Below are 57671 nucleotides of genomic sequence, written 5' to 3'. Positions count from 1 at the left end.
AGCCTTGCGGCACGGCTTTGTAGTCCGGCCAGATCGAGTATTGCTCTTCGTGGTTGACCACGACCTGAAAGAGGATGTCCTCGCGGTCGAATACTGACGTCATGCTGGTTCTCCATCGTTGTAAGGGTGGGCTGCACGAGAGGTGCAGCCGGGTATGTAGAAAGAACGTTCGGCGCGGCGAAAAAATTACAGCGCTGCGGTTGCGGCGGCCAAAGCACGGCCAAAGATTTCCGCGACACGGTCGATTTCGGCAGCAGTGATCACCAGCGGCGGCAGGAAACGCACCACCGCGCCATGCCGACCACCCAGTTCCAGAATCAGGCCACGCTTGAGGCATTCGCGCTGCACCAGCGGCGCCAGTCGCGCAAACGCCGGCGGATGACCGAGCGCATCCGGCGTGCCGTTCGGTTCGACCAGTTCGACCCCGAGCATCAGGCCACGACCACGAATATCGCCCAGTTGCGGGAAATCACGTTGCAGGATGCGCAGGTGCTCGCTCAAGCGTTCGCCCATGGCCGCGGCGTGTTCGCAGACCTTGTGTTCAACCAGATAACGCATCACCGCAGAACCTGCCGCCATGGCCATCTGATTGCCACGGAAGGTGCCGGCGTGCGCGCCCGGTTGCCAGGTGTCGAGCCAGTCGCGATAGACCACCACGGCCAACGGCAGGCTGCCGCCGATGGCTTTGGACAACACCACCACATCCGGCGTGATACCGGCGTGTTCGAAGGCAAACATCTTGCCGGTGCGGGCGAACCCGCTCTGGATCTCGTCGACGATCAGCGCCACACCGGCCTTCTCGGTGATTCGGCGCAAGCCGCGCAACCACTCGATGTCTGCCGGAATCACCCCGCCCTCGCCCTGCACCGCTTCGACGATCACCGCCGCGGGCAATTGCACGCCGGCCTCGGGGTCGTTGAGCAGGTTTTCCAGGTAACTCAGGTTAGCCCTCACGCCTGCTGCGCCACCGAGGCCGAACGGACAACGGTAGTCATACGGGAACGGCATGAACTGCACGCCATTGCTGAGCAAGGCGCCCAACGGCTTTTTCGGCCCCAGGCTGCCCATCAGGCTCAGCGCGCCCTGGCTCATGCCGTGGTAACCGCCGGAGAACGACAGCACGGTGCTGCGCCCGGTCGCCGTGCGTACCAGCTTCAATGCCGCTTCCACGGCATCGGTACCGGTCGGGCCGCAGAACTGGATTTTCGCTTCAGCCGCGAGGGCAGATGGCAGCAGGCCGAACAGGTCCTGGACGAACTGATCCTTGACCGGCGTGGTCAGGTCGAGGGTGTGCAGCGGCAATTCATCGGCCAGTACCTGCTGGATCGCTTCGATCACCACCGGGTGGTTATGCCCCAGCGCCAGCGTGCCGGCACCGGCCAGGCAGTCGATGAAAGTGCGGCCTTCGACGTCTTCGACATACAGGCCTTTGGCACGCTTGAGTGCCAATGGAATACGCCGCGGATAGCTGCGCGCGTTGGATTCCTGGAGGGCCTGACGGGCCAGCAATGGCGATTCATTGAACTGGTACAACGTTTCGGCCGGCGCCGAAGTAACCCGAGCCGACGACTCTTCGATAAGGCTGGTGGCGACTGACATCTCTCGACCCCTCAATTGGCTATGGATAGTGACCAAAACAGCACACCGGACAGGTGCGCATTCCGATCACGGGGCGCACTTGCAGGTTTTCCTGTTCTGGAAACGCTTAAGGGGCCCGAGGATTTAGCCCGTGATCGAGTTGTCAGACCGGCGATGCCAACGGCTTGTGCATGGGCAGGGTCTGCAAGCCTTGGTATTCGAAGGGCGGCGCAGACTCGCGATAACCCAGACGCCGATAAAAAGCGCGGCCGGTGCGCGTGCTTTTGAGGGTAACGAGAACAACACCGCGAATCCGCAACCAGCCCTCCAGATCCTGCATCAGCGACCGCCCGACGCCACGCCGAAAGGATTCCGGCTGCACGTAACACAACGAAATGTCGCCACTGGCCTGAGCCATGCCGACACCGACCGGTTTGTCGGCCAACAATGCGAGACATAGATAAAAGTGCGGGTCGGCGAGCCGGGCACTGATGAAGTCGGCGGACTGCTGGCCGATCCAGTCACTGACCAGTGGCGGGTGGTTACGATGATCGAGTGCACAACCGATGCGGATCGAACGTTCGATGATGCGGCTGATGATACCGGCGTCGGCCAGGACGGCCGGACGAATGCAGATGGGTGCTTCCATGGCGCAGTTCCCTCAATCCATTGAGTCAAAGCTGCGTTGACCTTACGCCCAGGCCAAGCGGATAGCGAACGTCGAGAGGTTACATTTGATGTGTCTGGCGCGATTTCCTGTAGGAGCTGGCGAAGGCTGCGATCTTTTGATCTTGATCCTGAAAAACAAAATCAAAAGATCGCAGCCTTCGGCAGCTCCTACACAGGCTGTGCTGGAATCAGACAGGTTGCAACGGCATGGTCAGCTCGACCCGCAGGCCATCCGGGCGGCTGTCGAAATGCAGGGCACAGTCGCAACGCTGGACGATCGCCTGAACAATCGCCAGACCGAGGCCGCAACCGGTGCTTTGCCCGTTGCGCCAGAAGCGTTGCGTCAGGTGCTGCAGATCATCCGGCGCGATCCCCGGGCCATGGTCACGCACGACAAAACGCACGCGGTTACCAATGGTTTCCAGGCTCAGCTCGACCGCACAGTCCTCGGGGGTATGACGCAGGGCGTTGTCGAGCAGATTGCGCAGCGCCGCAATCGACAGCACGGCCGGCATCTGCAGCGCTGCAGCGGAAAGCTCGCTTGGCAGTTGCAGTTTGATGCGCAGGCGCTCGCCACCCGTGGCGTCCTGAATCGCCAGGCGTGCCACTTGCTCGGCGCTGCATTGCGAGCCGTCATCGAATGACAGGCTGCCCTCGACCCGCGCCAGCAACAGCAATTGCTCGAGGGTGCGATGCAAGCGATCGGCGCCCTCCTCGGCCCGCGCCAGCGACTGATCGCGGGCATTGCCGTCGGTCATGCGCGCGACTTGCAGGTGGGTCTTGATCGCCGTCAGCGGGCTGCGCAATTCATGCGCCGCGTCACCGGTCAAGCGGCGCTCGCGCTCAATGGTCTTGCCGATACGCTGGAACAACTGATTCTGCGTTTCGAGCAGCGGCTTCAATTCGCTGGGAAAGGTCTGAATCTGCAACGGCTCGAGCGAATCGGCATTGCGCCGCATCAGTGCTTCACGCAGACGGTTGAGCGGCGCCAGACCTTGGCCAATGCCCAGCCACAACAGACACAGACAGCCGAGCAACGCCACACCCACCGGCACCGACGCCGCCAGCAGGATCGACATGTTCAGGGCTTCGCGCTCGATCTGCCGGTCGGCGGTGGTAATGCGCACATCGCCCCGGGCGAGGGTGAAGCTGCGCCACGGTGCACCGTCGATCATCTGGTCGTGGAAGCCCATTTTCTCGGCTTCCAGCGCTTGTTCGGGATTGTTGTGGCTGCGCGCGAGAATTTCCCCGCGCAAGGAACTGACCTGACAGGCCATGCCACCGGGGATATTCAGTTGTTCGGCACTGAAATGGGTGCCCTCGCCTTTGCTTGGCAGCGTCGGCAACTGCTCCAGCAGCCCGGCAACCATGCGCGCTGAGGCCACCAGACGCTGGTCGAGGGAAAACATCATCTGATTGCGCAAGTCACTGAGCATCCAGGCCGCCGCCAGCGCCCAGATCAGCGCAAATGCAGCGCCGAGGGTCAGGCTCAGGCGCAGTCGCAGACTCATCACTTGCCTTGATCTCCACCGTCGGCCGGGCCAAGGCGATAGCCCAGACCGCGCACGGTTTCGACGATGCCTTTGCCCAGTTTGCTGCGCAGGTGATGGATGTGCACGTTCAGCGCGTTGCTTTCCAGTTCATCGTTGAAGCCGTAGACGCTGTCTTTCAACTGTTCGGTGGACAGCACCCGGCCACGATTGTGCAGCAGCGCCTGCAACAGCGATTGCTCGCGGCGCGACAGGTCCACCGGTTGCCCGGCCAGCGTGGTTTCGCGACTGCTCGGATCGTAGGTCAGCGCGCCGTGCTCGATCAGGTTGACGCTGCGCCCGGCGACACGGCGCAACAAGGTTTGCAGGCGGGCGAACAGTTCCCGCAGATCGAACGGTTTGAGCAGGTAATCGTCAGCCCCGGCCTGCAAGCCGTCAACGCGGTCGGTGACCGAGTCGCGCGCGGTCAGGATCAGCACCGGAATCTCCAGGCCGCTCTGCCGCAACTGTTGCAGCAACTTGAGGCCATCTTCGTCGGGCAGACCGAGATCGAGCACCATCACGTCGAATTCGGCGACCTTCAGCATCGCCCGCGCCTTCGACGCGGTGTTGACGTGCTCGACCGTCAGCCCTTGAGCCGTCAGGCCGGCAACGATGCCACTGGCAATCAGCTCATCGTCTTCGCAAACCAGTACGTGCATGGTGAGTCCCGTAGAAAAAAGCCGATTAGGCAGTTGGCCGATTAAGCTGACATTATGCCCCGAACGTCACAGCGACAAGGGCGTGGCGGTTAATCATCGGTTAATCGCCACCGCCCATTGTGCACCTCACTTGCACAGGGACAAGGCTCCTCCATGCGTCATTTTTTTCTTTTGTTTGCTCTGCTGATTTCCAGCCTGGCCCAGGCGGGGAACAATCCGTTTGATACCAAACCCGAGTTTCTGCCGGTCGACAAGGCGTTCGTACTCACCTCCGAACGTCTGGAATCCGGTGAAACCCAGCTGTTCTGGCAAATCACCGACGGCTATTACCTGTATCAGAAACGCCTGAAATTCGACGGACTGAGCGCAGCACAGCAGCCGACACTCCCTGAAGGCGAATCCCACAGCGACGAGTTCTTCGGTGAACAACCAGTCTATCGCCAAGGGCTGGAAGTGAAAATTCCGGCAACCGCCACAGGCCAGATCAAAGTCAGCTACCAGGGTTGTGCCGATGCGGGCCTGTGCTATCCGCCGCAAACCCGGGTCATTGACCTGGGCGGCAAGGCCGCGGTGGCCGCAGGTGCAGAAGCACCGGATCAGGCCTTGGCCAGCAGCCTGCAACAACGGGCGCTGGGCTGGAGCCTGTTGGTATTTTTCGGCCTCGGACTGTTGCTCGCATTCACGCCTTGCACATTGCCGATGCTGCCGATTCTGGCTGGCATGGTGGTCGGCAGTGGTGCCACCCCGCGTCGCGGTTTCGCGCTGGCCGGCAGCTATGTGATCTGCATGGCGCTGGTGTATGCGGCGATGGGCGTGATCGCCGCGCTGCTTGGTGCGAATCTGCAGGCGTGGTTGCAGAACCCTTGGCTGCTCGGCACGTTCGCCGCGATCTTCGTGGTGCTGGCCTTGCCGATGTTCGGTTTCTTTGAACTGCAATTGCCGGTGGCCCTGCGCGACCGCCTCGAACACGCTTCGCGCAGTCGCAGCGGTGGCAGCCTGATCGGCGCCGGGGTGCTCGGTGCCTTGTCCGGTCTGCTGGTCGGCCCGTGCATGACCGCGCCACTGGCCGGTGCGTTGTTGTATATCGCGCAGAGCGGCAACGCGCTGCACGGTGGCTTGATCCTGTTCTCGCTGGGCATCGGCATTGGTGTGCCGTTGCTGTTGCTGGTCACCGTGGGCAATCGCTTCCTGCCCAAACCCGGTGCGTGGATGAACCTGCTCAAAGGCGTGTTCGGTTTCCTCTTCCTCGCCACCGCGCTGTTGATGTTGCGCCCGGTACTGGACGCTTCGTTGTGGCTGGGCCTGTGCGGCGCACTGCTGTTGATCGCCGCGTTCTGCGCCTGGAAACAGTCCGAAGGTTTTGGCCGCGTTGCCCAGTTGTTCGGCGCAACCTCGCTGTTACTCGGGTTGTGGGGCAGTTTGCTGGTGATTGGTGCGGCGGGCGGCAGCGATGATCCGTATCAGCCGTTGCAGGTCTACAGTGCCGGCCGCGCCAGTACGGCGGCGCCATCGGCGCATGACGCGTTCACCACCATCAAGGAACCGGCGGCGCTACAACGCGAACTCGATGCCGCCAAGGCTCAGGGTCAGTGGGTGCTGCTCGATTACTACGCCGACTGGTGCGTGTCGTGCAAAGTCATGGAGAAACAGGTATTCGGCAAGGACAAGGTCATGCAGGCGTTGAGCGACGTGCGCCTGCTGCGGCTCGATGTCACCGCTGACAACGCTGCCAGCCGTGAATTGCTCAGCCGCTACAAAGTGCCGGGGCCACCGAGTTTCGTCTGGATTGGCACCGACGGCGAAGAACGCCGCAGCCAGCGCATCACCGGCGAAGTCGATGCCGAGACGTTTCTGCAACGCTGGGCCACCACCCGGGACGCCAACTAATGCTGACTCTAACCCTCGGCACCTTTGCCATCGCGCTTAATCATCTGCTGCTGATCAGTGCCCTGGCGCTGGCGACCTTTATCGGCTGGCGGGTGGCCAAACGTGGCGGCGATAACCCCGAGTCGGCATTGTTCAGTCTGTTTCTGCTGGGCATGCTCGCGGCGCGGATTGCCTTTGTGCTGTTGTACTGGTCGCACTATCGCAATGACCCGTGGCAGATCATCGACTTGCGTGACGGCGGTTTCCTCGCCTGGCCGGGGGTGATCGTGCTGTTGCTCGCGGCACTGTATCGCGGCTGGCGTCGTCCGGGTCTGCGTCGCCCGCTGGGTTTTGGTGTGGCCAGCGGTGTGGCGTTCTGGCTGTTGGCGACGCTGTCGCTGAATATCTATGAACAAGGCACCCGACTGCCGGACATCTCCCTGCGCAATGCGGAGGGGGAAACCATCCAGCTCAGCGACTATCAGGGCGGCCCGCTGGTGATCAATCTGTGGGCGACCTGGTGTCCACCGTGTCGGCGCGAAATGCCAGTCCTTGAGAATGCCCAGCAGCAACGACCCGACCTGACCTTCCTGTTCGTCAATCAGGCCGAAAGCATGCAAAGCGTGGCGACGTTTCTCGAAACCCAGGGCCTGAGCCTCAACAACGTGCTGTTCGACCGCAGCGGTCGGCTGGGTCAGGCCGTCGGTTCCATGGCTTTGCCGACTACGCTGTTCTATAGCCCTGATGGTCGGCTGCTGAGCAGTCACCTTGGTGAGCTATCGAACGCCAGCCTGGCGCGCGCGCTGGAAAACTTCGACACCCCGACCCCGAACTCAAACCCGGCCACCGCACCGGCCACCTCTGCAAGGAAACTGCCATGCCCCGCCTCCGCCACCTGCTGACGCTGACTCTGGGCAGCGCCCTGCTGCACTTGCCGTCGGTGCAGGCCGCTGAAGAATTGCCTGCGGCGATCAAGCAGATCGAAGCCAAAGGCGCGAAAATCGTCGGCCAGTTCGATGCCCCCGATGGCTTGCGCGGTTACGCGGCGCAGTATCAGAACCGTGGCATGGCGCTGTACCTGACCCCGGATGGCAAACACGTCATTCTCGGCAATATGTACGACGCCGACGGCAAGGACCTGAGCAGCGAGCCACTGCAAAAAATGGTCTACGCGCCGATGGCCAAGGAAACCTGGGCCAAGTTCGAGGCGAGCAACTGGATTCAGGACGGCAACAAGGATGCACCGCGCACGGTGTACCTGTTCAGCGATCCGAACTGCCCGTACTGCAACATGTTCTGGGAACAGGCGCGGCCGTGGGTCAAGGCCGGCAAGGTGCAGTTGCGGCACATCATGGTCGGCATTATTCGCGAGGACAGCCCGGGCAAGTCGGCGGCGCTGCTGGCGGCGAAAGATCCGGTCAAGGCGCTGGAAGATCACGAAAAGGCTGGCAAGGGCAGCTCGCTCAAAGCCTTGAAAGAGATTCCGGTGGCCGTGCAGAGCAAACTGGCGGCCAACATGCAGTTGATGGAGGACCTGGAGTTGCAGGCCACGCCGGCGATTTTCTACATGGATGACAAGGGTGAGTTGCAACAGCAACAAGGCGCGCCTTCGCCGGACAAGTTGGTGAAGATTCTCGGGCCTAAATAAGCAAAATCAAAAGATCGCAGCCTGCGGCAGCTCCTACATGGAAAGCGTTTTCTGTAGGAGCTGCCGCAGGCTGCGATCTTTTCAACGGCGGTCAGCCAGGAAAGCGAACAACGCCTCGGTGACAAACTGCGGATTCTCCAGATTGGAGATATGCCCCGCTTCCGGCACCAACACCCACGGGCAACCGATCAACTCAGCCATTTCCTGCGCTTCCGACGGTGGTCGCGGCTTGTCCTGATCGCCGCACATTACCAGCGTGGTCGCGGCATTCAATTCGCCCAGCCGTGACAACAAGTCATCACGACCAAAGGTGATACGTCCCATCGGCACGATGCTTTCGCGCAGCCGATCCGACGAGTACGCCGCCAGTTTCGCGCGGAAATCCTGATACAGCGCCGACTGCGGATCGATCCCCGGACGGAAGAAAATCGGCACGACGATATCCAGTAATTGCTCGGAGATTTCGCCGGTTTCCTCAATCTGCTTGAACAGCGAGAAGTAGTACTGACGTGTAGGCTCAGGCTCGACACCGACGTAAGTATCCATCAGCACCAGACCGTTGATCCGCTGCGGTGCCGCCAATGCCAGACGTACGCCCCACATGCCGCCGACCGATAGGCCAACCAGCGTGACGCGGTCGATATCCAGATGATCGAGCAGGGCTTGCGCCTGACGGGCGATGTCGTCCAGAGATGTAGTGTCCTCAGGTAACCGTCCCGATTCGCCATGGCCCCACAGATCCAGCGCAATCACCCGATAATGCGGCGATAACGCGGTGATCTGCGGCGCCCACATGGCCTGGTCCCACAGATAACTGCCGGCCAGCAATACCGCCGGACCGGAGCCTTGATCAAGGTAATGCAGCGCTTGTCCGTCAACTGTGAAGAAGGGCATCGATTCACCTGCGCGGTAAAAAAGAGAACCGGCAGACTGAGCTGCCGGTTGCTGATCGTCAATCGGGCAAATGTCTAAAAATGTTCCTGTTGAATGTGTTGAATGCACTGACGCCATCGCTGGCAAGCCAGCTCCCACAGGTTCTAGAGTGAACACAAAATTTGTGATCATGTTCGATTACTGTGGGAGCTGGCTTGCCAGCGATGAGGCCGTACAGACACCGAAAAAACTACAGCCCCTCCAGCTCCGCCATCAGATCATTCAACCGATCAACCTTCTCCTCGGTGATATCACTCGCCGCCAGTCCATCGATGTACTCAGCCAATTCCTCCACCGTGCTGCACTCGAACATCGCTCGCAGCGGCACATCACGTTGCAGGGTTTTCTGCACGCGCGAGGCGATCTGCGTGGCCAGCAACGAATGCCCGCCCAGCTCGAAGAAGTTGTCGCGCACACCGACCTGCTCGACCTTCAACACCTCGGCCCAAATGTCCACCAGCGTCTGCTCGAGATCATTGCGCGGGGCCAGGTAATCCTGGCTCTGCAACTGGCCAATCTCCAGTGCCGGCAAGGCTTTGCGATCGAGTTTGCCGTTGGCATTCAGCGGCATTTGCTCGAGCCACAACCAGTGCAGCGGCACCATGTACTCTGGCAGTTCGGCGCGCAGGCGCTGCTTGATCCGCTCCAGGCGTTCGCTCGGATTGAGTGCTGAATCGGCCGCAACCAGATAACCGACCAAGTGTTTACCGTTGACGCCCTCCTGCACAGCGACCGCGCCATCGCGCACTTCCGGCTGTTCATGCAGGCGCGCTTCGATCTCGCCCAGCTCAATGCGATAACCGCGAATCTTCACTTGGTGATCGACCCGGCCGACGTACTCCAGCACGCCATCACTGCGACGTCGCGCCAGGTCTCCGGTGCGATACAGACGCTCGCCCGGCGCACCGAACGGGTTCGGCACAAACACCGGCGCGGTGCGCAACGGGTCGCTGACATAACCGCGACCGACGCCCGTGCCCGCCACGCACAACTCACCCACCGCGCCCAACGGCACCAAGTCCAGCGCGCCGTCGACCAAGTACAACAAGTTGTTGTCGGTCGGCGTGCCGATCGGCAAGTAACTGCCGCGCGTCGAGGCCATGTCGACACGGAAGAACGCCACGTCATCGGAACATTCCGCCGGGCCATAAGCGTTGACCAGCCCGATGTCCGGGTAACGCAGCAGCCATTGGTGCGCCAGCTCCGGCGGCATCGCCTCACCGGTCGGCAGCATCCAGCGCAAGCCATCGAGGCTCAGGCGATCCGAGGCGAGCATGCCCTGAATCAGCGACGGCACGCTCTCCAGCACGGTGATGCCCTGCGCCTGCACATGCACCAGCAACCCTTGCGGATCGTGGGCGATGATGTTCGGCACGATGTCCACCCGTGCGCCGAACAGCGGTGCGGCAAGGAACTGCCAGACCGAAATATCGAAGCTTTGCGAAGCGGTCTGGGCGATCACGTCGGCCTCGTTCAGTTGCAGATACGGCACCTTGCTCAACTGGTTATTGAGCATGCCGCGCTGCTCGACCATAACGCCTTTTGGCAGGCCGGTGGAGCCCGAGGTGTAGATCACGTAAGCGAGGTTGTCCGGGCCGCTGTAAATCCCCGGGTTGTGCGCCGATGTTGCCGCTGCCTGAAGCTCTTCCCACACCAGCAAGCGCGGTCGATTGGCGCAGCTGAATTCATCGAGCAAAGTCTGCGCCTGTTCAAAGCATGCTTTAGAGCAGACCAGCACCGGCGTGCGGCTCAATTCGATGATGCGTTGCAGACGCTGGCTCGGCAGGCCCGGATCCAGCGGCAGATAACCCGCGCCAGCCTTGAAGCTACCAATGATCATGCCAAGCAGATCAAGGTTACGTTCGGCGAGCAAGGCCACCGGTTGATCCATCTGCACACCCGCAGCGACCAGCGCATGGCCGAGACGGTTGGCGTTGTGGTTCAGCTCGGCGTAGCTCTGTTGCTGATCAAGGCACGTCGCAGCGACACGCTGCGGATGCGCAGCGACCTGCGCTTCAAACAGCGCAACATAGCTCTGCTCCAGTGGATAGTCGTGGGCACTCTGATTGCAACCGTGGAGCAGGAAGTCCTGTTCATCAACGCCCAGCAGCGGCAGGTCGGCCATGTCGCCATGGAAACCATCGACCAGGGCCAACAGCAGACGCTTGAACTCGCCGAGCATGCGTTCAATGGTCGATTCGTCGAAGTAACGCTGGTCGTAGGACAGATGCAGACCGAGGTCATCGCCCGGGTAGCACACCGCCGTCAGCGGGAAGTTAGTGTGCGTACGGCCCGAGTCCGAGGTCGCATTCAGGCTCTGCGCGCGATCAAGTACCGAGACTTCCACCGGGGCGTTTTCGAAGACGAACAGGCTGTCAAACAGCGGTTGGCCTTTCGGCAGTTCGCTTTGTTCCTGGATGTTCACCAGTGGCAGGTATTCGTACTCGCGCAGTTGCATGTTGCTGTCGAGCAAAGCACTGAGCCACTGACGCACGCTGCTGCGCTGATCATCCTCAGGCATCTTCACCCGCAGGGCGATGCTGTTGATGAACAGGCCGACCGTGCGCTGCATTTCCGGCATTTCCACCGGACGCCCGGCCACGGTGACGCCGAAGAGCACGTCACGATCACCGCTCAGGCGCCGCAGGACCAAGGCCCACGCCGCTTGGGCGAAGGTGTTGATGGTCAGTTGATGGGCCTGCGCCAGTTCCCGCAGACGCGCACCGTCCTCGACATTGAGGCGGGTGTAGCGGTCGCCGACGATCATGCCGCCGCTTTCACCGGCGTGTTCACGCAGGAACGGACGGTCGCTCGGGATCGGCGTGGTGCGCTCAAACCCTTGCAGGTTCTGCTGCCACCACTGCCGCGCTTCAGCCAGGCTCTGACGTTGCAGCCAGCCGATGTAATCGCGATAACGCGGCGGCACGGCGAGTAGCGCTTCACGCCCCTCACCCATGGCGGTGTAGATTTCGAAGAAGTCATTCATCAACAACGAGCGGCACCAGGCATCGATGAGGATGTGGTGGTTGCTCATCATGAACCAGTAACGCGCTGCGCCGACCTTGATCAGACGCAGGTGGAACGGCGCCTGATTGAGCAGATCGAAACCGGCCTCGCGCTCGCTCTTCAGCAAGGCTTGCAGCTGCGGTTCCTGCTCGATTTCAGCGATAGCGCTCCAGTCCAGATACTCGATCGGCGTGCGACCCGGGGTGTGAATCACTTGCAGCATGTCTTCGCCGACGTTCCAGCAGAACGACGCGCGCAGCGCTTCGTGCCGGGCGACCACCGCTTGCCACGCCTGGGCGAAACGCGCGGGGTCGAGTTCGCTGTTGATGCGGTAGCGATCCTGCATGTAGTACAGACCGGTGCCCGGTTCGAGCAAGGTGTGCAGCAACATGCCTTCCTGCATTGGCGTCAGCGGATAGACGTCTTCGATGTGCGCGGCCGGCACCGGCAGGGCATCGAGTTGCGCCTGAGTCAGCTTGGCCAATGGGAAGTCCGACGGGGTCAGGCCACCGGCCTCGTCTTGCAGGCAATGGGCGATCAGGCTTTGCAGCTCACCGATATAAGCATCGGCTAGATCGTTGATGGTCTGCGCCTCGTAACGCTCGGCGCTGAAGGTCCAGCGCAGGAGCAATTCACCACCGTAAACCTGACTGTCAATACTCAGCTCGTTCGGCAATGGCGCCTGCGGATCGTGGGCGGCACCGACCGGCTCGTCCAGCGGACGGAACAGCGAATCGCTGCCAAAACTCTGATCGAACTGACCGAGGTAGTTGAACGTGACCGGCGCATGCGGCAGCGCGGCCATGCTGCGCTGGCTGAGGTCATCGGCGAGATAACGCAGCACGCCGTAGCCCAGGCCTTTGTGCGGCACGGCGCGCAGTTGTTCCTTGATCGCCTTGATCGAAGCGCCCTGCCCGGCGGCTTCTTCGATGTTGTGCGGGGTCAGGCGCAGCGGATAAGCGCTGGTGAACCAGCCGACGGTGCGGGTCAGGTCGATCTCGTCGAACAGGGTTTCACGGCCGTGGCCTTCCAGTTGAATCAGCGCCGACGGCTGACCGCTCCAGCGGCACAGCACGCGGGCCAGCGCGGTCAGCAGCAGGTCGTTGACCTGCGTGCGGTAGGCACTTGGCGCCTGTTGCAGCAGTTGTTGGGTGTGCTCGGCATCGAGACGCACGCTAACGGTTTGTGCGTGACGATTCTGCTGACCGCCCTGCGGGTTTTCACAAGGCAGATCAGCGCTCGGGCCGGCCAGTTGGGTTTGCCACCAGTTGAGTTCTTCGCGCAGGGATTCGCTGCCGGCGTAGGCCTGCAAACGCGCCGCCCAGTCTTTGAAGGAACTGGTTTTCGCTGGCAGTTTCACCGCTTGGTCGGCGTCGAGTTGGCGGTAAACGGTTTGCACATCGTCGAGCAATACGCGCCACGACACGCCGTCGACCACCAAGTGATGGATCGCGATAAACAGGCGTTGCTGACCTTCAGGGCCGTCGACCAGCAAGGCGCGAACCAGCGGACCATTTTGCAGATCAAGGCTGCGTTGCGCATCAGCGAACAGCGCTTCGCACTTGTCCATCGAGGTGACGCGCACTTGCCACAGCACGGCGGCTTCGGACATCGGTTGATGCGTGGCTTGCCACCCGCCGTTGGCCTCGGTGAAGCGCAGACGCAGGGCGTCATGCTGCTCGATCACCGCCAACAACGCCTGCTCCAGACGATGCGGTTCGAGGGTCACGGTTGGCTCCAGCAACAATGCCTGGTTCCAGTGCTGACGCTCAGGGATTTCAGTGTCGAAGAACCAGTGCTGAATCGGCGTCAGGCGCGACTCGCCAACCACCAGACCTTGCTCGGCCGTGACCTGCTCAGTGCGGCTGGCCACAGCGGCCAAAGTCTGCACCGTCTGATGCTGGAACAGATCGCGCGGGCTGAAATGAATGCCCTGCTGCCGTGCGCGGCTGACCACTTGGATCGACAGAATCGAATCGCCACCGAGTTCGAAGAAGTTGTCGTTGAGGCCGACCTGCTCGACGTTGAGCACTTCGCACCAGATCTGCGCCAGGGTCTGTTCCAGCTCATTACTTGGGGCAACGTAGTCCTGACGATTCAACTCAGGATCCGGCGCCGGCAACGCGCGGCGGTCGAGTTTGCCGTTGGCGGTCAGCGGCATGCTCGCCAGCAGAATCAGATGGGTCGGCACCATGTAATCCGGCAATTGTGCCTTGAGGTGCGCCTTCAGCGCGTCGCGCAGTTCAGCCTGTCTGGCTTCGCTTTGCTCGGCGACTTCAGTCACCAGATAGCCGACCAGTTGTTTGCCGCTTGGTGCATCGAGTGCAAGCACCACGGCTTCGCGGATCGAATCATGATCGAGCAGACGGGTTTCGATTTCGCCGAGTTCGATACGGAATCCACGGATTTTTACCTGATGGTCGATCCGGCCCAGGTATTCCACCAAACCATCGGCACGCTGGCGCACCAGATCGCCGGTGCGGTACATGCGCCCGCCATCAGTGGCAAACGGGTCAGCGACAAAACGTTCGGCGGTAATGCCCGGGCGATCGTGATAAGCCTGCGCCAGACCGGCGCCGCCGACGAACAACTCACCGGTCGCACCTTGTGGCACCAGCGCCAGATCGGCGTCGAGAATGTAGGCGACACGCGCGCCGATCACGCTGCCGATCGGCACACTGCCGGCGCCCTCTTCCAACACTTCCGGCGCCAGACTGGCCAGTGGCATGACCACGGTTTCCGTCGGGCCGTAAGCGTTGAAGAACATCGCCGGTTTGAACGCCGCGCGAATCCGTTGCAGGTGTTCACCGGTCAACGCCTCGCCGCCGGTGATGATCATCCGCACCGGGAGGATTTCATTTTGCGTCGAGAGGAACTGCGCCAACTGGCTGCCGTAGCTCGGGGTGAAACCGAGCACGTTGATTTTATGCGTGCGGATCAAACCGCAGATTTCTTCCGCGTCCCACTGACCCTGCGCACGCAACACCACCTGCGCACCGCTGAGCAACGGCACCAGCAGACGCTCGGTCGCCGCATCGAAGTTGATCGAATAGAAGTGCAGCTCGCAATCGTCCGGGCGCATGCCGAAACGCTCGATCACGGCTTGGCAGTGCATGGCGATTTCGCCGTGGGAGACCACCACGCCTTTCGGTTTGCCGGTCGAACCCGAGGTGTAAATCAGGTAGGCCTGATGCTGCGGCAGGCTGATAAATGGCAGCTCGGTCGCTGGATAATCAGCGAGTGCTGCGCTGTCTTCTTCGAGGCACCAGCTCGCCACGCTCGGCGGCAGATCACCGAGGGCTTTGAACATCGCGCGATCACTGAGCAGCAAACCGATACGACTGTCTTCGATCATGTAATGCAGACGGTCGAGCGGGTATTCCGGGTCCAGCGGCACATAGGCGCCGCCAGCCTTGAGAATCGCCAGCAGGCCGATGACCATTTCCAGCGAACGCTCCAGCGCCAGACCCACCCGTACTTGCGGGCCGACGCCGCGCTCACGCAGCGCCCAGGCCAGACGATTGGCGCGGGCGTCGAGTTCGGCGTAGCTCAGGGTCTGCCCGGCGAAAGTCAGGGCCGGTGCGTCTTTGCGCGCCAGCGCTTGTTCGGCGAACAGGTGATGGATGCACTGGTCGAGACGACGCTCACCCGGTTCGACGCCGAGGCTGTCGAGCAGTTGCTGTTGCTCCGGAGCGTCCAGCAGCGGCAATTCGCTTAGACGCTGTTGCGGATCGGCGATCAGCGCTTCCAGCAGATTGCGCCAATGCTTGGCCATGCGCGCGATGGTCGGCTCGTCGAACAGATCGGTGCTGTACGTCAGGCAGCAACCAAGGCGATGGTCGAGGTCGGTGACTTCCAGGTTGAGGTCGAACTTGGTCGCCCGCGCATCGTTAGCCAGATATTCGACAGTCATGCCGGCGAGCATGCGGCTCTGCTGGAATTCCCAGCGCTGCACGTTGCACATCACCTGGAACAGCGGGTTGTACGCGGCGCTGCGTGGCGGCTGCAAGGCTTCAACCAGATGATCGAACGGCAGATCCTGATGCGACTGGCCTTCGATCACGGTGTGGCGCACCTGCTCGAACAGTTCACCGACCGACATCATGCCGTCGAGCTGGCAACGCAGCACTTGCGTATTGAGGAAGGCACCGATGAGCCCTTCGCTTTCCGGGCGGATGCGGTTGGCCACTGGCGCACCGATGCGCAGATCGGTCTGGCCGCTGTAGCGGTAAAGCAATGTGGCGAGCGCGGCGGTCATGGTCATGAACAGGGTCAGACCGTGTTGCGCGTTGAAGGCACGAACCCGCGCCGCAAGGTCGTCGCTGAGGTCGAAACGGAACAGTTCGCCCTGATGACTTTGCACCGGCGGACGCGGACGATCGCCCGGCAACTCCAGCAGCGGATGTTCCCGACCGAGTTGCGCGGTCCAGTAGTCGAGTTGACGCTGACGCTCGCCGGATTCCAGCCAGTTGCGCTGCCAGACGCTGTAGTCGAGGTACTGCACCGGCAGCGGCTCCAGCGGCGAATCACGGTCATCGACAAACGCTTCGTACAGCGCGCTGAGTTCGCGGGCGAAGATGTCCATTGCCCAGCCTTCCGTGACGATGTGGTGCAGGGTCAGGACAAAGTAATGCTCCTGCTCGGCGGTTTTCACCAGGCAGGCGCGCAGCAGCGGGCCGGTTTCCAGATCGAACGGCAGATGCGCTTCTTCGTCGGCGAATTGCTGAACCTTTTGCTCGCGCACATCAGCGGCGAACTTGGAGAAATCCTTCCAGCCCATGCGCACGCCCGTCTCGGCGTGCACCTGTTGACGGGCAACACCGTCGACGCTCGGGAACGTGGTGCGCAGGGTTTCGTGACGCAGGATCAGTGCTTGCAGTGCGGCCTCGAACCGCTCGACATGCAACACGCCACGCAGACGCGCCATGCCGCCGACGTTGTACGCCGGGCTGTCCGGCTCCATCTGCCAGAGGAACCACATGCGCTGTTGCGAGTACGACAACGGCACCGCTTGGCTGCGGTCGACCTTGTCGATCGGCGGCTGTTTATTGGTGCGGCCGCTGGCCTGGATCAGGCGGATCTGCTCGGCGAAATCAGCCAGTTCGCTGTGCTCGAACAAGGCGCGCAACGGCAGCTCGACGTCGCAGGCCTGACGAGTACGCGAGATGATTTGCGTGGCCAGCAGCGAGTGGCCACCAAGGGCGAAGAAGTCGTCGCGCAGACCGACTTGAGGCAGACCGAGCACTTCGCGCCAGATCGCTGCGATTTGTTGTTGCAGTTCAGTCACCGGCTCGACATGTTCACGTACTTGCCATTGCGGCTCGGGCAAGGCGCGGCGGTCGAGTTTGCCGCTTGGGCTTAGCGGCATTGCATCCAGACGCATCAGTTGCGCCGGGACCATGTATTCCGGCAGCTCGGTGGCCAGCGCGGCTTTCAGGCGAGCACTTTGCTCGTCAGGATTTTCACTGGCATCAGTCGCGGTGAAGTAGCCGATCAGCTGTGCGCCGGCAGCGGTTTCGCGCACCAGCACCACGGCTTGGGCGACGCCGTCCTGGGCGAGCAGACGCGCTTCGATTTCTTCCGGTTCAACGCGGAAGCCACGCAGTTTGACCTGCTGATCGAGGCGACCGAGGTATTCGATCACGCCGTCGGAGGTCCAGCGCGCACGGTCGCCAGTGCGGTACAAACGTGCGCCCTGCTCGCCCAGCGGATCGACGACAAAGCGCTCAGCAGTCAAGGAAGGACGACCGAGGTAACCACGGGCCAGACCGATGCCACTGATGCACAACTCACCCGGCACACCGGCCGGCACTGGATTGAGATCGGCATCGAGAACGCGGCAGATCACATTGCCCAGCGGACGGCCAATCGGCGAGCGCTCGCCATCGGCGGTGGTGCAATGCCAGTGGGTGACGTTGATCGCGGTTTCAGTCGGGCCGTAACGGTTGTGCAATTGCACCGCGGGCAGTTGCGCGAGGACGCGGTTGCGCAGTTCGGCCGGCAGAGCTTCACCGCCGGAGAATACCCGGCGCAGGCTGGTGCATTCGGCGCTCAGCGGTTCATCAATGAACAGCGAAAGCAGCGGCGGCACAAAGTGCAGCGTGGTCACGCCGTACGCTTGCACAAGCTGCGCAATGCGATGCGGATCGCGGTGTTCACCCGGGGCGGCGATCAGCAGGCGTGCGCCAGTGATCAATGGCCAGAAGCACTCCCACACCGATACATCGAAACTGATCGGTGCCTTTTGCATCAGCACATCGGTGTCATTGAGCGCGTAAGCGTTCTGCATCCATTGCAGACGTTCGGCCAAAGCAGCGTGGGTGTTGCCGACGCCTTTCGGCTGGCCGGTGGAACCCGAGGTGTAAATCACATAGGCGAGGTTGTCGCCGTGCAGGTGTAGACCCGGTGCCTGGCTCGGCCAGTTTTCCAGGTGCAACGCGTCCATGGCGATCACGCTGACGCCATCGCTGGCCGGCAAACGCTCGAGCAATTCAGTCTGGGTCAGGAGCAATTCGACGCCGCTGTCGTTGAGCATGTAGGCCAGACGATCCGCCGGGTAATCCGGGTCCAGCGGCACGTAGGCGCCACCGGCCTTGATGATCGCCAGCAGGCCGATCAGCAGTTGCGGCGAACGCTCGGCGGCGATGGCCACGCAGACATCCGGGCCGACGCCTTTGTCGCGCAGGTAGTGCGCGAGGCGGTTGGCCTGCGTGTGCAGTTCAGCAAAGTCGAGGCTGCCGCCGTCCCACACCAGCGCGGTGCGTTCCGGGGTCAGACGCGCCTGTTCATTGAGCAGTTCCGGCAACCACTGTTGCGCTGGGGTGCACGGTGCGACGCTCCAGTTCTTTTGCTGATCGTGCTCGTTGACGGTGAGCAATTGCAGATCGCCGATGGCTTGCTCCGGGCGTTCGCAGACGTCGCGCAACAGGTTGCTGAAATGCTCGGCCAGACGCTCGATAGTCGTGGCGTCGAACAGTTCGCTGGCGTAGTCGAACGACAAGGTCAGACGACCGTTACGGTCTTCTTCGCTGTGCAGTTGCAGGTCGAACTTGGCTTCGCGGCTGTGCCACGGCAGTTCTTCGGCGAGCAGACCCGGCAGACGCTTGAGTGCGCTCAGGTCGCGTTGCTGATGGTTGAACATGACCTGGAACAGGCCTTGTTCGCGGGCTTGCGGAAACGCTTCGAGCAATTGTTCGAAGGGCAGATCCTGATTCGCTTGCGCACCGAGTGCGGCTTGACGGGTCTGGGCCAGCAGCTCGACAAACGCCAGGCGCGAATCGATTTGCGCACGCAGCACTTGAGTGTTGATGAAAAAACCGATCAGGCCCTGGGTTTCCAGGCGCGGACGGTTGGCATTCGGCACGCCGATACGGATATCGCGCTGACCGCTGTAGCGATGCAGCAGGCTCTGCAATGCCGAAAGCAACAGCATGAACGGTGTCGATTGGTGAGCCTGCGCCGTGTGGCGGATCGCATCGCTGAGACTCGCGCCCAGACGCACGGTATGGCGTGCTGCGCTATGAGTTTGCTTGGCGGACCGTGGGTAATCGGTGGCCAATTCCAGCGCTGGATGCTCGTCGCCCAACTGCGCTTTCCAGTACGCCAGTTGCCGCTCGCCTTCACCTTGCGCCAGCCATTGGCGCTGCCAGCTGCCGTAGTCGGCGTACTGGGTTGGCAGTGGCGCGAGGTTGACCGTCGCGCCTTGCGAAGCGGCGGCGTACAGGCGCGAGAATTCGTCGATCAATACGTTCAGCGACCAGCCGTCAGCGATGATGTGGTGCAGCGTCACCAGCAACTGGTGATCTTCGTCGTCGAGACGCACCAGCGTCACCCACAGCAGCGGACCTTTTTCCATGTCGAATTGGGTGCGTGCTTCGTCTTCGCGGATTTGTTGCGCACGGGTCTCGCGCTCATGGGCCGGCAGGTCGCTGATGTCGATCAGTTGCAGATTGAATTCGGCGGCAGCGACTTGTTGCAGGGCCACGCCGTCGCGTTCGAAGAAGCGTGTGCGCAGGGATTCGTGGCGCTCGATCAATTGCTGGAAGCTGGCGCGCAAGGCGTCTTCATCCAGTTCGCCGCGCAAACGCAGGGCACCGGGAATGTTGTAGGCGCTGCTCTGCGGGTCGAGTTGCCAGGTGATCCACAGACGGTTTTGTGCCAGCGATTGCGGCACCGGCTCGCTGCGCGACAGTGCGGTGATTGCCCCTTGAGCGCTACCGCCATCCTGTTGCTGTTGCGCCACGGCCGCGGCGAATGCCGACAGGGTCGGGGCTTCGAACAGCAGGCGCAGATTCAGCTCGAGAGCGAGTTCTTCGCGAACGCGGGCAATGACTTGCGTAGCGGCGATCGAGTTACCCCCGAGCAGGAAGAAGTGATCGTCGGCGTTGACCTGTTTGACGTTGAGTTGCTCGGCCCAGATCTTGCCGATCAGGGCTTCGAGTTCGGATGCGCTGATGGTCGACTCTGGGGCTTCGGCTGCGGACGACGGGAACACCGCATAGCAGTCGAGGCTGCCATCGGCCAGACGATTGCGACACGCCGAGCGCTGCAATTTGCCGCTGGAAGTTTTCGGCAATGCGCCCGGATTGAGCAGCACCACGACGCTGGGTGCTTCCTGATAGGCCTCGGCCACAGCTTGGCGAATGGCTTTGATCAGCGCTTCCGGTGGCAGGATTTTCTGCACGCTGCGGCTGATTTCTGCGGCGATGCCGATGCCCTCTTCGCCACCCTGATTGACAGCGAATGCAGCAACGCGGCCCTTGCGCACCACCTCCACTTCGTTCTCGACGGTCTTCTCGATGTCCTGCGGATAGAGGTTGTGACCGCGCACGATGAGCATGTCTTTAAGGCGCCCGGTGATGAACAGCTCGCCGTTGCGGATAAAACCGAGGTCACCGGTGCGTAGCCAGGTGCGGCCGGCGTGCTGGACGAAGGTCTTGGCGCTGGCCTCGGGGTTGCGCCAGTAACCGTGAGCGATGCTCGGGCCGGCGGCCCAGACTTCGCCGACGGCGTTGTCGGCCAGTTCTACGAGGGCATTGGGTTCGACGATCAGCACCGCATGTTCCGGTTGGCTGATGCCGCAACTCATGATCGGGCTGCCCTCGCCAGGCTCCGCGCGGTTTTGTGCCAATGCCTGATCGTCGACGCGCAGCACCGGGATGCCGGTGCCGCGCGGGGTGCCGGCGACGAACAATGTGGCTTCGGCCAGACCGTACGAGGCCATGAAATTGTCTGCACTGAAACCGCACGCGGTGAACTTCTCGGCGAAGCGTTCGAGGGTGTCGAGACGGATTGGCTCGGAGCCGGAATACGCCACGCGCCAGCGGCTCAGATCGAGACGCTCAAGCGCCGATTCACTGACCCGCTCGCTGCACAAGCGATAGGCGAAGTCTGGCCCGCCGCTGATGGTGCCGCCGTACTCGCTGATCGCTTCCAGCCAGCGCAGAGGTCGACCGAGGAAGTACGCCGGCGACATCAGAATGCACGGCACGCCACTGAATATCGGCTGCAGCAGACCGCCGATCAGGCCCATGTCGTGATACAGCGGCAGCCAGCTGACGATGACGTCGTCGGGGTTCACGTCAATGCCGAAACCGTGACGGATCAGCAGTTCATTGGCGACCAGATTGCCGTGGCTGACCTGCACGCCTTTGGGCAATGCGGTGGAGCCGGAAGTGTATTGCAGGAACGCGATGTGATCTTGCGGCAGGTTTGGTTCGACCCAGTTTTCGGCTTGAGCGCGGTCGAGCGTGTCGACGCACAACAGCGGTGGCGCGCCTTCGATCTGTTGCAAGGCGTCGCGCAGGTCGGCGCTGGTCAGCAGCAGGCGCGGCTCGGCGTCAGCGATGATCGACAGCAAACGCTCCTGATGGTGACGGCGCGCCGATTCTGGCGGATAGGCCGGCACCGCAATTACACCGGCGTACAGGCAACCAAAAAACGCCGCGACGTAGTCCGGGCCGCTGGGAAACAGCAGCACCGCGCGATCACCGAACGCAGCCTCGGCTTGCAGCGCGGCGGCAATGGTGCGCGCGCGTTCATCCAGTTCGCGATAACTGAGTACCACAGCCTGCTCTTCGCTTTCGGCAAGAAAACGCAAAGCCAGTCGATCCGGCGTCAGGGCCGCGCGGCGCTGGAGGGCTTGGACCAGGGTGCTGGGGAGTTCGAACGCGTCGGTCATGAGGTTTCCTGCCTGAATTCGGCTTGCTAGTGGAATCGGGTTGCTGCGTCACGCCCGTCGAGGGCGTGCAGGGCGCGGTCTGTGCCGACCGCGCAAGGCACGGGAATGCTGTATGGCCGGGACTCTGTATCCGGAACCATTCACCAATGAGAACGGATGACGTCTTGAAATAATTAGTCGGCAGGCTGGATCGCCAATAGGGCTGGGGTGTGGCGGCGTGTCGCAGTTCTCAGAATGCACTGTTGTGGATCATTAGTTCTCTTTCTCATTTGACAATCATTATCATTCAACATAATTTGTCGCTCGATGTGTAGGACGGCCCCTTCCCTTCAGGCGTCCCACTAACCTATTTGGCAGCAAGGTGATTTCCATGACGGAACAAGTATCCACAAGCAGGTGCGATTCACCGCTACTTCAGGCATTCGTCGACAATCGACTGATTCTGGTCAAGATTGCAGCCCGTATTACCGGCTGCCGGTCACGCGCCGAAGACGTGGTGCAGGATGCGTTTTTCCGCCTGCAGTCGGCGCCACCGATCACGTCGTCGATCAAGGCTCAACTGAGCTATCTGTTCCAGATCGTGCGCAACCTTGCCATCGATCACTACCGCAAACAGGCGCTTGAGCAAAAGTACTCCGGCCCTGAAGAGGAAGGGCTGAATGTGGTCATTCAGGGTGCTTCGCCGGAAACTTCACACATCAACTTCTCGACCCTGGAAAACATCGCCGATGCACTGACCGAGCTGCCCAGTCGCACTCGCTATGCGTTCGAGATGTACCGCCTGCACGGCGTGCCGCAAAAGGACATCGCCAAGGAACTCGGCGTTTCGCCGACCCTGGTCAACTTCATGATTCGTGATGCGCTGGTGCACTGCCGCAAGGTCTCGGGCAGTCGTCGGGATGCGGTGATTGCCGGTCGTCGTTAAGACCACGTGGCCAGATAGAAAAAGATCGCAGCCTCCGGCAGCTCCTACATGGAAATGCATTCCTCTGCAGGAGCTGCCGAAGGCTGCGATCTTTTGCTTTTAAATCGCCTCAGGCCAGCTTGCACCGATCAAAAAACCGCTCACGCCCCAGCATCATCAGCGCCGCGCGCTTGTGCGGGAAATCGAATTCCTTCTCGCAGTGGAAGCACTGATTCTGCATATGGCCGATCATCTTCGCGTTGTCGGCGCGCGGTTCGGCGACCACGCGTTGCGTACGCGGATCATCGAGAAACAGATAATGCACCAGCGCCGATAACCAGCTCGCCACTTTGTGCGGGCCGCGGTGATCCTCTTCGCCGACCAGCATGTGAATACCGCGATCGTAATTGTCGGCGTCGTAAAATGGCGCGATGCGATCTTCCTTGGCCCAGTAGGCTTCGAAATAGGCAAACGGCTGATCATCGAAACAGCCGATCAACGTCAACGTGTGCGGATCGGCATCGAGCTTGCTCAGGTACTCGCGGTGCTTCTCGATACTGCCCTCCTCCTGCCAAAAACTGGCAACGCGCGGGCTGTTCTGCCAGCGATTGAAGCGCGGCAGGTCTTCTTCGATCTCGACCGTGCGCAGGGAAATCCACGCACCAAGACGCGCATCGAAACGCCGATACACCTCACCCCGTGGCTTCACCGGGCGCAGTGGATGACGTTTGCCTTGGCTGATGAGCATTTGCTGCGGGTAGCTGCCGGTCAACGAAGTACCGAGCCATGGTTGCGGCAATTGCCAGAACAGCGTGCGTTCACAGCGATATTCGCCAGCCACGTCGGTATTCACCAACAAGCCACTGAGCAAGGCTTCGGTCGGCGGCTGATCCAGTTGCCAGGTCAATTGCTGGCACGCCGGATCCCGCGCGAACAGCCAGTAACAGGCCGCCCATAACGCCTGCCCGGGCGGCAGCGCAAAGCGCTCATCGATCTGGATCGGCCCCTTGACCTCCCGATCAAGGCGCAGGCGGATCAGCGGTTGCCCGTCCAGGCTAAGGCTCAGACGGCTTTCAGTTGCATCAGCGATCAGTTGACTGCCCGAAGGCAAGGCCAGGGCAGTCAGGTCATTCAGATTGGACATGGGTCGGGCTCACGATAATCGTCGACAGTTCAACAATGTGACGTGAGCCGAAAGGGGAAATTTAGGCTTTGCGGAAAATCAGTGCCTCAGCGATGAGGCACTGGCACCACCGCAATTTTGTAGGGATCGAAAATCTTCAGCATCTCGCCATTGTCGCGCAGGCCTTGCAGCAGTCGGGCAAACGCAGGGCCGGTAATGGGCGCCGTCGGACGAAGAATGGCGTAATGGTGATAAACCTGATCAATGCGCTGCGAAACCAGCAACTCGTCGCGCACCTTCTCGTTACGCAGCAGGTAATCGCTCAGGTACGAGCGGGTCACCAGGGCAATATCCGCACGCGAGCGCAGCACCATCAGCAGGTTACTGTCGTGGGAATAGGTCAGCGTGGCGTTGAAATTCTGCGCGAGGAATTTTGGGTCGGCGTTGAAGTTGGCGAATTCGTAGTGATAACCGCTGAACAGTGCCAGACGCTTGCCGGTCAGGTCGGCAAAATAGTTCTGCTGACGACCGTCTTCGCGTTGCGCGACGAAAATCTCCGCATCCTCAAGGCCCATGTCGACATCCGTGTGGGGAATTTCCTTCCAGCCCCAATCGGGATTCTCGAAAATCGCCATGTCGATCCGGCCCTGCTTGAAATCCCCGAAACGCCGGGGAATCGAGGTCGGCACCAGGACGAACTGATAGTCGCTTTGCAGGCGATTGAGAGCCTCGACCAATTGCGGCAAGAGGCCTGTATCGGCACCGTTTTCCGGACGAATGGTATAGGGCGGAAAATGCGCCGCGCCGACCCGAACCAATTGCGCTGCCTGAGCGGGCAATACCCAAAATGCAGCCAGCGCTGCGAGCATCAATCCCGCGGCCGTCCGAATTGGCAAAGACTTCAAAACACCCCACTCCCCGAAAAAATACCGATCAATGCATTCAAGCTAGGCGGTTTCGCCCAGTTAGCCAGTTTCCCGGCCGGATAGAAAGTGCTTCAACGCTCTTCGAGGACCAGAATCAACGCCTCATCGGCCAGTTGATCAAGGCTCAAACTGCCGCCAGCACGGAACCAGGTGGTCGTCCATGACAGTGCGCCGGTGAGGAAACGTCGGGTAATAAATACATCGCCACGTATAAACCCGGCGTCCTTGGCTTCACCCAGCACTTGCAGCCAGATGTCTTCGTAAACATCGCGCAACGCCAGCACTTTGGCCTGGCCCTCTTCGGACAGCGAGCGCCATTCGTAGACCAGCACCGCCATGGCTTCACCGCTGCCGCCCATGATTGACTGCAATTCGCAGCGGATCAGCGCCAGCACGCGCTCGCGCACATCAGCCGCATCGGCGAGTGCTGCACGCATCAACGCAGTGTTATAGCGGATGGTTTCTTCCATCACCGCGCGGAGGATTTCATCCTTGCTTTTGAAGTGATGAAAAATGCTTCCCGACTGAATACCGACGGCGCCGGCCAGATCGCGCACGGTGGTGCGTTCGTAGCCTTTGTTGCGGAACAGGTGAGCCGCCACTTGCAGCAATTTGCCGCGGGCGCTGTCGGGGTCGGTCAACTGGCCTTCGTCGACCAAATCGCGCATGACCCTCAAGGCTTTTTGCTCGTCCACCCGTTCTCTCCTACAGTCGATCAGTCTGTTGCCCCCTGAAACCGCAGGGTTGCGCGCAATTTAAGCCGCCAGCGGCAACCAAGCAAGCGCTTGGGCAGAAGATAGTTTCAACTGTTTACAAACCAAGCGCTTGCTTGGTAGCCTCCAGACACTTCTGTCGCAGGTTGCTGAGTCGGAGATAAAAATGCCCACCACCGTCCGTATCGGATGTGCCAGTGCCTTCTGGGGTGACACGTCGACCGCCGCCGCGCAGTTAGTGAAAGGTGGCAAGCTCGACTATCTGGTGTTCGATTACCTGGCCGAGATCACCATGTCGATCATGGCCGGCGCACGCATGAAGGATCCGCAGGCGGGGTTTGCCGGCGACTTCATCGAAGTGCTCACGCCCCTGTTGCCGCAGTTGGCCGAGCAGAACATCCGCGTCATCAGCAACGCCGGTGGGGTCAATCCACAAGCCTGCGCCGCCGCCCTGCAAGCGGCATGCGACAAGGCCGGTGTCCCGCTGAAAATTGCCGTGTTACTCGGCGATGACCTGCAACCCCAATTCAAACAACTCAGCGCCATCACCGAGATGTTCAGCGGCGCCCCGCTGCCGCCGATGTGCTTATCGACCAACGCCTACCTCGGTGCGCCGGGCATCGTCGAAGCGCTGCGCCTGGGCGCCGACATTGTCATCACCGGCCGCGTGGTCGACAGCGCCGTGGTCAGCGCCGCGCTGGTGCATGAATTCGGCTGGTCCTGGCACGATTACGACAAACTCGCCCAGGCCGCGCTGGCCGGGCACATCATCGAATGCGGCGCGCAGTGCACGGGTGGCAACTTCACCGATTGGCGCGACGTGCCGGATTACGAACACATCGGTTTCCCTATCGTCGAAGTCAGCGCCGACAGCCAATTCATCGTCAGCAAACCCGAGGGTTCCGGTGGACTGGTCACACCGCTGACCGTCGGCGAGCAGATGCTGTATGAAATCGGCGATCCGCAGGCCTATCTGTTGCCTGACGTGGTCTGCGATTTCACTCACGTCAAACTCCAGCAACAAGGTAAAAACCTCGTTCACGTCCACGGCGGCAAAGGCCTGCCGCCCAGTGATAAATACAAGGTCAGCGCCACGTATCCGGACGGTTTTCGCTGCACCGCCAGTTGCCTGATCGCTGGCATCGATGCGGTAGAAAAGGCGCAACGCGTCAGTCAGGCGATCATCACCAAGACAGCGGAAATGTTCAGCCAGCGCGGCTGGCCGCCTTACACCGAAACCGATATTGAATTGCTCGGCAGCGAAGCCACCTACGGCCCCCACGGCCAGCGCCACGACAGCCGCGAAGTGGTGATCAAACTCGCCGTGCGCCACCCGCTGAAACAGGCATTAGTGCTGTTCTCCCGGGAAATCGCCCAGGCCGCCACCGGCATGGCACCAGGCCTGACCGGCATCGTCGGCGGACGGCCAACGGTGTACCCGCTGATTCTCCTGTTTTCATTCCTGATCGATAAAAGTGCCTGCACCTTGCAGATTGATCTGGCCGGCGTTCGCCATCCTTGTGCCCTGCCCTCATTGGCAGCGCTCGACAGCGAAGATTTGCCGATTGCCCAGCAACCGCCGAAACCTCAGGGCCGCGCCGATGCCAGTGTGGCGTTGGTGAAACTGGCCGTGGCGCGTTCCGGTGACAAAGGCAACCACAGCAACATCGGTGTGCTGCCGCGCAAGCCCGAATACCTGCCGTGGATCGCTGAAGCGCTGACCCCGGCCGTCATCGTCGACTGGATGAGTCATGTGCTCGACCCGATTCACGGCCGGGTCGAACGCTGGTATCTGCCCGGCACCCACAGCCTGAATTTTCTCTTGGAAAACGCTCTTGGCGGGGGTGGCGTGGCAAGTCTGCGCATCGACCCGCAAGGCAAAGCCTTCGCCCAACAACTGTTGGAAATCCAGATCCCGGTGCCGCAGAGCATCGCCGAACAGCTCGACTAGAGGATGGTTTGCATGGCTTACGCGTCGATTTTCAACGCCGATCTGTTCAGCGGCCAGACCATCATCGTCACCGGCGGCGGCAGCGGCATCGGCCGTTGCACCGCGCATGAACTGGCAGCGCTCGGCGCGAATGTGCTGCTGGTCGGGCGCAAACCGGAAAAACTGCAAAACGTCGCCGCGGAAATTGCCGAGGACGGTGGCCGTGCGCATTGGAAGGCTTGCGATATCCGCGATGAAGAAGCGGTGAAGCAATTGGTGAAAGAACTGATTGCCGAACACGGGCCGATTCACGGTCTGGTCAACAATGCCGGCGGCCAATACCCGTCGCCATTGGCTTCGATCAATCAGAAAGGTTTCGAAACCGTACTGCGAACCAATCTGGTCGGCGGATTTCTGATGGCGCGGGAAGTGTTCAACCAGTCGATGAGCAAACACGGCGGCAACATCGTCAATATGCTCGCCGACATGTGGGGCGGCATGCCCGGCATGGGCCACTCCGGCGCGGCGCGTTCAGGCATGGACAACTTCACCAAAACCGCCGCGTTCGAATGGGGTTATGCCGGCGTGCGGGTCAACGCGGTCGCGCCGGGCTGGATCGCGTCGAGCGGCATGGACACTTACGAAGGCGCGTTCAAAGCGGTGATTCCCACCCTGCGTGAACATGTACCGCTCAAGCGCATCGGCACCGAGTCGGAAGTCAGCGCCGCGATTGTGTTTCTGCTCAGCCCGGCGGCGGCGTTCATCAGTGGCAGCACCTTGAAAATCGATGGCGCGGCCAGCCTCGGCAGCCGTGCATGGCCACTGCACAAGGCGACTCACAGTGAGTCATTCAACGGCTTTCACCGGGCGTACTTGCCAGATGTGCTCAAGGACAAGGAGTAAGCCATGCCGCAGATCCAGTCCCTACTCGACCCTCACAGTGAGGCGTTTGCGCGCAATCGTGCAGCAATGCTCGCAGCCATCGAGCAAGTGCAGCAGCTCGAACAAAATCTGCTGAATAAAGCAGCCGAAGCCAAGGCGAAATTCGACAAGCGCGGGCAATTACTGCCGCGCGAACGCCTGAACCTGTTGCTCGATCCCGGCGCGCCGTTCCTCGAACTGGCCAGCCTCGCCGGCTACAAATTGCATGACGACAAGGACGGCAGTTCGGCCGGTGGCGGGCTGATCGCCGGTATCGGTTACGTCTGCGGCATCCGCGCGATGATCGTGGCGAACAACAGCGCGATCAAGGGCGGGACGATCTCGCCCAGCGGTCTGAAAAAATCCCTGCGCCTGCAACAGATCGCTCAGGAAAACAAACTCCCGGTGATCACCCTCGCCGAGAGCGGTGGCGCCAACCTCAATTACGCCGCCGAGATTTTCGTCGAAGGCGCGCGCAGTTTTGCCAATCAGGCGCGGATGTCGGCAATGGGTTTGCCGCAGATCACCGTGGTGCACGGCTCGGCCACGGCGGGCGGCGCTTATCAGCCGGGACTGTCGGATTACGTTGTAGTGGTACGCGGCAAGGCCAAGTTGTTTTTGGCCGGCCCGCCGCTGCTCAAAGCCGCGACCGGCGAAGTCGCCACCGATGAAGAACTGGGCGGCGCAGAGATGCACGCGCAGGTCGCCGGGACGGCTGAATACCTTGCGGAAAACGATGCCGACGGCGTGCGCCAAGTGCGTGAAATCCTGCGCATGCTGCCTTGGAATGAGCAACTGCCGTGGCTGCCGGAGCCGCAATACAAAGAACCGCTCTACCCGATCGATGAATTGCTCGGGCTGATCCCCGACGATCCGAAGAAGCCTTACGACGTGCGCGAAATCATCGCGCGCATCGCCGACGAGTCTTGCTTCGTCGAATTCAAGGGCGAGTTCGATCAGCAGACCATTTGCGGCCAATTGAAGATTCAGGGCCGCGCCTGCGGTTTTATCGGCAACAACGGTCCGATCACCCCGAACGGTGCGAGCAAAGCGGCGCAGTTCATCCAGTTGTGCGACCAGAGCCAGACCCCGCTGCTGTTTTTCCACAACACCACCGGTTTTATGGTCGGCACCGAATCCGAGCAGCAAGGCGTAATCAAGCACGGCTCGAAACTGATTCAAGCGGTGGCCAATGCGCGGGTGCCTAAACTGACCATCGTCGTCGGCGGTTCCTACGGTGCCGGCAACTACGCGATGTGCGGACGCGGCCTCGATCCACGGTTTATCTTCGCCTGGCCGAACAGCCGCACGGCGGTGATGGGCGGCGCGCAGGCCGGCAAAGTGCTGCGCATTGTGACTGAAGCCAAACAGCTCAAGGACGGCCTGACGCCGGACCCGAAGATGCTCGACATGCTCGAACAGGTCACCGCGCAGAAACTCGACAGCCAGTCCACCGCGCTTTACGGCAGCGCCAACCTGTGGGACGACGGGCTGATTGACCCGCGCGACACGCGCACCCTGCTCGGCTATTTACTCGATATCTGCCACGAAGCCGACATTCGCACATTGCAACCCAACAGCTTCGGCGTCAGCCGGTTCTGACCGCCACGGATCTTACGGAGAACAATAACAATGATCTTCACCCCGGAACACGAAGCCCTGCGCCGTACCGTCCGCCAGTTCGTCGAGCACGAAATCAATCCGCACGTTGATGAATGGGAAAAGGCCGGGCGCTTTCCCATTCACGAAATTTTCCGCAAGGCCGGCGACCTCGGTTTGCTGGGCATTTCCAAACCGGAAAAATTCGGCGGCATGGGCCTCGACTACAGCTATTCGATTGTCGCCGCCGAAGAGTTCGGCACCATCCATTGCGGCGGCATTCCGATGTCGATCGGCGTGCAGACCGACATGTGTACGCCCGCCCTCGCCCGCTTCGGCTCCGATGAACTGCGCGACGAATTCCTGCGCCCGGCGATCACCGGCGAGCAGGTTGGCTGCATCGGCGTCTCTGAAGTCGGTGCCGGCTCGGATGTCGCCGGGCTGAAAACCACCGCGCGCAAGGACGGCGACGACTACGTGATCAACGGCAGCAAGATGTGGATCACCAACTCGCCGAGTGCCGACTTCATCTGCCTGCTGGCCAACACCTCGGACGACAAGCCGCACATCAACAAGTCGCTGATCATGGTGCCGATGAACACGCCGGGGATCAGCCTCAGCTCGCACCTGGACAAGCTCGGCATGCGCAGTTCGGAAACCGCCCAGGTGTTTTTCGACAACGTGCGCGTGCCACAGCGCAATCGCATCGGCCATGAAGGCGCCGGATTCATGATGCAGATGCTGCAGTTTCAGGAGGAACGTCTATTCGGCGCGGCGAACATGATCAAGGGCCTGGAATATTGCGTCGACAGCACCATCGAGTACTGCAAGGAGCGCAAGACCTTCGGCAATCCGCTGATCGACAATCAGGTCATTCACTTCCGCCTCGCCGAATTGCAGACCGAAATCGAATGCCTGCGCGCGCTGGTCTATCAGGCCACCGAGCAATATGTAAAAGGCCAGGACGTCACGCGCCTGGCGTCAATGGCCAAGCTCAAGGCCGGGCGCCTCGGCCGCGAAGTCAGCGACAGCTGCCTGCAATATTGGGGTGGCATGGGCTTCATGTGGGACAACCCGGTGGCCCGTGCCTATCGCGATGTACGACTGGTGTCGATTGGCGGCGGCGCTGACGAAATCATGCTGGGGATCATCTGCAAACTGATGGGCATCCTCCCGGGGAAAAAGAAATGAGCAGCCTGCCGCAATGCCAGACGCTATTGCTGGAGCTGCATGGCGGCGTGCTGCACATCACCCTCCATCGGCCGGACAGCCGCAATGCGATGAGCCTGCAGATGGTCAGCGAACTGCGCGCGGTGCTGGCGGCTGTGCGCGATGACCGTACGGTTCGGGCGCTGGTGCTCAGCGGTGCTGGTGGGCATTTCTGTGCCGGTGGCGATATCAAGGACATGGCCAGCGCTCGCGCTCAGGGTGCGCAGGCATATCGCGATCTGAACCGCGCGTTCGGCGCCCTGCTGGAAGAAGCACAGCACGCGCCACAAGTGCTGATCACGGTGTTGCAAGGTGCGGTGCTTGGCGGCGGTTTCGGGCTGGCCTGTGTCAGCGATATCGCGATTGCCGATCACCAGGCGCAATTCGGCCTGCCGGAAACCAGCCTCGGCTTGCTGCCAGCGCAGATTGCGCCGTTTGTGGTGCAGCGCATCGGCCTGACCGAAACCCGCCGACTGGCGCTGACCGCTGCGCGTTTCGATGGGCATCAGGCGCGGCGTCTGGGGCTGGTGCATTTTGTCGAGCAGGATGCACAAGCGCTGGCCGAGCGGCTCGATGAAGTGTTGCAGCATGTGCTGTGTTGCGCGCCGGAAGCGAATGCGATGACCAAGAAATTGTTGTTGGCGAGTGCCGGGCAGCCTTCGAGTGAATTGCTTGATGAGGCGGCGCAGTGGTTCAGCGAAGCGGTGACGGGCGACGAAGGGATCGAGGGCACTATGGCTTTCGTGCAAAAGCGTAAACCGCGGTGGGCCAGCTAAAAGCTTCGCGAGCAGGCTCGCTCCCACAGGTTTTGTGAACGATGCAAATTCCTCTGGGAGCGAGCCTGCTCGCGAAGAGGCCTGCCATCCCACCGCCAAATACTCAGGAAGATCACTATGCCCGCCATCCACAAAATCCTGATCGCCAACCGCGGTGAAATCGCCTGCCGCATCCAGCGCACCGCGCAAGCCCTCGGCTATCGCACCGTCGCCGTCTTCAGCGACGCCGACGCCGATGCCCTGCACGTACAAATGGCCGATCAAGCCGTACACATCGGCCCCGCCCCCGTGCAGCAGTCCTACCTGAACATCCCGGCGATCCTCGACGCCGCCCGCCGCAGCGGCGCCGACGCCATCCACCCCGGCTACGGTTTTCTCTCGGAAAACGCCGAGTTCGCCCGCGCCTGCGAGCAGGCCGGGCTGATCTTCATCGGCCCCAGCGTCGAAGCCATCGAATTGATGGGCAGCAAACGCCGTTCGAAAATCGCCATGCTCGAAGCCGGCGTGCCCTGCATCGGCGGTTATCAAGGTGCCGAACAGGACGATGCGACCCTGCTGCGTGAAGCGGAGCGCATTGGCTATCCGCTGATGATCAAGGCCAGTGCCGGCGGTGGCGGGCGCGGTATGCGCCTGCTGCACACCGGCGCTGATTTGCCGGCGCAATTACGCACCGCGCGCTCCGAAGCACTGAACGGTTTCGGCAGCGACGAATTGATCCTCGAACAGGCATTGATCGAACCGCGGCATGTCGAAGTGCAGTTGTTCGGCGATCAGCACGGCAACCTGATCTACCTCGGCGAACGCGATTGCTCGATCCAGCGTCGCCATCAGAAAGTCATCGAGGAAGCGCCCTGCCCGGTGATGACCGCCGACCTGCGCCAGGCCATGGGTGAGGCAGCATTGAAGGCCGGGCGCGCAGTGAACTATGTCGGCGCCGGCACCGTGGAGTTTTTGCTCGATGCGCGCGGGCAGTTCTACTTTCTGGAGATGAACACGCGCCTGCAAGTCGAGCATCCGGTGACTGAATTGATCACCGGGCTGGATCTGATCGCGTGGCAATTGCTGGTCGCCGAGGGGCAGCCGTTGCCACTGACCCAGGACCAGGTGCAGCTCAACGGACATGCCATGGAAGTGCGGCTTTACGCCGAAGATCCCGCGCAAGACTTCCTCCCGCAAACCGGTCGAGTAGAAGCCTGGGAGCCGGCGCTGCAGCACGGTGCGCGAATCGATCATGGCTTGCTGGAAGGGCAATCGATCAGCCCGTTCTACGACCCGATGCTGGGCAAAGTGATCGCCTTTGGCGCCACCCGCGAAGAAGCCCGGCGCAAACTCTTGCGCGCGGTACAGGACACGGTGTTATTGGGCGTGCAAAGCAATCAGCGCTTGCTGGCCAGCCTGTTGCAACATCCGCAGTTCATCAGTGGCGAATTCAGTACTGCGTTCATTGCCCGGTACTTTAGCGAACACCCTTGCCTGCACCGTTACATTGCGAATGCCGAGGAACTGGCGATTGCAGCGATGCTTTTCTATCAATCAAGCGCCCTCGCCCACCGCGCGCCGCTCACCGGCTGGCGCAACAATGCCAGTGTGCCGCTGCATTATCGACTCGGGCTTGATGATCAGAACTGGACAGCGCAACTGCTCGCTCACGCGCAAGGCGCCTTCACCGTGCAGGTTGCCGAGCGCACGCTCGAGTTAAAACTCATCGACCAGGACACGCAATCGCTGACACTGGAAATCGACGGTTTGCGCCAGCGTCACGCGTATCGACTGGATAGCGGGCACCTTTGGCTGTTCAGCCATCCCGGCAGTCTGCGCCTGGAGGATCGAACTCACGCAGTGATCGACAGTCAGACCAGCGTCAGCTCCGGCACTCTGAAAGCGCCGATGGACGGCGCCATCGTCGACGTTCTCGTCAGTGAAGGCAGCCCGGTCAGCAAAGGTCAGTTGCTGGTGGTGCTGGAGGCAATGAAAATGGAGCACCCGCTCAAGGCCGGCATCGACGGCGTGCTCAAGCGGGTGCAGGTCAAGGTCGGCGATCAGGTAAAAAATCGTCAGGTTCTGTTGCAGGTCGAGTAGTCACCCACACACGCTTGCGGGTTTTGGCTACGCTCTGAGTTATCAGAACGCGGAAATCAGGAACCCTGCGATGCCCCACTGGCTGGTCATAGATCTGGAAGCCACCACCGATGAGGGTGGCTGGCCGGTCACCGAGATGGAAATTATCGAGATCGGCGCCACCCTGGTCGATCGCGCCGGGCGCGAGCAGGATCACTTCCAGCGCTTCGTCAAACCGACGCGGCGGCCGTTGCTCACGCCATTTTGTCGTGAACTGACACACATTACCCAGGCCAACATCGACTCGGCGCAGCCGTTGAATGAAGTCTGGCCGGCGTTCGAGCGCTGGCTCGCGCAACATCAAACGCGCCTTGAAGGCTGGGCCAGTTGGGGCGATTACGACCGCAAGCAATTGCTCCAGGAATGGCAGCGCCTGCAAATCGACAGCGGCTTGAGCCGGGTGCCGCACATGAATCTCAAACAACGCTTTGCCAAGGCCCGGCGCCTGGAACGGCCACTGGGGCTCAACGGTGCACTGCAACTGGCTGGCATGCAGTTCAGCGGTCAGCAGCACCGGGCACTGGAGGATGCGCGCAACACTGCGCGGCTGTTGCCACTGGTCTTGCCACTCTAGGGTCAATTCGAGAACTCAGCGGACAGGCGCCGGGCAGGTGACGGCGCCAAACGCCTTGTGCATACTGGCCGCCTCCAATTTTTAACCCTTTTCGAGGAATCGCCCATGTTTAAAGTCAACGAGTACTTCGACGGCACCGTCAAGTCGATCGCCTTTGGCACCGCTGAAGGTCCGGCGACCATCGGCGTCATGGCCCCGGGCGAATACGAATTCGGCACCGCTCAGCGTGAAATCATGCATGTGGTGTCCGGCGCATTGACCGTCAAACTGCCCGACAGCAGCGACTGGGAAACCTTCGCCGCCGGCAGCCAGTTCAACGTCCCGGCCAACAGCAAGTTCCAGCTGAAGGTTGCGGTCGACACCGCTTACCTGTGCGAATACCGCGGCTAAAGCAACGGTTTCACTGCACCAACAAAAATGCCCGTGTCCAAAGACACGGGCATTTTTCGTTTCAGTGACGGACTACTCGAGAATCTCCACCGGCATGCCGACTTCGAGTCGACCATTACGGTCATTCACCAGATTCTGGCCAAACATCGCACCATCGGCTTGAGCGCGATATTTCTGCAAGGTTGCCAGCGGCTCGCGATCGGCACTGCGCTCACCGGTTTGCGGGTCGATGGTGGTGAGGATGCAGCGCGAGCACGACTTGACCACGCGGAACTCGACATCGCCAATGCGAATGCGCTTCCAGCCATCTTCGGCATACGCCTCACTGCCTTCGATCACCAGATTCGGCCGAAAGCGCAGCATTTCCAGCGGACGACCGACTCTGTCCGAGAGATCCTGCAGGGACGCCTCGCCGATCAACAGCAGGGGAAATCCGTCGGCGAATGCGACCTGATCGTCATCCTTGCCGAAACCTGCCTGAGTCATGCGGGCACGATCCAGCGGCACCTGCACCAGACGGGTCGGCTTGCCGATGAAATCGCTGACCCAGCGCGCTGCTTCTTCACCGGCATCCGGCACGCGCAAAGTGTCACGCCAGATCGTCACACCGCGCAGTTCGGCGTCATTGCCCGGCAAGGCGATGTCGATGGAGGACTGTTCAGGTGCGCTCAGGGTCAGACCGCCCTGCGCATTCCACAGCGCCGACAACTGACTCATCTTCGCTTCGGCGCGCTGGGTCAGGAAGCGGCCGCTGGCTTCGTCCACGAGCATCCAGCGTCGGTCACCATCAAGCCCCAGCTTGTCGAGGTCGACACTTTTTAGCACATCGACTTTGCCGGATTTCAACGGGTAACGATAAAGCGCGCTCAGACGCAGCATGGCCAGCTCCCTGGAGGATAAAAACGCCACCCTATACGAGCTTTATCCGCGAATCAAAGCCAGAGTTTAGTGCGATGCAAATCCTCTGCGGGAGCGAGCCTGCTCGCGAAAGCGGTTTTCCGTTCAACCAATGAGTCAACGTGGAATCCGCCTTCGCGAGCAGGCTCGCTCCCACAGGATTTGCGGGGGGGAATGATCAGGCGGGGACTTCGTCGAGCATCAGGCGCTGACGTACCACATCGACCAGTTTGTCCGGCTGGAATTTCGAGAGGAAGTTGTCGCAACCGACCTTCTTCACCATCGAGTCGTTGAAACTGCCGGACAGCGAGGTGTGCAACACCACGTACAAACCACGCAGACGCGGGTCGTTGCGAATTTCGGTGGTCAGGCGATAACCGTCCATTTCCGGCATTTCCGCATCGGTGAAGATCATCAGCAGCTTGTCGGTCATGTTCACGCCGGTATCAGCCCAGCCCTTGAGCATGTTCAACGCCTTCAGGCCATCGCTGGCGATGTGCATTTTCACGCCGAGCTGGCCGAGAGTGTCGCGCAATTGCGAAAGCGCCACGTTGGAGTCGTCCACCAGCAGCACCTCACGGCCACGGGCGCGCTCCAGCACCGGATCATCGAGTTTTTCACGCGAGACCTTGGCGTTGTACGGAACGATTTCGGCGAGAACTTTCTCGACGTCGATGATTTCTACCAGTTGATCGTCGACCTTGCTGATCGCGGTCAGGTAATGCTGACGTCCGGCGCTGGTCGGCGGCGGCAGAATGGCTTCCCAGTTCATGTTGACGATGCGATCCACGCCACCGACGAGGAAGGCCTGTACCGAGCGGTTGTACTCGGTGACGATGATGGTGCTGTTCGGACCCGGCACCAAGGGACGCATGCCGATCGCCTGCGACAGATCGATCACCGGCAAGGTCTGACCGCGCAGGTTGACCACTCCGCACACAAACGGGTGACGCTGCGGCATCAGGGTCAGTTTCGGCAGTTGCAGCACTTCCTGAACCTTGAACACGTTGATCGCGAACAACTGACGCCCGGCCAGTCGAAACATGAGAATTTCCAGGCGATTCTCACCCACCAGTTGCGTGCGTTGGTCTACCGTGTCGAGAATGCCGGCCATCAATGACTCCTGGGCTTGTTCTGATGAATTCACTATGTGAGGTTATCGGCGGCAAATGGCAGTTCTTGATTGCCAAGCCAGCCTCGTCAAAAATGCCATGATCGGGCATTGATGTCACATTAACATCATGCTTTACTGGCGCAGTGATTTTCATCTGCTACATTCTCTGCGGCGCGACCTCGGTTTGCACGGTAGGTTCCCGCGCCTAAGGGATTCCCCTAGTATCAATCAGGCCCAACCTGATATTCGCAATATCCAATAGCCATTAATGTGACGCCATTCTCATTGCATGAACGGAGTCAGGCTATTGTGTGCGATCGCAATTCAGCGGAAACAAGCCCTCTGGACCCCCTCAGTGTGTGCACCTGCACGTCTGGGCGCGATCTCCCGACGATTCATGATCGTCGCCACACACGGCATTCCCTCATCAGACATGACGTGGTGGAGATAAGCATGCCAATGGACCGCAAAGAGTGGGTAGAACGCTTCCCCGAATTCCTTGCCGAGGCCGAAAAACTTCTGGCCAAGTCCGAAGAATGCCTCAGCCATTTGCAACTGATCAGCAACGACAAGGACGCCATCGAGTGCATGCTCGGCACCCTCCTCAAACTCGCACGCCGGGCTGAAGCCCTGGCGCTAGAAGCGATCTCCGAATTCTCGCTGCACATTTACAGCCTGCTCAACCTGCCCCAGGATCGCATCGACCTTCACGAACAGGCTCTGCAAGCATTGCAGGATTGCTTCACGCTGATGGCCTGGCAGCTTGAACTGATCGATCAGAAGACCGGGCAACTGAGTCTGGATGAAAGCGAACAGGCCTCGCTGATCGAAGCCTTCGCCTATCAAGTCGGCCAAAGCCAGCTTCAGCCACCACTCGCGAGCAAACGTTTGCCCCAACGGCCCTATTCCGGGCAAGCCTGATCATCACTCTGAACACCTGCAGACTGTCGGGACGTGAATGTCGTAATTGAAATAGTTCATACCTGCCAGCGACAAGTCGAATTAAATAATCACCTCTGACAGACACAAATGTTTCCTGCCAGCCTAAGGGTTTGCCTGTGTGTTAAGAAGCACAACTTCGGGCAACACCGACATCTATCGAAGACAATAAACCGTCTATTTTCCATTATGGAACTTACGTCCAATATCACGTATTTCCTGACTCAATGGACATATATAGCGAGCGCGACCAACGGTATCTTAAGTGGTATTATGCCGCCCATTAGTTGCTTTCGAATTAATGGCATAGTGATTTCAGAGAGAGCCATCCGTTGAAGTTGGCGGTCAATGCGTTCAGCGAACCGCGTTGAAATCAATAACATAAGTGACAGCATTTTCAGACAGAGACCCGCCAGCCTCCGGCCGGTCTGCCCGCAGCGAACATCCATTGGCTCCATCCGTTATGTACGCCAGCCTCAAGTCAATCACCACATGGCCACCCTCCCGGGAAAATGCACGCCGGTTCACACTCATACTGTGCATCGCGGCAACGCTCGGCAGCCTGCTGACCTATGGTCTTTCGACACCACTCAGCCTGGGCTTGCTACTGCTCGACATGGCCGCCACCGCGTGCGTCTGGGTGCAATATCGGTTGTCACGCAAATCGATCAAGTTTCAGCCGCAAGAACTCGCTGACCGCCTGCTGGAAGTCCAGGAAAACGAACGCCATCGCCTCAGCCGCGAACTCCATGACGATATCGGCCAGTTGCTGACGGCTGCCAAACTGCAAAGCGAGTGGCTCAAGCGGCGCATGCCGGATGACTTGCAGGAACACTGCACGGCGCTGTGCGACACCCTGGAAGAAACCCTCAATAAGGTGCGCGACGTTTCGGCCATTCTCAATCCGCGCCAGTTGACCAGCCTGGGGCTTGAAGCCAGCCTGCGCGCGCATCTGCTCAAGACATTAACCAACACCAGCGTGCACTGGAGCCTCGATTGCCAGCAGCGCCTTAACGGTATCCCGGAAGAAATGGCGGTCGCCGCCTTTCGTATTACCCAAGAGGCTGTTACCAATATTCTGCGTCACGCCCAGGCGAAAAACCTGGTGATACGCGTGCAACGTCTGCCCAAAGGTCTGACGTTGCTGATCAGCGATGACGGCCAGGGGTTCGCTCCGGCTGCCAATCCGGGTCGAGAAGGACAACGAGGCATGGCCGGGATGGCCGAACGTATCGAGCAACTGGGTGGCACCCTGAACGTCATCAGCGAGCCAGGCAAAGGCACCCAAATCGAAGCACTCTTCCCTTGGGCGCCTCGCGCACTCGAGCGGGCCAGTACGAATAAGGTTATGCGTTGACTTGCAACTTACTTCTGGTGGATGACCACTCGCTGATCAGGGCCGGCGTGCGCGCTCTGGTGCTGGATATTCCCGGTTACGCGGTGATTGGCGAGGCCAATGACGGCTCGCAGTTGCTCGAAATGGTCGAGCAACTGAGTCCGGATATCGTGCTGCTGGATATCTCCATGAAAGAAACCGGTGGCCTGGAAGCCTTGCAGCGACTCAAGCGAGTCCGTCCGCAGAGCAAGGTGCTGATCCTGTCGATGCATACCGATCCGGCGCTGATCATGCAGGCACTGGAATCCGGCGCCCACGGCTATCTGCTCAAAGACACCACGGCCACCGAACTCGAACATGCACTGGAAGCCTTGCGCAACAACGAGCGCTACCTGAGCCCGGCCATCGCCCACACAGTGATCAATCAGGCCCTGACCCGTAATCAGAAGCAGCAGCCGGAAATCGCCGACTCGCACAATCTGACCGCGCGCCAACTGGAAATCCTGCGCTTGATCGTGCGGGGCAAATCCACCCGGGAAATCGCCAATGGTCTGGGGCTGAGCATCAAGACTGTCGAGACCCACCGTTCACAGATCATGAAGCGCCTGCAAATCTACGACGTGGCGGGCCTGGTTCTGTTCGCCGTGCGCGAACAGATCATCAGCCTGGACGACTGACCGATCCGGCGCCGCCCAACAATGGAGAGTGCTCCGGCAAATGCACGCGCAACGCTGCCGGACGCGCTTCAAATCGCAAGCTGTCACCTTCCAGTGGTTCGCCATCCAGATTGATGCAGAGTCCCTCGGCCACTTTGATTTCGACCCATGGCAAACGGGCTCGGATAAACATGTTATCGATGCCGAAACCATCGCTGAGCAGCGTCTTCAACGTGCCCACCAGCTCCTGTGGCGCCGGCAGGATACTGATATCCAGCAACCCGTCATCGGCCAGCGCTTCCGGGCACAGTACGTGCCCGCCACCGGCCTGACGGCCATTGCCGATACCCAGCGCGAGCATTTCGCCACTCCAGTGAAAGTCCGGCCCCTGAAGTTCACCATAAGCGGCATGCAGCTCACTGAATCGTGACAAACCGGTGAACAGATAGGCTGCACCGCCGAGTACTTTTTTCAGGTCCTCGGAAGTATTGGCCGTGACCTGACTGCCGAACCCCCCCGTGGCCATATTCAGGAAAATCTGCCCGCCCACTTCGCCCAGATCGATGTCGCGCGGCGGCACATCAAGCAGCTCAAGCGCTTCGGCAGGCTCCAGTGGCACACCGGCGGCGCGGGAAAAGTCGTTAGCGGTGCCCAAGGGTAAAAGCACCAGGCTGGCTTTGCCCGGGTGCGCCGCGAGCGCCTCGGCAATGTCGCGCAAGGTGCCATCGCCACCGCCGGCGATGATCTTCGTGTAGCCATCCGCCAAAGCCTGCTCAACCCAACGCTGAGCGTCCCCTGCCTCCCAGGTCAGACGCACGGCCAGCTCCCAGCCTTGCTTGCGCTTGTCCTCGACGGCGGTGCGAACCGCCTCGTTGAGTGCCTGCTTGCCATGCAGAATCAACAGCGCCCGGCGTTCACTCATCACGTCTCTCCCAAAATCGAATCGGTCGAGACATCTTGACCGCAGCGGCAGGCAAAAAAGCCGTCAGCCCCCTAATTAATTCAACCTTTTGGCGCGGGCGTCCTACACAGCGGTATTTTTTCTTACAAAACATGCGGAATCGGCTTAATTGACCCGGTCCGAGCATTGGGTCACCGTGTGCTCGCGGTATCGATCTTCAATCCAACACACAAGGACGTGCATGTAATGAGTGGATACACCCCCAGGGCTCTTGCCAGTTCGAGAGCTGGAAAAGCTTGCAAGCGAACAATCGAAACAACCGGTGGATGCTTCCATGCCAAGTCATGAAGCCAGAATGCCAGTGAGTCCCGTTGGCCCCCTCGTCGAAAGTCGCGCGAAGCATAAGTCCGATTTCAAAAACAGCGCCAGAACCACTGGAGAAATTGATATGGAACCCCGAGTAACCGAGCTGGAGACCCATCTCAAATACCTTCGGCGGGACATGGATGAAATCCGCGGTGACGTCAGAACGATCAAGCACCGGCTCGCCTACTCGGCGGGTGCAACAGCGGTCGTGCTGGGTCTGCTGGGCTGGGTGGCCAATAGCCGATTCGACCAGCTTGTGACATTGATCAGCAATTAAGTGAATGAGTCATTGCAGGCGCCGTCTCAGTCAGCCGACGCCTGCATTTGCATGACAGTGATCAGCCCAGCAGGTCACTCAGCGGAATGAAGACTACGGGGTCTCCTGCGCTCAGCGTGCGACCTTCCAGCACTTCGACCAATCCATCCGCCCACACCGCGCTACGTAGCACGCCTGAGCTCTGGTTGCGGTAAACAGTCGCCCGTCCTTGCTCCAGACGGCCCCGCAGGTACTCACGCCGATTGCCTGCCACCGGCCAGTCAAAACCAGCCGGTACGGTGAACTTCAGCGGCTCGACGTCCCGCACGCCCTGCCGGCGCAACAGGTAAGGTCGAGTGAGCAGCGCAAAGGTCACCAGTGTCGACGCCGGATTGCCTGGCAAGCCGATCACCGGCACGTTGCGGAAATGGCCGAACGTGAGCGGTTTACCGGGTTTGATCGCCAGCTTCCAAAGGGCAAGCTCGCCCTCTTCTCGCAAAGCGATACCGAGAAAATCCGCCTCACCCACCGACACGCCACCGGTGGAAAGAATAAAATCAACATCCTGCAATTCACCCAGGCGGGCGCGGGTAGTGGCCAGATTATCCGGAAGAATACCGGCATCGATCACCTCACAGCCCAGACGTTGCAGCCAGCTGCACAGCAGCACCCGATTGCTGTTGTATATCTGACCCGGCCCCAACGCCTGGCCTGGTTCGACCAATTCATCGCCGGTGGAAATCACCGCCACGCGAACTTGGCGCACCACCTTCAACCCGGCGCAGCCCAACGATGCGGCCAGCCCCTGCTCTATCGGACCCAAGCGGGTTCCGGCAGGCAGGATCAGCTCACCGACGGTGGTTTCCTGGCCTTGCGGGCGTATGTTCTGCCCGACTTTCATCGGTTCGAGGAAGCGCACCATTTCATCGGTTTGAACCTCTGCGTTTTCCTGCATTTCCACGCAATCAGCGCCCGCAGGTACTGGAGCGCCGGTGAAAATCCGTGCACAGGTGCCCGGTTTCAAAGGCTCTGGGGATTGCCCGGCGAACACTTTCTGACTGACCGGCATGGGCTCGCCAGTCCAGTCCGCCAGGTTCAACGCATATCCGTCCATGGCACTGTTAGGCCAAGGCGGCAGATCCAGCGTCGAAATCAGATCTTCGCTCAGCACACGTCCCTGAACCTGAGCCAGCGGCAAGTATTCATGCTCGGCAATTGGCGAGGCTTCGGCCATCTCAAGCAGACGCGCCAGTGCCACCTCGACCGGCATCAATGCCCCGGTCTTGCCCGGCTTACCCACGGGATTCACAAGGCGCCGCCTGCTTCAAATGAGTCACGAAATTGCACGGGCGATGACGAGCGTCCAACTGCTCGCCCAGAATGCCATCCCAACCAGTGCGTACGGCATTGGTCGAACCCGGCAGGCAGCAAACCAGCGTGCCATTGGCCAGACCGGCCAGCGCACGGGACTGCACCGTGGAGGTGCCGATATCGGCTACCGAAATCTGCCGGAACAACTCACCAAACCCGTCGACCTGTTTGTCGAGCAGGCAGGCAACTGCTTCAGGAGTACTGTCGCGGCCAGTAAAACCTGTACCGCCGGTGATCAGCACGACTTGTACGACATCGTCGGCAATCCAGGTGGCGACTTGCGCGCGAATTTTGTAGAGGTCATCTTTGAGCAAGACCCGCTGCGCCAGAAAATGGCCTGCCGCCGTCAAGCGGTCGACAAAGACCTGACCTGAGGTGTCGGTTTCCAGGGTGCGGGTGTCACTGACTGTCAGCACCGCAATATTGAGCGGCACGAAAGGTACATCAGCCTTGGCTTTCATAGGCTCGTCCAGTTGTAGGAGAAACAGCCCGGTGTTATATCACAGCGCCTCATTTTTTCGCCGCCCCTCTGGAGAGCTGCCATGCCCCTGAATACGCAATTGCCACCCTGCTCCATTCTGCTCCTGGCAGGCGGACGCGGCCAACGCATGGGCGGTCAGGACAAAGGCCTGGTCGAGTGGCAGGGCGAGCCGTTGATTGCGCATTTGCAGCGCAAGGTCCGTGCACTGACTGACGACCTGATCATCTCCTGCAACCGTAATCGCGGGCGTTACGCGCCATTCGCCGATCAATTGGTGGTCGATGACGAGGGCGATTTTCCGGGGCCATTGGCCGGCATTCGTGCGGGCCTGAAAGCGGCGCGCCATTCGCACCTGCTGGTCTTGCCCTGTGATGTCCCGCGCATTGACGCAGCGTTACTGCAAAGCATGCGCGAGACGGCCAATCACAATCCTGAAAAACCTTTAATGTTGCGCCATGACGGGCATTGGGAACCGCTGCTGTGTGTGATTCCGGTGGCTTTGCTAGACGCCTTCGAAAACGCCTGGAACGCCGGTGAGCGCAGCCCCGGGCGGGTCATGCGCAATCTCGGCGCCACTGCCCTGGAGTGCCCGGACAACGACCCGCGACTGGCCAACCTCAACACCCCCGAACTGTTAAATTCCCACAACACTGTGTCAGACTGACACCATTCAAGGAACTCTCACGCCTTGTATACGTCTCAAGCTCAGTAACCAAAAGAATTCCCATTCGGAGACACACCCATGACTCAACGGACCCTCGCCACTTTCATGCTCGCACTGGGCCTTGCCACCCTCGCCGGTTGCTCGTCGCCTACAGTGATCACCTTGAATGACGGTCGCGAAATCCAGGCCGTCGACACCCCGAAATACGATGACGATTCGGGCTTCTACGAGTTCAAACAGCTGGACGGCAAAGAAACTCGCATCAACAAGGATCAGGTTCGTACCGTTAAAGAGCTGTAAGCTCTGGATCGACACCGGATACAGAAAAGCCCGCATTGATTGCGGGCTTTTTCATGGGCGCTCGAAAAGTGAAGTCGGTATCACCACTGCAGCGTGATCCGGCTCTCGAATTCGCGCTCGTCACCGGTCACCGGGTCGATAAACCGCAGACCTTGCGCCAGCAACTTCAACGGATTGGCGTAGTCGTCCTCGGCGTCTTTCAACACAGCCGGATAAAAAGGATCGTTACAGATGCTCGCGCCCAACGCTGTCATGTGGACGCGCAGTTGATGTTTCTTGCCGGTCACCGGAAACAACCCATAACGCCACAGATCGCCATGTTTTTCCCGGACCTCCACCGCCGTTTCGGTATTGCTGACACCCGCGCCTTCCTGCATGCGGAAAAACGGTTCGCCATCCACCAGACGGCTTTTGTGCACCAGGGGGAATTGCAGGTCTGGCAGCGCCGGGGCGATAGCCTCATAACGCTTGTCGATCTGCCGCGTCGGGAACAATGACTGATAGGCCGAACGGGTTTGCGGGTTGGCCGAGAAAATCACCAGTCCCGCCGTGTGCCGGTCGATGCGGTGCAGCGGCACCAGGTGCGGATTGTCCAGACGACGAATCAGCCTGCGCAACAAGGTTTGCTCAACGTATTCTCCGGCGGGCGTCACCGGCAGAAAATGCGGTTTGTCAGCCACCACCAGATGTTCGTCCGCATACAGAATCGACTCGACCACCGGGATCGGCTTCTCGTCCGGCACTTCGCGAAAATAATGAATCCGCAAACCTTCCTTGTAAGCCAGATCCACCGAGATCGGCTGGCCATGACCATCCAGCACCCGTCCCCGGGCGATCCGGTCCAGCCATTGTTCGCGGTCAATCGCGCGGAAATGCTCGCACAGACAATCGAGTACGGTCAGCCACGCACCGGGCGGCAGATAAAGCGTGCTCGCCTGATTCTGAGCAGCAGAGAATGTAGATGTGGACATACGAAAATTCGGACCCTCAATACAGCTCGGCATTATCCAACACAGAGGGAGACGAACCTAGCGCAGATTGCTCAGGCCGGGATCGACTTGAGCGCTGCGGCGTCTGTGAACTCCTTGAGCCAGCGCAGCACATCGACGGCCTCCCAGCGACCCGGGTCGTACAAGGCGTAGAGCAAGCCCTGGTAACCGACCACATCCAGTTGTTTGTGGTAACCGGCACGCTGAAACAAGGCCTCGATCTCGGCGAAGCAGGTGTTGAAATGCAGTTTGTTGAACGGCGTCTTGCCCTCCGTGACCAACCCGTCGAGGCGCAGTTCGAGAACGGCCTCGCGCACCACATCAACCGACATCCGGTTCACGCTGTTCTTCAACTGTTCGACATTGACCACGGTTCATCCCTCTGACGCATTTACTGTATGAACATACAGTAACCGAACAATCCGCAAAATGCCAAGGAATGGATGGCAGCGGCGACCGGCGGGATGAACTGGAAAATACGGATCAACGCAGAAATGCCACGACCTCATCAGCGCTGAATGGCCAGCCCAGCTCAGCACCTGTATCGACACGGCGCAATACTGGAATCCGTAGGCTATAAGCCTCGAACCAGGATTCGTCTTCAGCAATATCGACCAGTTCAACCAGCAAGCCATGCTCGACAAAAGGCATCAGCTCAGCCTCGGCGACTTCGCACAAATGGCACCCCAGGGTGCCAAACAACTGACATTCAGGAAGCATGAGCGCTCAACCAGAAAATGAGTGGGCCTATTCTAAGCCGCACCTGAAAACCCGTCGAGCCGCCACCGCCCAAAGGCTCCAGCGCCTGGGCAAGAACTCACAGGCAAAACCCTGACGCAAATCAGTCTGCACAAAAACCAATTACGCGATCCTCCTGGCCTTTTTGCCTCTACGCTTGAAAAGCCTGAATCTGACATCGGAGTGTCCAGTGTTTGCCAATCTGTTGATTATCCTCGCCTCGTCCCTCGTGGTGATTGCCCTGTTCCGGCGCTTGCGGCTGCCGCCGGTGCTGGGTTATCTGTGCGTGGGATTGCTGGTGGGGCCGAGTGCATTCGACTGGGTCAACGAGAGCGAACACCTGCCGGATGTGGCCGAATTGGGCGTGGTGTTTCTGTTGTTTTCACTGGGTTTGGAGTTTTCCCTGTCGAAGATGATCGCTCTGCGCCAGGTGGTTTTTCGTCTCGGCAGCCAGCAAGTGCTGATCAGCACGGCGCTGCTCGGTTTGTTGCTGATGCTGCTGGGCATGCCGATGACGCCAGCGCTGTTGCTCGGCGCCGGGCTTTCGTTGTCATCCACAGCGATCGTGACCAAAGAACTGGGCAGCCTCGGTGAGGTGTTCAGCAGCCACGGGCAGAATGCCGTTGGCGTGTTGCTGTTTCAGGACGTGATCGCGGTGTTGCTGTTGACGCTGGTTCCCGTGTTCGCCGGTAGCAGCGAGCAAGTCTGGTACTGGGCGCTGCCACTGACGTTGGCAAAAACCGTGGTGCTGTTTGTCGGTCTGCTGCTGGCCAGTCGCTGGTTACTGCCGCGGCTGTTCCATGAAGTGGCCGCGTCACGTTCGGCAGAGTTGTTCGTGCTGCTGGCGCTGGTGATTGTGCTGTTGACCGCATGGCTGACTCACCTGCTGGGCCTGTCCCCTGCCCTCGGTGCATTTCTGGCCGGCATGTTGCTCGGTGAAAGCCACTATCGGCATCAGATCGAGGCCGACATCCGACCGTTTCGCGACATCCTGCTCGGGGTGTTTTTCGTCAGCATCGGCATGCTCATCGACCTGCAACTGTTCCTCAGTCACAGCCTGTTGATCCTCGGACTCACCCTAGGGTTGATGGTGATCAAAGGCATCGTCGTCGCCTTGTTGGTGAAGTGGCGCGGCAGTGACAGCGAAACGGCGTGGCGCAGCGGCCTGGCCTTGGCCCAAGGTGGCGAGTTCTGCTTCGCACTCATGGCGCAGATGCAGCAACACAGCATGATGCCCGAAGCGCTGGGCGACCTGCTGCTCGCAGCGACATTCTGCTCGATGCTGCTGACGCCCCTGCTGCTGCGCGCCGCGCCACGTATCGCTGCAGTCCTGCACCGCAAACCCAATCAGGAAGCGCAAATCGAAGAGATCAGCGCACTCAACGCCGACCTCAACCAGCATGTGGTGATTTGTGGTTACGGCCGCGTCGGCCAATCCATCGGTCGTTTCATGCGCAATGCCAAACAGCCCTATATCGCACTGGACAATGACCCGGTACGGGTGCAGGAAGCCGCCATTGGAGAAAGTGACGTGCATTACGGCGACTCGTCGCGCGGCGATCTGCTGAACGCCGTTGGCCTGCTGCGCGCAAAACTGCTGGTGGTCGCCGTGGATCAGAGTGACATTGCCCTGCGCATCCTCAAGGAAGCGCGCCGGCTCAACGCCCATGTGCCGATCCTGGTACGCACCCGCGACGACAGCCAATGGGCCGAATTGAAAGCCGCCGGCGCCACCGAAGTGGTGCCGGAGCTATTGGAGTCAAGCCTGATGCTCGCCTCTCACGCCTTGATCATGCTTGGTCTGCCGGCGCATCAGGTGCAGGAGAAAGTCGATCAGGTGCGCATCGACCGCTATCGCCTGCTCCACGGTTTCTATCCGGGTAGCGACGATGCCGAGACTTAATCCTGGCTTACCGCGCCGATCTTGTGCAGCGACAAATCGGCGCCGTAATACTCCTGTTCCTGACTCAGGCGCAGCCCGTGCAGCGCCTTGATCGCGCCGTATACGACGAAACCACCGACCAGCGCCACAGCGACGCCGAGTACGGTGCCGATCAACTGGCTGATCAGGCTGACGCCACCGATCCCGCCGAGCGCGGTCTGGCCGAAGATCCCGCAGGCAATCCCGCCCCAGACGCCGCACAAACCGTGCAATGGCCACACGCCCAAGACATCGTCGATGCGCCATTTCACCTGCGCGGCGGTAAAGCACCAGACGAACAGCGCGCCGGCAATTGCACCGGTCACCAGCGCACCGACCGGATGCATCAGATCGGACCCGGCACAGATCGCCACCAACCCGGCCAATGGGCCGTTGTGCAGAAAACCCGGGTCATTGCGCCCGACCAGCAGTGCTGCCATGGTGCCGCCGACCATCGCCATCAACGAATTGACCGCCACCAGACCACTGACGCCTTGCAGCGTCTGCGCGCTCATCACGTTGAAGCCGAACCAGCCGACAATCAGAATCCACGAACCCAGGGCCAGGAAAGGAATGCTCGAGGGGGCGAACGCCACCAGACGCCCGTCGCGGTAACGGCCATTGCGTGGTCCGAGCAACAGCACCGCCGCCAGCGCCAGCCAACCGCCCATGGCGTGCACCACCACGGAACCGGCAAAATCATGGAAAGCGGCGCCGAACTGCGCCGTCAGCCACGCTTGCAGACCGTAGTTGCCGTTCCAGATCATGCCTTCGAAAAACGGATAGATGAACGCTACGATCAGCGCCGTGGCGCACAACTGCGGCACGAAACGCGCGCGTTCGGCGATGCCGCCGGAGATGATCGCCGGGATCGCGGCAGCAAAAGTCAGCAGGAAGAAAAACTTCACCAGTCCGTAACCGTGGTCGGCACTCAGCACCGCCGCCGGTTGCATAAACGTCACGCCGTAGGAGATCCAATAGCCTATAAAGAAATAGGCCAGGGTCGAGACAGCGAAATCACTGAGAATCTTCGACAGCGCATTCACCTGGTTTTTCTGGCGCACCGTACCGACTTCCAGAAAGGCGAAACCGGCATGCATCGCCAGCACCATCACCGCACCGATCAGAATGAACAAGGTATTGGAACTGTGAACCAGCGTGTCCACAGCGCTTTGCAGATTTTCCATAAGCAGGCAGACCTAAAGGCGAAAAAGGCACCAAAGCGGTTCATGCGCACATTTCATGCACCAAGTTGCGACCGCACAGTCACGGATCCGAAGGTCCGGCGAACTGGTTTGGCGCACGAGGTCGATGTGCTGACACGAACCGGGCTTGTTTGGGATAAGGTTTCTCAAGGCGCACGCCCGGCAACAGCGCATAACGGTCGGGCGACGCACCACGACACAGCAAAAGTTGTACCAGTCATTTGTACTGAACCTTCGCGCAAGGCTCATACTCGAACGCTTCAGACGTCACTTACGGAGATCCACCATGGCCAGCATCAAGGCAAAGACTGCTCAAGAAATCCTCATGAACGACTTCCAGACTTTGGTCGCCGACACCGAACGGTTGCTCGAGCACACCGCCACCCTGGCCGGCGATCAGGCCGATGAGCTACGCGAGCAGATCCACGACAGCCTGCTGCGCGCTCGCGAGACCCTGAAACTGACCGAAGAAACCCTGCGCGATCGCGGTCAGGCTGCTGTCACCGCTACAGAAGATTACGTGTCGGCCAACCCGTGGCAATCCGTCGGTATTGCCGCCGGTGTCGGCTTTCTGATCGGCCTGCTGGCCACTCGGCGCTGATTATGTCGATCGGTGAATCCGGCCCGACTGCGGGCACCGCCTCTTCCACGCGACGCTTGGGCGCCGCCGTTCTGGGTCTGCTGCACAGCCATGTCGAATTGTTCGGCATCGAATTGCAGGAGCAGAAATCACGAACCGTCAGCCTGTTGCTGTTCGCAGGTCTGGCCTTGGTCTTTGCCCTGTTGTTGCTGGTGGGTTTATCGACATTGGTGATGATCGTGTTCTGGGACACTTACCGGCTTGCCGCGATCATCGGCCTGTGCGTCTTTTATACCCTGGCCTCGATCTTCTGCGGACTACGCCTCAAGGCTGCGATCTTCGATGAATCCTCGCCTTTCCACGGCACACTCGAAGAGCTGGCCAACGACCGGGAGCGCCTGTTGCCATGAGCCTGCCTGAACTGCCACACAACAGCTCGCGGCGGGAAATGCGCAAGGCTTTGATCCGCCTGCGCATGGAAATGCATCGCCAGGAAATTCGTCATGAAGCCGGGCAAGTCCTGCAACCCCTGCATCGCATGCGTGGCATGACGCAAAACCTGCAAGGTGGTTTCGGCATCAAACACGCGCCATTGTGGGGCGTGGCCGCCGTTACGCTATTGGGCTTTATCACCGGCAAAGGCGCGAAAAGCGGCGGCGTCGGCGGGTTGAGCCGCTTGATCCGGCTGGGCACCAGCCTCGGGCCGCTGATCAAACTGGTGATGCAGAGTTCGGCCAAACGCTAAACAGATACATCTGGCTACATTCTTGCACTATCGGCGGGATGAACCTCTTTATCCGGAGGTTCAATCCCGTGCGCCTACCCGGTCGACGGGGTTCAATCAGAACAAGAACGACTAAGGAGGCCCCGTGATCGACGGGCAACCGCTCGCCTGCTTTCAACCTTTTATCGATACCGCCACGGGACGCATTGCCGGCGTCGAAGCATTGGGCCGCCTGCGCCAGGCCGACGGCCAACTGACTTCGGTCGGGCCGTTGTTCGCCGATCCGCGCACACCCGCCATTGCCCTGCGCCGTCTCGACCGGCAGATCCGCGATAACGCCTTGAGCCGCTTGCATGAAGCACCGGCGGACTGGTTTCTCAGCCTGAACATGTCGCCGCGCTGGATCAGTCGCCTGCGCGCCGATCAAGCCCTGCCCAGCCTCAAACAATTGGCGCGCTACGCTATCGACCCGCAACGCATCGTCTTCGAGATCACCGAACTGGGTGGCAATGGTCAACGCCTGGCCGAAGTGGTTGCGCGGTATCGCGAGGCGGGAGCGAGAATCGCCATCGACGATTTTGGCGCCGGTTACTCGCAACTGGATCGAGTGCTGGCGCTGCAACCGGACATTCTCAAACTCGATATGCGCCTGTTCCAGGCCGCGGCACTGGGCGGGCCGAGCAGTGATGTGGTCAAGGCCCTCGCGCAAATGGCCGAGAAGACTGGCTGCTGGATCATTGCCGAGGGCGTGGAGACCGAAGCGCAATTGAATTTCGCCCTGGAATGCGGATCGCGCTATGTGCAGGGATTCCTGTTCGCGCGGGCGCAAGAAGAGTTCTTCGCCACCGATGCGTTTGTGCAACGTTTCGCCGAGCTGCGCCAGCGCTATGTCCAGCAGAAACTCGCTGAGCGCGGGCGACTGATGCAAATGCGCCAGCAACTCGGCGAACTGATGTCGATCCTGCAAACCTGGGCGCAGGCTCACGCACCGTTGAGCGCATTGCCACAACTGGACGCCTTCCCCTGGCTGCTGCGGTTTTATCAATGCGATCGCCACGGCACGCAACTGACGCCCAACCTCGAATGGCGACAGCACGGCTGGGTCGCCGACAATCGTTATCTGGGGCACAACTGGTCGTGGCGTCCGTACTTCTATCATTTGCTCGCCGAAGGCTGGGAGGAGCGGCGTTTGACACTCTCCAATACCTACCGCGATGCCACCAGCAATCAGTACTGCCTGACGGCCGGGCAATTTTTCGACAACGGTGAGCGTTTGCTGCTGATCGACATCGACGCGGCGGGACTGTAGTTCCGCTTGCAGGGGCGGGCGTGAACCGGGAAGCTAGGGGCCAACGCCCCCAGTCACCTGACGGAGAGAATCAGCCTTGGATTGGCAAACCCTGCTCAACCGCGAACGCCTAGGCAAGCCGCTGCACAGCCCGCAAGAACTTGGCCGCAGCCCCTTCCACAAAGACCATGACCGCATCATTTTCTCCGGTGCCTTCCGCCGCCTCGGGCGCAAGACCCAGGTGCACCCGGTCACCAGCAACGACCACATTCACACGCGCCTGACCCATTCGCTGGAAGTCAGTTGCGTCGGCCGTTCGCTGGGCATGCGAGTGGGCGAAACCCTGCGCAGTGCCTTGCCCGAATGGTGCGACCCGGCCGACCTCGGCATGGTCGTGCAGTCGGCGTGTCTGGCCCACGACATCGGCAATCCGCCGTTCGGCCATTCCGGTGAAGATGCCATTCGCCACTGGTTCCAACAGGCGGCCGGGCGCGGCTGGCTCGACGGCATGAGCGAAGCCGAGCGCGCTGACTTCCTCAATTTCGAAGGCAACGCCCAGGGCTTTCGGGTACTGACTCAGCTTGAATACCATCAGTTCGATGGCGGCACGCGGCTGACCTACGCGACCCTTGGCACCTACCTGAAATACCCCTGGACCGCGCGCCACGCCGACTCCCTGGGCTACAAGAAACACAAGTTCGGCTGCTACCAGAGCGAACTGCCGCTGCTTGAGCAGATCGCCCATAAACTGGGCCTGCCGCAAATCGAGGATCAACGCTGGGCGCGCCACCCACTGGTGTACCTGATGGAAGCCGCCGACGACATCTGCTACGCGCTGATCGATCTCGAAGACGGTCTCGAAATGGAGCTGCTGGAATACGCCGAAGTCGAGTCGCTGCTGCTCGGGCTGGTGGGCGATGATCTGCCGGAAACCTATCGTCAGCTTGGCCCGCAGGATTCGCGCCGACGCAAACTGGCGATCCTGCGCGGCAAGGCCATCGAGCATTTGACCAACGCCGCCGCACGCGCATTTGTCGAGCAACAGGACGCGCTGCTTGCCGGCACGCTGCACGGCGATCTGGTCGAACACATGCACGGCCCGGCCAAGCGTTGCGTGTTGAATGCCAAGGACATCGCCCGCAAGAAAATCTTTCAGGACAAACGCAAAACCCTGCATGAAATCGGCGCGTATACCACGCTGGAGATCCTGCTCAATTCGTTCTGCGGCGCCGCGCTGGAACAACACAACGGTCGCACGCCGTCGTTCAAAAGCCGGCGCATTCTCGATCTGCTGGGCAGTAACGCACCGGATCCGCAGGGTTCGTTACACACCTCGTTTCTGCGCATGATCGATTTCATTGCCGGCATGACCGACAGCTACGCCAGCGACATGGCGCTGGAAATGACCGGCCGCTCCAGTCACTGACTCCGAAACATGCGGGTGGCCATAACATTGGTCACCCGCATGTCTTTGTCGACCCGAAGGCTTTTGACGAAAGACTCATATCACCGCAAAAGCCACTATTACCCACCGTCGGATCAGCAACTTTAAACATCGATAAAAAACCCATTTACACCAGCACTTGCAAATCATTGAAGTCAAACTATAAGCCCGTTCAAATCCTGCACTTCCTTACGTCAAACCTAGTTTGAACGTAGTCCGTTTCCTCATTAATTGTAGGAATAATCCGATAACGTGACTGGAGCCATGTCACTCCATGCGAGTGCTCATTCATCTGAGCTAAGGTGCGCGCTTTATTCGTGCTTGCATGGGATTTGATTATGAACTCCGTTTTTATTGTCGACGATCACCCGGTCATCCGTCTCGCCGTTCGAATGCTGCTGGAGCATGAAGGTTACAAGGTCGTTGGCGAAAGCGACAACGGGGTCGACGCCATGCAAATGGTCCGCGAGTGCATGCCCGACCTGGTCATTCTCGATGTGAGTATTCCCAAGCTGGACGGTCTGGAAGTGCTGGCCCGCTTCAACGCCATGGGTTCCCCCCTGAAGATCCTGATTCTGACGGCACAGTGCCCGACACTGTTCGGCATTCGCTGCATGCAATCCGGTGCATCGGGTTATGTCTGTAAACAGGAGGAATTGAGCGAACTGGTCAGTGCAATAAAAGCGGTACTTTCCGGTTACAACTATTTCCCCAGTCAAGCGTTGAATCCGGTGCGCAGTGACGATATCCGTTTTGCCGAACTGGAACTTTTCAAATCCGTAAATGATCGTGAATTAATGGTCTTGCAACTGTTCGCCCAAGGTCGAACCAACAAGGAAATCGCCAAAGGCATGTTTCTGAGTAACAAGACCGTCAGCACCTACAAAAAACGCCTGATGCAAAAACTCAAGGCCAAATCCCTTGTAGAACTTATCGAGATGGCCAAACGAAACGCACTCGTGTGAGAGCCCGCATGCCCAGCCGTTTAAAGGACTATTTAATTGCGTTGAGCGCAGGTCTTTACCTGAGCAGCAACGTGTTCGCCATGCCCGGCACTTCACCGGACTATGCCTTACTCAGCCGGTCGGCGAGCGAATCGGTGCCGGTCACCTTCGAACAGTCCCAACGGCAGTGGCTGCTTGAGCGTAACGAACTGGTTCTGGGCACCTCCGCGCCCGACTACCCGCCTTTTGACATGACGGTCAGTGGCAAGGATTACGAAGGCCTGACGGCCGACTACGCCGGACTCCTCGGCCAAGCCACGGGCTTGCTGATCCGCGTGCAGCGTTTCCCCTCTCGGGACGCGGCGATTCGCGCGCTCCTCGATGGCCAGGTCGACCTGCTGGGTACAGCGAACGGGTTCGAAGCGAGCAATGCCAACCTGGCGCTGTCGACGCCCTATGCCATTGACCAGCCGGTGCTGGTCACCCGCGAAGACGAAACCCGCTCCCTCACCGAAGGCCTCGCCGGGCTGCGCTTGAGCATGGTCTATCACTACTTGCCGTTGCCCGAAGTCAAAGCGCTGTATCCCAAAGCACTCATCACCTGCTACCCCTCCTACCAGAATGCGATCAACGCCGTTGCATTCGACCAGGCCGATGTTTTTCTCGGCGACACCCTGTCCACGCACTACATGATCAACAAGGGCTACCTGAACAACGTGCGCATGGCCAATTTCGGCAAGCAGGAAGCCCAGGGTTTCAGCTTCGCCGTACGCCGCGACAACCCACAACTGCTGGGCGTCATCGACTCCGTACTCAAGGCTGTGCCGGCCAGCGAACGCGAGAACATCGCCAAGCGCTGGAGCGCCGGCAGCGATTTGTTGCTCACCGACCAGAAACTGCAACTGACCCAACGCGAAGAATCCTGGCTCAAACAACACCCGGTGGTCAGCGTGGTGGTCAATGAAGCATTCGCGCCGCTGACGTTCTTTGACAACGACGGCAATTTTCGCGGTATCAGTGCCGACCTGCTCGAGCTGATCCGTCTGCGCACCGGCCTGCGTTTCGAGGTCCGCCGCAGCCGCAACGACGCAGAAATGATCCAGCAGATAGACCGTCATCAAGCCGATCTGATCGCCGCCTTACTGCCCACGGCGGAGCGCGAAAAAACCCTCAACTTCAGTCGTCCATACCTGGAAAACTCCTACGTTCTGCTGACCCGCAAAAGCGCCGATGGCCCGACCAACCTGGGTCAGCTCAGAGACAAACAACTGGCGATTGCTCAGGGCAACCCAATGGTCGAGTACCTGCGCCGCGAATATCCACGCATCCATTTGATCGAAACGGCGGATACCTTCAGCGCGGTGTCGCTGCTCGCGGAAGGCCAGGTCGACGGCGCGGTGAACTCGCTGGTGATTGCCAACTACTTCATTTCTTCGCGAATTTTTAACCAGCCATTGCAAATCACCACCACCATCGGCACCGGCCAGGCTGCGTTTTCCCTGGCGACCGCCAGCGACAGCACGGAACTGGCGTCGATCATCAACAAGGCCCTGTTGAGCATCGCGCCGGATGAACTGGGCGTGATCAATGGCCGTTGGCGCGGTTACTCCACGGCATCGCAGAACATCTGGCACAACTACCAGCGCCTGTTCTACCAAGTGATCATCGGCGCGTGCCTGTTACTGCTGCTATTGGCGTGGAACGCCTACATGCGCCACCAGATCAAACAACGCCAGGCGGCCGAACGGGCGCTGAACGACCAGTTCGAATTCATGCGTTCGCTGGTTAACGGCACACCGCATCCGATTTATGTTCGCGACCGCCAAGGCCTGCTGCAAAGCTGCAACGACAGCTACCTCGAAGCGTTCAAGGCCCGGCGCGAGGACGTCATCGGTAAAAGCGTCATTGAGGGTTCCCTGAGCAATGCGTTCGAGGCCGAGGCCTTTCAGGCCGATTACCTGCGCGTCATTACCGAAGGCACGCCGATGGTCGTCGACCGGCCATTACACATCGGCAACCGACGCCTGACGATCTATCACTGGATACTTCCCTACCGTGATTCCAGAGGCGACGTGAAAGGCATCATTGGTGGCTGGATCGACATCAGCGAGCGCCGCCAGTTATTCGAGGAGTTGCGCACGGCCAAAGAACAGGCAGATGAGGCCAATCGGGCGAAAAGCACGTTTCTGGCGACCATGAGTCACGAAATCCGTACACCAATGAATGCGGTGATCGGCATGCTCGAACTGACGCTCAAACGCATGGATCAACAACACCCGGATCGCTCCTCGATCGACACCGCCTACCATTCGGCCAAAGACTTGCTGGGCTTGATCGGCGATATTCTCGACATCGCCCGGATCGAATCCGGGCGCCTGAGCCTTTGTCCGGAAAGGGTCAATCTGGTTGACACCGTAGCGTCAGTGGCAAGGATCTTCGACGGCCTCGCCCGGCAGAAAAACCTCAGCCTGCAAGTCATCTTCAATCCGCCGGATCTGGCCGTCGATGTGTATCTCGATCCACTGCGTTTCAAGCAGGTACTGTCGAATCTGGTCAGCAATGCCATCAAGTTCACCGAACAAGGACAGGTTCGGATCACCCTGGATCTGATGAACACCGATGTGCCTGCCCGCGCCCTGATGCAACTGACCGTACAGGACAGCGGCGTCGGCATCAGTGCCGAGAATCAGCAGCGCTTGTTCGAACCGTTTGCCCAAGCGGAAAACAGTAGCCAGCAAGGCCGAAGCGGCGCAGGCCTGGGGCTGGTGATCAGTCGCAACCTGTGCGAAATGATGGGCGGACAACTGCAATTGAGCAGTCAGCCGGGCATTGGCACGCAGGTCTGCATCTCTCTGGCCCTGGAAACACTGCCGATACAGGTGAGCACGGTGAAAAGTGAACCCGCGATCAAGACCTCACAGGCACCTCTGCGTGTGCTGGTGGTCGATGACCATCCCGCCAACCGCTTGTTGATGTGTCAGCAACTGGAGTTTCTCGGTCATCACTTCAGCATTGCCGAGAACGGCTGCGATGGCCTGAAGCTATGGAAGGCCGGCCACTTCGATCTGGTGATTGCCGACTGCAACATGCCCTTGATGAATGGCTATGAACTGACCCGCGCCATTCGTCAGCATGAACTGCAGGCGCGCTGCCCGCCCTGCACCGTGCTGGGCTTCACGGCGAATGCGCAACCGGAGGAAATCCAGCGCTGCAAACAGGCCGGCATGAACGATTGCCTGTTCAAACCCCTGAGCCTGAGCCTGCTCAGCCAGTGGGTCGATGGCATCACGCCGACGTCAGCGC

Annotated in this window: 45 protein-coding genes (2 of these 45 running past the window's edge); 26 read left to right on the top strand and 19 right to left on the bottom strand. The window is 60.2% G+C overall.

The window, feature by feature from the left end; translation table 11 throughout:
* The 5 genes from M5G26_RS03910 to M5G26_RS03890 form a co-directional block, all read right to left on the bottom strand.
* Window positions 1–103, bottom strand: the beginning of a protein-coding gene (locus tag M5G26_RS03910) for an MbtH family protein (RefSeq protein ID WP_150694221.1). The gene continues 122 nt to the left of window position 1, outside the view; only the first 103 of its 225 coding nucleotides appear in the window; its start codon is at window positions 101–103; its stop codon lies beyond the left edge, outside the window.
* An 83-nt stretch (window positions 104–186) separates the two neighbouring features.
* Window positions 187–1599, bottom strand: a complete 1413-nt coding sequence (locus M5G26_RS03905; protein WP_273914489.1) for an aspartate aminotransferase family protein — start codon at window positions 1597–1599, stop codon at window positions 187–189.
* Window positions 1600–1741: 142 nt separating this feature from the next.
* Window positions 1742–2227 (bottom strand): GNAT family N-acetyltransferase, encoded by a 486-nt coding sequence (locus tag M5G26_RS03900; RefSeq protein ID WP_273914488.1) that lies wholly within the window; start codon window positions 2225–2227, stop codon window positions 1742–1744.
* Between the two features lie 208 nt (window positions 2228–2435).
* Window positions 2436–3758 (bottom strand): ATP-binding protein, encoded by a 1323-nt coding sequence (locus M5G26_RS03895; protein ID WP_273914487.1) that lies wholly within the window; start codon window positions 3756–3758, stop codon window positions 2436–2438.
* Window positions 3758–4438 carry a response regulator gene (locus M5G26_RS03890; protein ID WP_007908710.1) on the bottom strand — a complete coding sequence of 227 codons (681 nt, stop codon included), beginning with the start codon at window positions 4436–4438 and terminating at the stop codon, window positions 3758–3760. The genes M5G26_RS03895 and M5G26_RS03890 overlap by 1 nt, the downstream gene beginning before the upstream one ends.
* Window positions 4439–4591: 153 nt before the next feature.
* Between M5G26_RS03890 and dsbD the strand changes: the two genes are divergently transcribed.
* From dsbD to dsbG, 3 genes are read left to right on the top strand one after another with little or no spacing between them, the layout of a single operon-like run.
* Window positions 4592–6325, top strand: coding sequence for a protein-disulfide reductase DsbD (gene dsbD, locus M5G26_RS03885; RefSeq protein ID WP_134176290.1), 1734 nt, complete (start codon window positions 4592–4594; stop codon window positions 6323–6325).
* A complete protein-coding gene (locus tag M5G26_RS03880) occupies window positions 6325–7206 on the top strand; it encodes a TlpA disulfide reductase family protein (RefSeq protein WP_273914486.1) in 882 nt (293 codons plus the stop codon). Before dsbD ends, M5G26_RS03880 begins: the two co-directional genes overlap by 1 nt.
* Window positions 7182–7952: a thiol:disulfide interchange protein DsbG gene (gene dsbG, locus M5G26_RS03875; RefSeq protein WP_273914485.1), complete on the top strand. Its 771-nt coding sequence runs from the start codon at window positions 7182–7184 to the stop codon at window positions 7950–7952. Before M5G26_RS03880 ends, dsbG begins: the two co-directional genes overlap by 25 nt.
* An 81-nt stretch (window positions 7953–8033) precedes the next feature.
* Here the strand turns inward: dsbG and M5G26_RS03870 are convergent, their stop codons facing one another.
* Together M5G26_RS03870 and M5G26_RS03865 are read right to left on the bottom strand one after the other, a co-directional pair.
* The gene (locus M5G26_RS03870) at window positions 8034–8846 is read right to left on the bottom strand and encodes an alpha/beta fold hydrolase (protein ID WP_273914484.1); all 813 of its coding nucleotides are present in this window, start codon (window positions 8844–8846) and stop codon (window positions 8034–8036) included.
* A gap of 229 nt (window positions 8847–9075) precedes the next feature.
* Window positions 9076–22071 carry a non-ribosomal peptide synthetase gene (locus tag M5G26_RS03865; protein WP_273914483.1) on the bottom strand — a complete coding sequence of 4332 codons (12996 nt, stop codon included), beginning with the start codon at window positions 22069–22071 and terminating at the stop codon, window positions 9076–9078.
* Between the two features lie 370 nt (window positions 22072–22441).
* Here M5G26_RS03865 and M5G26_RS03860 point away from each other — a divergent pair, with 370 nt between their 5' ends.
* Complete coding sequence (locus tag M5G26_RS03860; protein WP_016985448.1) at window positions 22442–22996, top strand: RNA polymerase factor sigma-70; 555 nt, start codon at window positions 22442–22444, stop codon at window positions 22994–22996.
* Window positions 22997–23105: 109 nt separating this feature from the next.
* Here M5G26_RS03860 and M5G26_RS03855 read toward each other — a convergent pair whose 3' ends face one another.
* From M5G26_RS03855 to M5G26_RS03845, 3 genes are all read right to left on the bottom strand, one after another.
* Window positions 23106–24119, bottom strand: a complete 1014-nt coding sequence (locus tag M5G26_RS03855) for a GNAT family N-acetyltransferase (RefSeq protein ID WP_273914482.1) — start codon at window positions 24117–24119, stop codon at window positions 23106–23108.
* Between the two features lie 86 nt (window positions 24120–24205).
* Window positions 24206–25003: a substrate-binding periplasmic protein gene (locus tag M5G26_RS03850; RefSeq protein ID WP_134176296.1), complete on the bottom strand. Its 798-nt coding sequence runs from the start codon at window positions 25001–25003 to the stop codon at window positions 24206–24208.
* Window positions 25004–25095: 92 nt separating this feature from the next.
* Window positions 25096–25719 (bottom strand): TetR/AcrR family transcriptional regulator, encoded by a 624-nt coding sequence (locus M5G26_RS03845; RefSeq protein WP_122597091.1) that lies wholly within the window; start codon window positions 25717–25719, stop codon window positions 25096–25098.
* A 184-nt stretch (window positions 25720–25903) separates the two neighbouring features.
* Here M5G26_RS03845 and M5G26_RS03840 point away from each other — a divergent pair, with 184 nt between their 5' ends.
* From M5G26_RS03840 to ppnP, 8 genes are all read left to right on the top strand, one after another.
* Window positions 25904–27688, top strand: a complete 1785-nt coding sequence (locus M5G26_RS03840) for an acyclic terpene utilization AtuA family protein (RefSeq protein ID WP_273914481.1) — start codon at window positions 25904–25906, stop codon at window positions 27686–27688.
* A 12-nt stretch (window positions 27689–27700) separates the two neighbouring features.
* Entirely contained in the window at window positions 27701–28570 is an 870-nt protein-coding gene (locus M5G26_RS03835; protein ID WP_150694210.1) for an SDR family oxidoreductase, read from the top strand.
* A 3-nt stretch (window positions 28571–28573) separates the two neighbouring features.
* Window positions 28574–30190 carry a geranyl-CoA carboxylase subunit beta gene (gene atuC, locus M5G26_RS03830; RefSeq protein WP_150694209.1) on the top strand — a complete coding sequence of 539 codons (1617 nt, stop codon included), beginning with the start codon at window positions 28574–28576 and terminating at the stop codon, window positions 30188–30190.
* A gap of 30 nt (window positions 30191–30220) precedes the next feature.
* Window positions 30221–31378 (top strand): citronellyl-CoA dehydrogenase, encoded by a 1158-nt coding sequence (gene atuD, locus M5G26_RS03825; protein ID WP_273914480.1) that lies wholly within the window; start codon window positions 30221–30223, stop codon window positions 31376–31378.
* Window positions 31375–32172: an enoyl-CoA hydratase/isomerase family protein gene (locus M5G26_RS03820; RefSeq protein ID WP_273914479.1), complete on the top strand. Its 798-nt coding sequence runs from the start codon at window positions 31375–31377 to the stop codon at window positions 32170–32172. Before atuD ends, M5G26_RS03820 begins: the two co-directional genes overlap by 4 nt.
* A 117-nt stretch (window positions 32173–32289) precedes the next feature.
* Window positions 32290–34251, top strand: a complete 1962-nt coding sequence (locus M5G26_RS03815) for an acetyl/propionyl/methylcrotonyl-CoA carboxylase subunit alpha (RefSeq protein WP_273914478.1) — start codon at window positions 32290–32292, stop codon at window positions 34249–34251.
* 70 nt (window positions 34252–34321) lie between these two features.
* Window positions 34322–34864 carry an exonuclease domain-containing protein gene (locus M5G26_RS03810; protein ID WP_122844282.1) on the top strand — a complete coding sequence of 181 codons (543 nt, stop codon included), beginning with the start codon at window positions 34322–34324 and terminating at the stop codon, window positions 34862–34864.
* 105 nt (window positions 34865–34969) lie between these two features.
* Window positions 34970–35254 (top strand): pyrimidine/purine nucleoside phosphorylase, encoded by a 285-nt coding sequence (gene ppnP, locus M5G26_RS03805; protein WP_003226701.1) that lies wholly within the window; start codon window positions 34970–34972, stop codon window positions 35252–35254.
* 72 nt (window positions 35255–35326) lie between these two features.
* Here the strand turns inward: ppnP and M5G26_RS03800 are convergent, their stop codons facing one another.
* Both M5G26_RS03800 and M5G26_RS03795 read right to left on the bottom strand, forming a co-directional pair.
* Window positions 35327–36133 (bottom strand): MOSC domain-containing protein, encoded by an 807-nt coding sequence (locus M5G26_RS03800; protein WP_273914477.1) that lies wholly within the window; start codon window positions 36131–36133, stop codon window positions 35327–35329.
* A gap of 196 nt (window positions 36134–36329) precedes the next feature.
* Window positions 36330–37265, bottom strand: coding sequence for a chemotaxis protein CheV (locus tag M5G26_RS03795; RefSeq protein ID WP_102900403.1), 936 nt, complete (start codon window positions 37263–37265; stop codon window positions 36330–36332).
* A 453-nt stretch (window positions 37266–37718) separates the two neighbouring features.
* On the opposite strand from M5G26_RS03795, the gene M5G26_RS03790 reads away from it, so the two are divergent.
* From M5G26_RS03790 to M5G26_RS03780, 3 genes are all read left to right on the top strand, one after another.
* Window positions 37719–38186, top strand: coding sequence for a hypothetical protein (locus M5G26_RS03790; protein ID WP_150694205.1), 468 nt, complete (start codon window positions 37719–37721; stop codon window positions 38184–38186).
* A 481-nt stretch (window positions 38187–38667) separates the two neighbouring features.
* Complete coding sequence (locus M5G26_RS03785) at window positions 38668–39561, top strand: sensor histidine kinase (protein WP_134176413.1); 894 nt, start codon at window positions 38668–38670, stop codon at window positions 39559–39561.
* Window positions 39558–40217, top strand: a complete 660-nt coding sequence (locus tag M5G26_RS03780; RefSeq protein ID WP_034155212.1) for a response regulator — start codon at window positions 39558–39560, stop codon at window positions 40215–40217. The genes M5G26_RS03785 and M5G26_RS03780 overlap by 4 nt, the downstream gene beginning before the upstream one ends.
* Here M5G26_RS03780 and yegS read toward each other — a convergent pair.
* Entirely contained in the window at window positions 40201–41118 is a 918-nt protein-coding gene (yegS, locus tag M5G26_RS03775; protein ID WP_134176305.1) for a lipid kinase YegS, read from the bottom strand. The two genes, M5G26_RS03780 and yegS, sit on opposite strands and share 17 nt — an antisense overlap.
* 313 nt (window positions 41119–41431) lie before the next feature.
* Between yegS and M5G26_RS03770 the strand changes: the two genes are divergently transcribed.
* On the top strand, window positions 41432–41740 hold the full coding sequence (locus M5G26_RS03770) for a hypothetical protein (RefSeq protein WP_191625187.1): 309 nt from the start codon (window positions 41432–41434) through the stop codon (window positions 41738–41740).
* Window positions 41741–41801: 61 nt separating this feature from the next.
* Here the strand turns inward: M5G26_RS03770 and M5G26_RS03765 are convergent, their stop codons facing one another.
* Window positions 41802–43028 (bottom strand): molybdopterin molybdotransferase MoeA, encoded by a 1227-nt coding sequence (locus M5G26_RS03765; protein WP_273914476.1) that lies wholly within the window; start codon window positions 43026–43028, stop codon window positions 41802–41804.
* Entirely contained in the window at window positions 43012–43551 is a 540-nt protein-coding gene (gene moaB, locus M5G26_RS03760; protein ID WP_007908664.1) for a molybdenum cofactor biosynthesis protein B, read from the bottom strand. Before moaB ends, M5G26_RS03765 begins: the two co-directional genes overlap by 17 nt.
* A gap of 81 nt (window positions 43552–43632) precedes the next feature.
* Here moaB and mobA point away from each other — a divergent pair, with 81 nt between their 5' ends.
* Both mobA and M5G26_RS03750 read left to right on the top strand, forming a co-directional pair.
* Window positions 43633–44235: a molybdenum cofactor guanylyltransferase MobA gene (gene mobA / locus M5G26_RS03755; protein WP_273914475.1), complete on the top strand. Its 603-nt coding sequence runs from the start codon at window positions 43633–43635 to the stop codon at window positions 44233–44235.
* Window positions 44236–44313: 78 nt separating this feature from the next.
* A complete protein-coding gene (locus M5G26_RS03750) occupies window positions 44314–44535 on the top strand; it encodes a YgdI/YgdR family lipoprotein (protein ID WP_007908660.1) in 222 nt (73 codons plus the stop codon).
* 80 nt (window positions 44536–44615) lie between these two features.
* Here the strand turns inward: M5G26_RS03750 and M5G26_RS03745 are convergent, their stop codons facing one another.
* The 3 genes from M5G26_RS03745 to M5G26_RS03735 all read right to left on the bottom strand — a co-directional run bounded on the left by M5G26_RS03745 (window position 44616) and on the right by M5G26_RS03735 (window position 46244).
* Window positions 44616–45506 carry a pseudouridine synthase gene (locus M5G26_RS03745; RefSeq protein WP_273914474.1) on the bottom strand — a complete coding sequence of 297 codons (891 nt, stop codon included), beginning with the start codon at window positions 45504–45506 and terminating at the stop codon, window positions 44616–44618.
* A gap of 71 nt (window positions 45507–45577) precedes the next feature.
* The gene (locus M5G26_RS03740) at window positions 45578–45895 is read right to left on the bottom strand and encodes a transcriptional regulator (protein WP_007908658.1); all 318 of its coding nucleotides are present in this window, start codon (window positions 45893–45895) and stop codon (window positions 45578–45580) included.
* Window positions 45896–46007: 112 nt separating this feature from the next.
* The gene (locus M5G26_RS03735) at window positions 46008–46244 is read right to left on the bottom strand and encodes a glutaredoxin family protein (RefSeq protein WP_134176309.1); all 237 of its coding nucleotides are present in this window, start codon (window positions 46242–46244) and stop codon (window positions 46008–46010) included.
* A 208-nt stretch (window positions 46245–46452) separates the two neighbouring features.
* Here M5G26_RS03735 and M5G26_RS03730 point away from each other — a divergent pair, with 208 nt between their 5' ends.
* Window positions 46453–48165 carry a cation:proton antiporter gene (locus tag M5G26_RS03730; protein WP_134176310.1) on the top strand — a complete coding sequence of 571 codons (1713 nt, stop codon included), beginning with the start codon at window positions 46453–46455 and terminating at the stop codon, window positions 48163–48165.
* Here M5G26_RS03730 and M5G26_RS03725 read toward each other — a convergent pair.
* Window positions 48162–49370 (bottom strand): ammonium transporter, encoded by a 1209-nt coding sequence (locus M5G26_RS03725; RefSeq protein ID WP_134176311.1) that lies wholly within the window; start codon window positions 49368–49370, stop codon window positions 48162–48164. The genes M5G26_RS03730 and M5G26_RS03725 overlap by 4 nt on opposite strands.
* 304 nt (window positions 49371–49674) lie before the next feature.
* Between M5G26_RS03725 and M5G26_RS03720 the strand changes: the two genes are divergently transcribed.
* From M5G26_RS03720 to M5G26_RS03690, 7 genes are all read left to right on the top strand, one after another.
* Window positions 49675–49989, top strand: coding sequence for a DUF883 family protein (locus M5G26_RS03720; RefSeq protein ID WP_007908653.1), 315 nt, complete (start codon window positions 49675–49677; stop codon window positions 49987–49989).
* Between the two features lie 2 nt (window positions 49990–49991).
* Window positions 49992–50378 carry a phage holin family protein gene (locus M5G26_RS03715; RefSeq protein WP_016985474.1) on the top strand — a complete coding sequence of 129 codons (387 nt, stop codon included), beginning with the start codon at window positions 49992–49994 and terminating at the stop codon, window positions 50376–50378.
* Entirely contained in the window at window positions 50375–50713 is a 339-nt protein-coding gene (locus M5G26_RS03710; protein WP_122597112.1) for a hypothetical protein, read from the top strand. The genes M5G26_RS03715 and M5G26_RS03710 overlap by 4 nt, the downstream gene beginning before the upstream one ends.
* Window positions 50714–50837: 124 nt before the next feature.
* On the top strand, window positions 50838–52001 hold the full coding sequence (locus tag M5G26_RS03705; protein ID WP_134176313.1) for an EAL domain-containing protein: 1164 nt from the start codon (window positions 50838–50840) through the stop codon (window positions 51999–52001).
* A 76-nt stretch (window positions 52002–52077) separates the two neighbouring features.
* Window positions 52078–53406, top strand: coding sequence for a deoxyguanosinetriphosphate triphosphohydrolase (locus tag M5G26_RS03700; protein ID WP_007908641.1), 1329 nt, complete (start codon window positions 52078–52080; stop codon window positions 53404–53406).
* A 356-nt stretch (window positions 53407–53762) separates the two neighbouring features.
* On the top strand, window positions 53763–54389 hold the full coding sequence (locus tag M5G26_RS03695; RefSeq protein WP_122608539.1) for a response regulator transcription factor: 627 nt from the start codon (window positions 53763–53765) through the stop codon (window positions 54387–54389).
* A gap of 8 nt (window positions 54390–54397) precedes the next feature.
* A protein-coding gene (locus M5G26_RS03690; RefSeq protein WP_273914473.1) for a transporter substrate-binding domain-containing protein crosses the window boundary here: on the top strand, window positions 54398–57671 show its 5' portion. Its footprint extends 368 nt past the window's final position; 3274 of the gene's 3642 nt are visible here — the first part of the coding sequence; it begins with the start codon at window positions 54398–54400; its stop codon lies beyond the right edge, outside the window.

The sequence above is a fragment of the Pseudomonas sp. TNT2022 ID642 genome (assembly GCF_028656995.1).
Lineage (GTDB): Bacteria > Pseudomonadota > Gammaproteobacteria > Pseudomonadales > Pseudomonadaceae > Aquipseudomonas.
The sequence above is the reverse complement of the archived record's forward strand: the minus strand, read 5'-3'. Positions and strand labels throughout refer to the sequence as shown.

What these genes read in the sequence shown, in the direction of transcription:
- M5G26_RS03820 (WP_273914479.1), top strand. Translation starts at nt 31,375, where the DNA reads ATGAGCAGCCTGCCGCAATGCCAGACGCTATTGCTGGAGCTGCATGGC.
- M5G26_RS03840 (WP_273914481.1), top strand. Translation starts at nt 25,904, where the DNA reads ATGCCCACCACCGTCCGTATCGGATGTGCCAGTGCCTTCTGGGGTGAC.
- M5G26_RS03715 (WP_016985474.1), top strand. Translation starts at nt 49,992, where the DNA reads ATGTCGATCGGTGAATCCGGCCCGACTGCGGGCACCGCCTCTTCCACG.
- moaB (WP_007908664.1), bottom strand. Translation starts at nt 43,551, where the DNA reads ATGAAAGCCAAGGCTGATGTACCTTTCGTGCCGCTCAATATTGCGGTG.
- M5G26_RS03800 (WP_273914477.1), bottom strand. Translation starts at nt 36,133, where the DNA reads ATGCTGCGTCTGAGCGCGCTTTATCGTTACCCGTTGAAATCCGGCAAA.
- M5G26_RS03710 (WP_122597112.1), top strand. Translation starts at nt 50,375, where the DNA reads ATGAGCCTGCCTGAACTGCCACACAACAGCTCGCGGCGGGAAATGCGC.
- M5G26_RS03815 (WP_273914478.1), top strand. Translation starts at nt 32,290, where the DNA reads ATGCCCGCCATCCACAAAATCCTGATCGCCAACCGCGGTGAAATCGCC.
- M5G26_RS03785 (WP_134176413.1), top strand. Translation starts at nt 38,668, where the DNA reads ATGTACGCCAGCCTCAAGTCAATCACCACATGGCCACCCTCCCGGGAA.
- M5G26_RS03725 (WP_134176311.1), bottom strand. Translation starts at nt 49,370, where the DNA reads ATGGAAAATCTGCAAAGCGCTGTGGACACGCTGGTTCACAGTTCCAAT.
- M5G26_RS03870 (WP_273914484.1), bottom strand. Translation starts at nt 8,846, where the DNA reads ATGCCCTTCTTCACAGTTGACGGACAAGCGCTGCATTACCTTGATCAA.
- atuD (WP_273914480.1), top strand. Translation starts at nt 30,221, where the DNA reads ATGATCTTCACCCCGGAACACGAAGCCCTGCGCCGTACCGTCCGCCAG.
- M5G26_RS03745 (WP_273914474.1), bottom strand. Translation starts at nt 45,506, where the DNA reads ATGTCCACATCTACATTCTCTGCTGCTCAGAATCAGGCGAGCACGCTT.
- M5G26_RS03720 (WP_007908653.1), top strand. Translation starts at nt 49,675, where the DNA reads ATGGCCAGCATCAAGGCAAAGACTGCTCAAGAAATCCTCATGAACGAC.
- dsbG (WP_273914485.1), top strand. Translation starts at nt 7,182, where the DNA reads ATGCCCCGCCTCCGCCACCTGCTGACGCTGACTCTGGGCAGCGCCCTG.
- M5G26_RS03880 (WP_273914486.1), top strand. Translation starts at nt 6,325, where the DNA reads ATGCTGACTCTAACCCTCGGCACCTTTGCCATCGCGCTTAATCATCTG.
- M5G26_RS03695 (WP_122608539.1), top strand. Translation starts at nt 53,763, where the DNA reads ATGAACTCCGTTTTTATTGTCGACGATCACCCGGTCATCCGTCTCGCC.
- M5G26_RS03790 (WP_150694205.1), top strand. Translation starts at nt 37,719, where the DNA reads ATGCCAATGGACCGCAAAGAGTGGGTAGAACGCTTCCCCGAATTCCTT.
- M5G26_RS03750 (WP_007908660.1), top strand. Translation starts at nt 44,314, where the DNA reads ATGACTCAACGGACCCTCGCCACTTTCATGCTCGCACTGGGCCTTGCC.
- M5G26_RS03865 (WP_273914483.1), bottom strand. Translation starts at nt 22,071, where the DNA reads ATGACCGACGCGTTCGAACTCCCCAGCACCCTGGTCCAAGCCCTCCAG.
- yegS (WP_134176305.1), bottom strand. Translation starts at nt 41,118, where the DNA reads ATGAGTGAACGCCGGGCGCTGTTGATTCTGCATGGCAAGCAGGCACTC.
- M5G26_RS03860 (WP_016985448.1), top strand. Translation starts at nt 22,442, where the DNA reads ATGACGGAACAAGTATCCACAAGCAGGTGCGATTCACCGCTACTTCAG.
- ppnP (WP_003226701.1), top strand. Translation starts at nt 34,970, where the DNA reads ATGTTTAAAGTCAACGAGTACTTCGACGGCACCGTCAAGTCGATCGCC.
- dsbD (WP_134176290.1), top strand. Translation starts at nt 4,592, where the DNA reads ATGCGTCATTTTTTTCTTTTGTTTGCTCTGCTGATTTCCAGCCTGGCC.
- M5G26_RS03770 (WP_191625187.1), top strand. Translation starts at nt 41,432, where the DNA reads ATGCCAAGTCATGAAGCCAGAATGCCAGTGAGTCCCGTTGGCCCCCTC.
- M5G26_RS03895 (WP_273914487.1), bottom strand. Translation starts at nt 3,758, where the DNA reads ATGAGTCTGCGACTGCGCCTGAGCCTGACCCTCGGCGCTGCATTTGCG.
- M5G26_RS03735 (WP_134176309.1), bottom strand. Translation starts at nt 46,244, where the DNA reads ATGCTTCCTGAATGTCAGTTGTTTGGCACCCTGGGGTGCCATTTGTGC.
- M5G26_RS03795 (WP_102900403.1), bottom strand. Translation starts at nt 37,265, where the DNA reads ATGGCCGGCATTCTCGACACGGTAGACCAACGCACGCAACTGGTGGGT.
- M5G26_RS03810 (WP_122844282.1), top strand. Translation starts at nt 34,322, where the DNA reads ATGCCCCACTGGCTGGTCATAGATCTGGAAGCCACCACCGATGAGGGT.
- M5G26_RS03890 (WP_007908710.1), bottom strand. Translation starts at nt 4,438, where the DNA reads ATGCACGTACTGGTTTGCGAAGACGATGAGCTGATTGCCAGTGGCATC.
- atuC (WP_150694209.1), top strand. Translation starts at nt 28,574, where the DNA reads ATGCCGCAGATCCAGTCCCTACTCGACCCTCACAGTGAGGCGTTTGCG.
- M5G26_RS03855 (WP_273914482.1), bottom strand. Translation starts at nt 24,119, where the DNA reads ATGTCCAATCTGAATGACCTGACTGCCCTGGCCTTGCCTTCGGGCAGT.
- M5G26_RS03835 (WP_150694210.1), top strand. Translation starts at nt 27,701, where the DNA reads ATGGCTTACGCGTCGATTTTCAACGCCGATCTGTTCAGCGGCCAGACC.
- M5G26_RS03900 (WP_273914488.1), bottom strand. Translation starts at nt 2,227, where the DNA reads ATGGAAGCACCCATCTGCATTCGTCCGGCCGTCCTGGCCGACGCCGGT.
- M5G26_RS03905 (WP_273914489.1), bottom strand. Translation starts at nt 1,599, where the DNA reads ATGTCAGTCGCCACCAGCCTTATCGAAGAGTCGTCGGCTCGGGTTACT.
- mobA (WP_273914475.1), top strand. Translation starts at nt 43,633, where the DNA reads ATGCCCCTGAATACGCAATTGCCACCCTGCTCCATTCTGCTCCTGGCA.